Here is a 56382-nt window from a genome sequence, read left to right as displayed (position 1 = left end):
AGCCAGGTGTGCAGCGGGAACTGGGCCGACTTGCCGGCCACCCCGGCCAGGAGCAGCAGGGCGATCAGGGTGGGGTGGTCGATCCGTTCGACGGCCGCGAAGGTCGGGGTGCCCGGATCCAGGGCCGTGTTGCGGACGGCGTCCAGGATCGAGGTGATCCGGAAGGAGCCGGCGTCCGCGGCCAGCGCGAACAGGCCGATCAGGAACGGGACGTCACCGGCCTTGGTGACCAGGAAGGCCTTGAGGGAGGCGGCGCGCGCCTCGGGGGTCTCCCAGTAGTGACCGACCAGGAAGTAGGAGCAGATGCCCATGACCTCCCAGCCGACCAGCAGCACCATCAGGTCGCCGGTGTAGACGACCAGCAGCATGGCGGCGGTGAAGAGGGAGACCAGCGCCGCGTACGAGGGGTAGCGGGCGTCGTGACGGAGATAGCCGGTGGAGTAGATCTGCACGCAGGCCGAGACCAGGGTGACCAGTACGGCGGCGAGGGCCGCGAAGCCGTCGATGTGCAGGGCCAGGTCGATCGGCACGGAGCCGGTCGGGGTCAGCTCGGTCACGGCGTCGATCGGCTTCCCGCCGCCCTGGCGCCAGGCGACCGTCGCGGCGACGCCGAGGGAGGCGAGCACCGGCAGCACGGCCAGCGGCCGGGCGAAGCCGGGGGCGACACGGCCGAGCAGCAGTCCGGCGACGGCGCCGAGGAACGGCAGCAGGGGGACGAGGACGGCGAGGGTGATCGTGCTCATGCGGCGGCCCCGGTCTTGTCGCCCGTCGCGGCCGCGGCCGGGCCGGCGGAGTCAGGGCCCGCACCCGGGCCCCCGTCGCCGCCGTCGGCGTGGCCGCCGTCCACGTCGCCGTCCACGGGGCCGCCTTCGGCGGTGTCGCGGAGGCGGTCGATGTCGGCGGTGCCGCGGTTGCGGTACACGGCCAGGACGATGGCCAGGCCGATGCCGATCTCGGCCGCGGCGATGGCGATGGTGAACAGGGTCAGCGCCTGTCCGGCGTGGAGGGTGTCGTGGGGGAGCGCGGCCTCGGCGGTGCGGCTCAGCCAGGCGTCGAAGGCGACGAGGTTGAGGTTGACGGCGTTGAGCATCAGCTCGACCGACATCAGCACCAGGATCGCGTTGCGGCGCGCCAGGACGCCGTAGACGCCGGTGCAGAAGAGCAGCGCCGACAGGACGGCGGGATACGCGAGGTGCATCAGCGCTCGCCTCCTTCGGCGGCCCGCTTGCGGGAGAGGACGATGGCGCCGACCAGGGCGGCCAGCAGCAGGACCGAGAGCGCCTCGAAGGGCAGCACCCAGTGCTGGAAGAGGGACTCGCCGGTGGCCTTCGTGGTGCCGGCGGAGGCTCCGTCCAGTTCGATCCAGGTGGTGCGGAAGGCGTCCACGACCACCCAGACCAGGGCGGCCGCCGCGGCCACGGCCACGCCGAGGGCGACTCCGCGGTTGCCCGAGTCGGCGTCCGGGGAGCGGCCGATGGGCGCGCGGGTCAGCATCAGGCCGAACAGGAGCAGCACGACCACCGAGCCGATGTAGATCAGCACCTGCACCCAGGCGATGAACTCGGCGGTGAGCAGCAGGTACTCGACGGCGAGGCCGCCGAGCGCCACCACCAGCCAGAGGGCCGCGTGCACCAGTTGGCGGGTGGTCACGCTGACGATCGCGGAGCCCAAGGTGACCACGCCGACCAGGACGAACGCGATCTCCACCCCGGTGGGCGAGAGGAATCCGTGGCTCACGGGGCCTTCCCCTCCTCCGGCGTGTCCGTCCGCGTCACGGGCCGGGCCTCGGTCTGCCGCAGCTTGTCCGCCGTGCGACGGGCCGCGGCGATCTCCTTGGGCTCCTCCGCGCCGGCGTCCAGCGCGGGCGGGGCCGGGACGGTCCACATCCACTCGCGGAGCTTGTCCCGCTCGTGGGTGAGTTCGCGGATGTCCGTCTCGGCGTACTCGAACTCCGGGGACCAGAACAGCGCGTCGAAGGGACACACCTCGATGCAGATGCCGCAGTACATGCAGAGCGCGAAGTCGATGGCGAACCGGTCGAGGACGTTGCGCTGCCTCTCGCGGCCGCCGGGCGCGGCCGGGGGCACCGTCTCCTTGTGGGAGTCGATGTAGATGCACCAGTCCGGGCACTCGCGGGCGCACAGCATGCAGACCGTGCAGTTCTCCTCGAACAGGCCGATCACCCCGCGGGTGCGGGGGGCGAGTTCGGGCTGGACGTCGGGGTACTGCGCGGTGACGGTCTTCCGCATCATCGTGCGCAGGGTGACGGCCAGTCCCTTGGCCAGCCCGCTGCCGGGGATGCCGGGGGACGCCGGGGCGGACGGCATTACGGGATCACCACCTTGACGACGCCGGTGAGGGCGATCTGGGCGAGGGCGAGCGGAACCAGGAAGGTCCATGACAGCTTCTGCAACTGGTCCTCCCGCAGCCGGGGGTAGGTGACGCGGAGCCAGATGACCACGAAGGCGAGGACGGCGGTCTTCAGCAGCGTCCAGAACCAGCCGAGGCCGTCGCCGCCGAACGGGCCGTGCCAGCCGCCGAGGAACAGCACGGTGGTGAGGCCGCAGAGGACGACGATGCCCGCGTACTCGGCGAGCAGGAAGAACGCGAAGCGCAGGCCGGTGTACTCGGTGTACGCGCCGAAGATGATCTCCGAGTCGGCCACCGGCATGTCGAACGGCGGGCGCTGGAGCTCGGCGAGGCCGGCCACGAAGAAGACGACCGCTCCCACGAGCTGCCAGGGCAGCCACCACCACGCGAAGGCGCCGGCGATGCCGGAGAGCGAGACGGTGCCGGCCGCCATGGCCACGGAGGCCGCCGCGAGCAGCATCGGGAGCTCGTAGGAGAGCAGCTGTGCGGCCGTGCGGAGTCCGCCGAGCAGGGAGAACTTGTTCGCCGACGCCCAGCCGGCCATCAGCGAGCCGAGGACTCCGACGCCCATCACGGCGAGCGCGAAGAAGATGCCCGCGTCGACGGCCTGGCCGACGGCGTCGCCCGGGCCGAGCGGGATGACCAGCAGCACCAGCAGGTACGGCAGGAGGGCGACGGCGGGGGCCAGCTGGAAGACGCGACGGTCGGCGCCGGCCGGGACGACGTCCTCCTTCTGCACGAACTTCACGCCGTCGGCGACGAGTTGGGCCCAGCCGTGGAAGCCGCCGGCGTACATCGGGCCGAGGCGGCCCTGCATGTGGGCCATCACCTTGTGCTCGGTCTGTCCCACGACCAGGGGAAGGACCAGGAAGGCGGCGAGGACGGCGAGCAGGCGCAGGGTGACGTCGAGCGCGTCGGTCACTGTCCGCCTCCCTCGGGGTCGTCGGTCTGTCGGTCGTCGGTCTGGGGGGCGTCGGCCTGTCGGTCGTCGGCGTCACCGCTCCCGGTGGAGCCGTCCGGCTCCCCGCGCTTCTCGTCGAAGGCGGGCTTGGCGTGGTGCCACGGGGCGTCCGGGCTGCGGGGTGCGGAGCGCGGCCGGCGGGGCGGCCGGGGTGCTTCCTCAGCGCGGGCCTCCCCCTCCTCCCGCTGCGACGCGGACCCACCCGAGGCGGACCGGGCCCTCCGCGGACCGGCGGGCCGCGCCCCTTCGGCGCCGCCCGTCTCCGCGGGCCGCGTCTTCTCGGCACCGCCCGAGTCCTCACGCCGCGTCCCTTCGGCGGTGCCGCCGGGCTCCGCCGACGGCCCGGCGCCCGCCGCCTCGTCACGCTGCGATGCGGACCCCCCGGACGCGCTCCGCGCCCGGCGCGGACCTGCCGGTGCCGCCGGGGCTTCCGGCCCCTCGGCGGGACCGCCCGCCTCGTCACGCCGCGACGCGGACCCGTCCGCCGCCTCCCGCTGCGAGGCGGAACCCTGGGACACGCTGCGGCTGCGTCGCGGGGTCGCCGGGGTCTCGGCCGCCGGGGCGGAAGGGACGGAAGGAGCGGAAGGAGCGGCCGGGGCGGAAGGAGCGGCCGGGGCGGAAGAAGCCGCGGGCGCCGTCGCGGACGCGGCGCCCTCCGTCGCGGTGCGGGTGCGGCGCGGGCGGTCCGCTCCCGCCGCCCGGCCCGCGCCACGGGCCGGGGCGGCCGGGAGGGTGCCCTTCAGCGGGCCCCATTCGTTCGGGTCCGGCACCCCCGGCGGCAGCATCTGACGCCGCTTGGGTCCGCCGTGATCGGATTCCCCCGGTTCCTTGGCCCCCGGCCACGCCTTGGCCACCCGCGCCGCCAGGACGAAGTCCTTGCGCAGCGGGTGCCCCTCGAAGCCCTCCGGCAGCAGCAGCGGCTCAAGGCCGGGGTGGCCCTCGAACCGCACGCCGAACATCTCGTGGGTCTCCCGCTCGTGCCAGGCCGCGCCCGCGTAGACCTCGACCGCGGTGGCCAGCACCGGGGCGTCGTGCGGCACGGTGGTGCGCAGCAGCAGCCTCCGCACCGGCCCGAGGGCGACCACGTGGGCGCAGACCCGGAAGCCGGCGCCCGGCTCGTCGACCGCGCTCAGCCAGTCGAAGAAGGTGCATCCGAGCCGGTCCCGTGCCACGGTCAGCGCCTCGGTCCAGGACCCTGGCGGGACGTCGACGGTCAGGACCTCGTACGACTCGTGCGCCTCGGCCCCGTCGCCGAAGAGCGCGTCCGCCGGCTCCGGCAGCCACCCGTCGCTCATCGCGTCCCGTCCCCCTCCGTGACCGGCGGCCGGACCAGCCCGCTGTTCAGGGCCGCGGCGGAGGGGCGGGGTGCCGCGCCGCCCCTGCCGTACCGCTCCCCCAGCGACTCGCGGGCGATCTTCTCCTGGAGCTTGATGATCCCCTGCAGCAGCGCCTCGGGCCGCGGCGGGCAGCCCGGCACATAGACGTCGACGGGGACGATCTGGTCGACGCCCTTGGTGACCGAGTACGAGTCCCAGTACGGGCCGCCGCAGTTGGCGCAGGCGCCGAAGGAGATGACGTACTTCGGCTCCGGCATCTGCTCGTAGAGCCGCTTCACCGCGGGCGCCATCTTGTCGGTGACGGTGCCGGAGACGACCATCAGGTCGGCCTGGCGCGGCCCCGGCGCGAACGGGATGACGCCCAGCCTCATGAAGTCGTGCCGCGACATCGACGCGGCGATGAACTCGATGGCGCAGCAGGCGAGTCCGAAGTTGAAGACCCAGAGCGAGTAGCGACGGCCCCAGTTGAGGACCACCTTCATCGGCTCCGGCGCGAGGCGGGACAGCACGCCCAGCTTCCTGGGCTCGGGCAGCACCGTCGGCTCGGGCAGCATCACGGGCTCGGCCACGGAGCCGTCCGCGGCGGCGGGGTTCACGTCCACTCCAGGACGCCCTTCCTGTAGGCGTACAGCAGGCCCACGGCCAGGAAGCCGAGGAAGAGGAACATCTCCACGAGGGTGGCGGCGCCGTATCCCGGCGCGTCGAAGACGGTCGCCCAGGGGAAAAGAAACACCGAGTCCACCGCGAAGATCACATAGAGGAACGCGTAGACGTAGTAGCGGACCTGGGTGTGCGCCCAGCCCTCGCCGACGGGGTCGACGCCGCACTCGTAGGTGAGCAGTTTCTCGGGCGTCGGCACCACCGGCCGCAGCAGGCGTGCCGCACCGAAGGCGACGGCGACGAACAGCACCCCCACCACGGCGAGGAGGCCGACGACCGAGTAGGACGGGAAGTAGTCGGGCACCTCGGTCCTCGCTCCTCACGTCAGGTTGCCTCGGAAACATGCGCAACGGGAGTCTAGGCCCTGGGTCCTCGCCCCGGTCCGGGTGCGGTGGTGGGGTTTCGGTCGCGGAGTTCCGGTCGCGGGGTTCCGGTCGCGGCGCGGGCGGCACGCCCCCCGGGCGGGAGGTCCCCGCGTACCCCCAGGGCTCCCCGACGGCTCCCGACGGCTCCCCGGGGGTGGGGTTATCCCCCCGTGCCGCTCGGCGGGCCGCCTCATGGCGCGGGCACGTCCCCGCGCGGCAGTCTGGCCCCATGACCACCGAACCGACACCGGCCCCGGTCCCGGCCCCGGTCCCGCCGCCCCCGGCCCAGCCGCCGGGCCCGCTCCCGGCCCAGCCGGCCGACGGGCTCCCGGCCCAGCTCCCGGACGGCGACCGCCTCCCCCCGGCCCGCCTGGCCTACGACCCCTACACCTGGCGGGAGATCGCCTACCTGCTGAGCAACCTCCCGGTGACCGTGGTCGGCTTCACCTACGTCGCGGTGGTGCTGCCGACCGGCGCGGGGCTGGCCGTCACCGCGATCGGGCTGCCCCTGCTGGCGCTCTCCCTGATGGGCGCCCGGCTGCTGGGCCGGCTGGAACGCGGCCGGGCCCGCGGCCTGCTGAAGCTGCGGATCGACGAGCCGAGCCCGCTGAGCTCGCACAGCCGCTCCGGCAACTTCTTCACCCGCCTGTGGAACGCGCTCAAGGACCCGGTGGGCTGGCGGTCCATGCTGTACCACGCGATCCGGCTGCCCTGGGGCATCCTCACCTTCACGGTGACGCTGACCGGCCTGTTCGTGCTGTGGCCGGTGCTCCCCTACGTGGTCCGCGGGATGACGGCGGTGGACCGGGCGATGGTCCGCGGGCTGCTCTCACCCTCCCCGGACCTGGAGCGGCGGATCGCCGAACTGGAGTCGGACCGCGGCGTGGTGGTGGACACCGCGGCGGCCGACCTGCGGCGCATCGAGCGCGACCTGCACGACGGCGCGCAGGCCAGGCTGGTCAACCTGGCGATGGGGCTCGGTCTCGCCAAGGAGAAGCTGCTGGAGGACCCGGAGACCGCGGCCGCCATGGTCGACGAGGCGCACGGCGAGGTGAAGCTGGCCCTGCGGGAGCTGCGTGACCTGGCCCGCGGCATCCACCCGGCGGTCCTCACCGACCGCGGCCTGGACGCGGCGCTCTCCTCGGTGGCGTCCCGCTGCACGGTCCCGGTGCGCGTGTCGGTGGACCTCCCCGTCCGGCCGGCCGAGGCGCTGGAGGGCATCGCCTACTTCACCGTCTCCGAGCTGCTGCAGAACATCAGCAAGCACAGCGCGGCCCGCGGCGCCTCGGTGGACGTGTGGCGTGCCGAGGACCGGCTGATGCTCCAGGTGCACGACGACGGCCGGGGCGGGGCCCGCCCGGACGCCGGCTCCGGCCTGGCGGGGCTGGCCGAGCGGCTGGACGCGGTGGACGGCGTGCTCGTCGTCGACTCCCCGGAGGGCGGCCCCACCACGGTGACCGCCGAACTGCCCTGGCGGGACAGGCCCGTCACATTCACGAAGGAAGGCTGACGTCATGACCGCCGTCCACCCGTACAGGCGTGCCGCGCGCCGGCCCGCCGTGCTGGCTCCGCTGATGGAGCCCGCGACCCCGCTGGCCGTGCTCCACTCGCTGCTGAACCTGCCGGTGGCGATCGTGCTGTTCACCTACGTGGTGACGGCCGTGTCGCTGGGCGCCGGGCTCCTGGTCACCGTGGTGGGCCTCCCGGTGCTGGTGCTGGCCCTGGCCGGCTGCCGTCTGCTGGGCTCCGCCGAGCGGGCCCGGGTGCGGCTGCTGCTGGGCGAGCGGGTCGCCTCCCCCGAGCCGCTGACGCCGCGCGGTGACGCGCCGCGGCCGGTCGCCTGGTGCGGCGCGGTGCTGCGCAGCGGGTCGACCTGGCGGCAGGCCCTGTACGCGCTGGTGCACCTGCCATGGGCGGTGGTCTCGTTCACCGTGACGGTGACCCTCTGGTCCCTCGGCCTCGGCATGCTCTCGATGCCGCTCTGGTACTGGACCCTGCCGGTCGACGACCGGGCGATCCACTTCCTGGACGAGGCCGGTCCGGCCTGGCTGGGGTCGACCCCGGTGGAGCTCGCCGTGACCTGCCTGCTGGGCGCGGTGTTCACGCTGGCGGCCGCCTGGGCGGCTCGCGGCATGGCGGTGGTCGACACGACGCTGGCCCGCGGCCTGCTCGGGCCGTCAGGCCGGAAGACGATCTAGCCCGAGAAAGGGCGGGAAGCGGCGGCGGGGGGCGGGAAACGCCCACCGCCGCCGCGCGGTTGCTGAAATGCTGGACCCGTGGAGAACGTGGAGGACAACAGCGTGCGGGTGGTCATCGCCGAGGACTCGGTGCTGCTGCGGGAGGGGCTGACGCGGCTGCTCACCGACCGGGGCCACGAGGTGGTCGCGGGGGTCGGCGACGGGGAGGGTCTGGTGAAGACCGTCTCCGACCTCGCCGCCCGGGGCGAGCTGCCCGACGTGGTGGTGGCCGACGTGCGGATGCCGCCCACCCATACGGATGAAGGCGTGCGGGCCGCCGTCCGCATCCGTGTCGATCACCCCGAGGTGGGGGTCCTGGTGCTGTCGCAGTACGTGGAGGAGCGGTACGCCACCGAGCTGCTGGCGAGCTCCAGCCGGGGTGTGGGGTACCTGCTGAAGGACCGGGTCGCCGACGTGCGGGAGTTCACCGACGCGGTGGTCCGGGTGGCGCGGGGCGGGACGGCGCTGGACCCGGAGGTGGTGGCCCAGCTGCTCGGGCGCAGCCGCCGGCAGGACGTCCTGGAGGGTCTGACCCCGCGCGAGCGCGAGGTCCTGGGGCTGATGGCGGAGGGACGCACCAATTCGGCGATCGCCCGCAGGCTCGTGGTCAGCGACGGCGCGGTGGAGAAGCACGTCAGCAACATCTTCATGAAGCTGGGCCTGTCCCAGAGTGACGGGGATCACCGCCGGGTTCTAGCGGTACTCCGGTACTTGAACACATGACCGATGTCACTCTGAACCGAGGGGTCCTTGTTGACAAATTGTCAACAGGACGGCTCCCCTCCCGCTTCGCGCCATACGGTGCGGAGCGAATGACATAGGAAGGCAGCCCTTACAGACTTAGGGTTGAAGCGGGAGCGGCCGGCCGAAGGCGACTCCCGTACTTGCCGCCCAGGGAGGTCCAGTTCAGTGACCAGCCAGGTCAGTACAGAGCGTGAACCGGCAGCGGTGAAGGACGTCCGCAGGCTGGAACGGGTGGTCATCCGGTTCGCGGGTGACTCGGGTGACGGAATGCAGCTCACCGGCGACCGTTTCACCTCGGAGACGGCGTCCTTCGGCAACGACCTGTCGACCCTGCCCAACTTCCCCGCCGAGATCCGCGCCCCCGCAGGCACCCTCCCGGGCGTCTCCTCCTTCCAGCTCCACTTCGCGGACCACGACATCCTCACCCCCGGCGACGCGCCGAACGTGCTGGTCGCCATGAACCCGGCCGCGCTCAAGGCCAACCTCGCCGACCTGCCGCGGGGCGCGGAGATCATCGTCAACACCGACGAGTTCACCTCCCGCGCCCTGCAGAAGGTCGGTTACGCCGTCGACCCGCTGGACGACGGCACGCTCGACGGCTACCAGGTGCACCCGGTGCCGCTCACCACCCTGACGGTGGAGGCGCTGAAGGAGTACGGCCTCACCCGTAAGGAGGCAGAGCGCAGCAAGAACATGTTCGCGCTCGGGCTGCTGAGCTGGATGTACCACCGGCCGACCGAGGGAACCGAGGCGTTCCTGCGGAAGAAGTTCGCGAAGAAGCCGCAGATCGCCGAGGCGAACATCGCGGCCTTCCGGGCGGGCTGGAACTTCGGCGAGACGACGGAGGACTTCGCCGTCTCCTACGAGGTGGCCCCGGCGTCGAAGGCGTTCCCGCCCGGCGTCTACCGCAACATCTCCGGCAACCTGGCGCTGTCCTACGGCCTGGTCGCCGCCGGGCGGCAGTCCGGGCTGCCGCTCTACCTGGGCTCGTACCCGATCACCCCGGCCTCCGACATCCTGCACGAGCTGAGCCGGCACAAGAACTTCGGCGTGCGCACCTTCCAGGCCGAGGACGAGATCGCCGGCATCGGGGCGGCGCTCGGCGCGGCCTTCGGCGGCTCGCTGGCGGTCACCACGACCTCCGGGCCGGGCGTGGCGCTGAAGTCGGAGACGGTGGGCCTCGCCGTCTCGCTGGAGCTGCCGCTGCTGATCGTGGACATCCAGCGCGGCGGCCCGTCGACCGGCCTGCCCACCAAGACGGAGCAGGCGGACCTGCTCCAGGCGATGTACGGCCGCAACGGCGAGGCGCCGGTCCCGGTGGTCGCCCCGCAGACCCCGGCGGACTGCTTCGACGCGGCGCTGGAGGCGGCCCGGATCGCGCTGACCTACCGCACCCCGGTCTTCCTGCTCTCCGACGGCTACCTCGCCAACGGCAGCGAGCCGTGGCGGGTGCCGGACGTGGAGGACCTGCCGGACCTGCGGGTGGAGTTCGCCGACGGGCCGAACCACACCACCGAGGACGGCGTCGAGGTCTTCTGGCCGTACAAGCGCGATCCCGAGACGCTGGCCCGCCCCTGGGCGGTGCCGGGCACGCCCGGTCTGGAGCACCGGATCGGCGGCATCGAGAAGCAGGACGGCACGGGCAACATCTCCTACGACCCGGCCAACCACGACTTCATGGTCCGCACCCGCCAGGCCAAGATCGACGGCATCGCGGTGCCCGACCTCGAGGTCGACGACCCGGACGGCGACGCCCGGATCCTGGTGCTCGGCTGGGGCTCCACCTACGGCCCGATCACGGCGGCGGTCCGCCGGCTGCGCGGCATCGGCCACCCGGTCGCCCAGGCCCACCTGCGACACCTGAACCCGTTCCCGGCCAACCTCGGCGAGGTGCTGCGGCGCTACGACAAGGTCGTGGTCCCGGAGATGAACCTGGGCCAGCTCGCCTCGCTGATCAGGTCGAAGTACCTGGTCGACGCCCGTTCCCACACCCAGGTCAACGGCATGCCGTTCAAGGCGGAGCAGCTCGCCTCGGCGCTGAAGGAGGAACTCGATGCCTGAGACGTCCGGGACCACCGCGTCCGGCAACGCCCTGCTGTCGCTGGTCCCCAAGGCGGTCGGCCGGCAGTCCATGAAGGACTTCAAGTCGGACCAGGAGGTCCGCTGGTGCCCCGGCTGCGGCGACTACGCGGTCCTCGCCGCCGTACAGGGCTTCATGCCGGAGCTGGGGCTGGCGAAGGAGAACATCGTCTTCGTCTCCGGCATCGGCTGTTCCTCCCGCTTCCCCTATTACATGAACACCTACGGGATGCACTCCATCCACGGGCGCGCCCCGGCCATCGCGACCGGGCTGGCCACCTCGCGGCAGGACCTGAGCGTGTGGGTGGTCACCGGTGACGGCGACGCGCTCTCCATCGGCGGCAACCACCTGATCCACGCCCTGCGCCGGAACGTCAATCTGAAGATCCTCCTCTTCAACAACCGGATCTACGGACTGACCAAGGGGCAGTACTCCCCCACCTCCGAGCTCGGCAAGATCACCAAGTCGACGCCGATGGGCTCGCTGGACGCCCCCTTCAACCCGGTGTCGCTGGCGCTGGGCGCGGAGGCGACCTTCGTGGCGCGGACGGTGGACTCCGACCGCAAGCACCTCACCGAGGTGCTCCGGCAGGCCGCCGCCCACGAGGGCACGGCACTGGTGGAGATCTACCAGAACTGCAACATCTTCAACGACGGCGCCTTCGACGTGATCAAGGACCGTGAGCAGGCGCAGGAGGCGGTGATCCGGCTGGAGCACGGGCAGCCGATCCGCTTCGGGGCCGACGGCGCCAAGGGCGTGGTGCGCGACCGGGCCACCGGCGACCTGGTGGTCGTCGAGGTCACCCCCGAGAACGAGGGCGACGTGCTGGTCCACGACGCGCACGCCACCTCGCCGACCACCGCGTTCGCGCTCTCCCGGCTGGCCGACCCGAACACCCTGCACCACACGCCGATCGGCGTGCTGCGGTCGGTGGGCCGGCCGGTCTACGACGCGCTCATGGCGCGGCAGCTCGAGGACGCCGTCGAGCGGCAGGGCGAGGGTGACCTGGGCGCGCTGCTGGCGGGCGGCGACACCTGGACGGTCGCCGGCTGAGAGCCGACCGGGAGCCGGCCGGGAGCCCGCTGAGCGCCCGCTGAGCGCCCCGCGCTCCGGCGCACCCCGCCTGTCAGGACCGTATGTCGATACGGGAATGACAGGCGGGGTGCTCGGCGTTACCTTCCGGATGGTGCCGACGCTGTGGGAGCGAGGCAGCCAGAAGGAGGAGAGATGGCACAGCCGGCGCCCCGGAGCGAGAACAAGATCGGTCTGCTGAACGGATTCGCCGCCTACGGCATGTGGGGCCTGGTCCCCCTGTTCTGGCCGCTGCTCAAGCCCGCGGGAGCGATCGAGATCCTCGCGCACCGGATGATCTGGTCGCTGGTGCTGGTCGGCCTCGTGCTGCTGGTGATGCGCCGCTGGGCCTGGGCGGGCGAGCTGATACGCCAGCCCCGCAAGCTCGCGCTGATCACCCTGGCCGCGGCGGTGATCACCGTGAACTGGGGCGTCTACATCTGGGCGGTCAACGCCGGCCAGGTGGTGGAGGCGTCCCTCGGCTACTTCATCAACCCGCTGGTCACCATCGCCCTCGGCGTGCTCCTCCTCAAGGAGCGGCTGCGGCCCGTGCAGTGGGCGGCGGTCGGCGTCGGCGCCGCCGCCGTCGTGGTGCTGACGGTCGGCTACGGCCGGCTGCCCTGGGTCTCGCTGACCCTGGCCTTCTCCTTCGCCGCCTACGGCCTGGTCAAGAAGAAGGTGAACATCGGCGGTCTGGAGTCGATGGCCGCCGAGACCGCGATCCAGTTCCTGCCCGCCCTCGGCTACCTGCTGTGGCTGAGCTCCCAGGGCGACTCGACCTTCGCCACCGAGGGCGCCGGGCACGCAGCCCTGCTGGCCGCCACCGGCGTGGTCACCGCGGTCCCGCTGATCTGCTTCGGCGCCGCCGCCATCCGGGTCCCGCTGTCCACGCTGGGCCTGCTGCAGTACCTGGCGCCGGTCTTCCAGTTCGGCCTGGGCGTCCTCTACTTCCACGAGGCCATGCCGCCGGAGCGCTGGGCCGGCTTCTCCCTGGTGTGGCTGGCGCTCTCCCTGCTCACCTGGGACGCGCTGCGCAACGCGCGCCGCTCGGCCCGCGCCCTGCGCGCGGCGGCGGTCGCGGCCGCGGCCGTGGCGGTGTCCCCGGAGGACCCGGCGGCGCTGCCCGAGGGGGCGACGGCCTTCCCGAAGCCCGCGGGGCCCGTGGAGCCCGTGGCGTCCGCCGAGGCGACGCGGGAGCGCACGGTCTGATCGCTCGTTCCGGTTGCGCGCGCCCTTCCACCACCCGTAAGAGTGGTGCCATGACGGAATCCGCGGTGCCTGTCCACTGGAAGCTCGTCGTCGACGCAGCCGATCCGCACGCCCTGGCCGACTTCTGGGCGGCCGCCCTGCGGTACGTCCCGGAGGACAACAGTCCCCTGGTCGAGAAGCTGCTGGGCGCCGGTGTGGTACCCGCCGAGGCCACCCTGGAGTGGCGGGGCCGCGCCGCCTGGCGGAACCTCGCGGCGGTCCGGCACCCGGAGGACCCGCACGACGAGGAGTCCGGGACCGGCCTGGGGCGGCGGCTGCTGTTCCAGCGGGTCCCCGAGCCCAAGACCGTCAAGAACCGTCTCCACCTGGACCTGCACCCCGGCGACGGGGCGCGCGAGGTGGAGGTCGAGCGGCTGACCGCGCTGGGCGCCCGGGTGCTGCGCGAGGTCCGGGAGCAGGGCGGCGCCTGGACGGTCATGTACGACCCCGAGGGCAACGAGTTCTGCGTCCACTGATTCCCCGCGGCGGCGGGCCGCCGACGGGGGCCTGTGGAAAACTCCGGCGCCGTCGGTCCGTCCGCCTATGGTGGAGGAAGGTCTACAGGGACGGGCGGTACAGGTGTGACCACGACAACGGTGACGGAGACGGGTGCGGGCGGCCCCGCGCTCGAGACGCTGCGCAAGGTCTTCGGCTACGAGTCCTTCCGCGGCGAGCAGCAGGCCGTGGTCGACCACGTCGTCGCCGGCGGGGACGCCGTGGTGCTGATGCCCACCGGCGGCGGCAAGTCGCTCTGCTACCAGATCCCCGCCCTGGTCCGCCCCGGCACCGGCGTGGTGGTCTCGCCGCTGATCGCCCTGATGCAGGACCAGGTCGACGCCCTGCGCGCGGCGGGCGTGCGGGCCGGTTTCCTCAACTCCACCCAGCACTTCGACGAGCAGCGCCTGGTCGAGGCCCAGTTCCAGGCCGGCGAACTGGACCTGCTCTACCTCGCCCCGGAGCGGCTGCGCCTGGAGTCCACCCTCAACCTGCTCTCCCGGGGGCGGATCTCCCTCTTCGCCATCGACGAGGCGCACTGCGTCGCCCAGTGGGGCCACGACTTCCGCCCCGACTACCTGGCGCTGTCGGTGCTGGGCGAGCGCTGGCCCGACGTGCCGCGGATGGCCCTGACGGCGACGGCCACCCGGGCGACGCACGAGGAGATCACCCGCCGGCTCGGCCTGGGCTCCGCCCGGCATTTCGTCGCCGGGTTCGACCGGCCGAACATCCAGTACCGGATCGTGCCCAAGGCCGAGCCGAAGAAGCAGCTGCTGGCCTTCCTGCGCGAGGAGCACCCGCGCGACGCCGGGATCGTGTACTGCCTCTCCCGGAACTCCGTGGAGAAGACCGCCGAGTTCCTCACCGCCCACGGCGTCGACGCGGTGCCGTACCACGCCGGCCTGGACGCCGGGACCCGCGCCGCCCACCAGGCGCGCTTCCTGCGCGAGGAGGGCCTGGTGGTGGTCGCCACCATCGCCTTCGGCATGGGCATCGACAAGCCCGACGTGCGGTTCGTGGCCCACCTGGACCTGCCCAAGTCGGTCGAGGGCTACTACCAGGAGACCGGCCGCGCGGGCCGCGACGGGATGCCCTCCACCGCCTGGATGACGTACGGCCTCAACGACGTCGTCCAGCTGCGGAAGATGATCCTGTCGGGCGAGGGCGACGAGGCCTTCCGCCGACGGGCCCAGGCGCACCTGGACGCCATGCTGGCCCTGTGCGAGACGGTCCGCTGCCGCAGGGAGCAGCTCCTCGCCTACTTCGGCCAGGAGGCCGCCGAGGAGAGGTGCGGCAACTGCGACACCTGCCTGGCGCCGCCGGAGACCTGGGACGCCACCGTGGCCGCCCAGAAGGCGCTGTCCACCGTGGTCCGGCTGGAGAGGGAGCGGCGGCAGAAGTTCGGCGCCACCCAGATCACCGACATCCTGCTCGGCAAGCGCACCGCGAAGGTGATCCAGTTCGACCACGACCAGCTGTCCGTCTTCGGCATCGGCGAGGACCTGGCCGAGGGCGAGTGGCGCGGCGTGATCCGGCAGTTGCTGGCCCAGGGCCTGCTGTCGGTGGAGGGCGAGTACGGGACGCTGGTGCTGACCGAGGGCAGCGCGGCCGTGCTGCGCGGCGAGCGGCAGGTGCCGATGCGCAAGGAGCCGAAGAAGGTGCCCTCGGCGAGGGGCGAGCGCAAGGCCAAGGCGGCGGCCGCGGCGGAGCTCCCCGAGGAGCTCCAGCCGGTCTTCGAGGCGCTGCGCGGCTGGCGGGCCGAGCGGGCCCGGGAGCAGGGCGTCCCCGCCTACGTGATCTTCCACGACGCGACCCTGCGGGAGATCGCGGCGGCTCGCCCGTCGTCGGTGGAGGAGCTGCGCGGCATCAGCGGCATCGGCGAGAAGAAGCTGGCCACCCACGGCGAGAGCGTCGTCGAGCTGCTGACCTCGCTCGACGCCTGAGCGGCCACCCGCCTGGGGCGACGCCCACCTGAGCGGACCGCCCGCCTCGGACGACCGACCGCCCGCCTCGGACGACCACCTGCCTCGGACCCGCCCGCCCGGGGCGCGGCTGGCCCTGGACGACCGTTCGCCCGGGGCGCGGCTCGCGCTGACGGCCGCCCGTCCGGGGCGCGGCTCGCCCCGGCGCGCCGCGTGGGGCGCTCACCTGAGTAGGGCAACGCCCTATTGCACATATCCCGTTGACGTGTCAACCCGTCACGGGGGCGCTCCAGGAGGTCCGTATTCTCTGATCATGCCCGCACCCGCCGCCTATGCGCCCCCCTCCCGCACGCTCCCCGCGTACGCCCTGATCGCCACGGACCTGGACGGCACGCTCCTGCGCGACGACGACACCGTCTCCCCCCGCACCCGTGCGGCGCTGGGGTCGGCGGCCCGCTCCGGCGCTCGGCACCTGGTGGTGACGGGCCGGCCCGCGCCCCGGGTACGCGACCTGCTCGCCGGCATCGGCGGCGGTTTCGCGGTGTGCGGCCAGGGCGCGCAGCTCTACGACGCGGACCGGGACCGGCTGGTGTGGTCGATGACCCTGGACCGGGAGCTGGCGGAGACGGCGCTCGGCAAGATCGAGGCCGAGGTGGGCCAGGTGTACGCGGCCGTCGACCAGGACGGCGTCCAGGGGCTCACGCTGATCGAGCCGGGCTACCGGATGGCGCGGCCCACGCTCCCCGCGGAGCGGGTAGGCCGCCGGAGCGACCTGTGGGAGCGGCCGATCACCAAGGTGCTGCTGTCCCACCCGGAGCTCACCGACGACGAGCTGACCGCGGTGGCGGCCTCGGCGGTCGGCTCGCTGGCCACGGCGACGATGTCCGGCCCCGGGACCGTGGAGCTGCAGCCGCACGGGGTCACCAAGGCCACCGGGCTGGCCATGGCCGCGTCGCGCCTCGGCCTGGGCCCGGAGGACGCCGTCGCCTTCGGCGACATGCCGAACGACGTCCCGATGTTCCGCTGGGCGGCCCACGGGGTGGCCATGGCCAACGCGCACCCGGAGCTGAAGGCGGTCGCCGACGAGGTCACCACGACGAACGAGGACGACGGCGTGGCCGTCGTCCTCGAGCGGTTGTTCCCCTGAGGGAGCGGGGGATCAGTAGGCGCTGTTGACGTTGTCGATCGAGCCGTAGCGGTCGGCGGCGTAGTTGCACGCCGCGACGATGTTGGCGACCGGGTCGAACGGCGAGGTGTCGGTCCCCTCGACGTGGTAGGCGTCGAAGGTGGGGTCGATCACCTGGAGCAGGCCCTTGGAGGGGATGCCGTTGATCGCGTTGATGTCCCAGTCGTTGATGGCGAGCGGGTTGCCCGAGGACTCGCGCATCACGTTGCGGTGGATGCCGTCGTAGGTGCCCGGGATGCCGTGCTTCGCCATGACGGCGAGGGCCTCGCGGATCCAGCCGTCGAGGCTGTCCGTGGTGGCGGCCAGGTGGATGACCTTGTTGCCCGGGGCGACGGTGACCGCGGTCTGCGCGGTGGGGGTCTCGGCGGCCCAGGCGCCGGTGGCGCCCACGATCGGCGCGACGACGACGGCCGCGGCGACGGCGAGGGCCGACGCGGTACGGGTGAGACGGGACATGCGTTCTTCCTCTCCGGCGCCTGCGAGGTGAGCTGTCGGATTCGGGCCAGAAAGGCTGCCCGGCCCGCCGCCCGATGGGGCGGCAGGCTTCACCCCTAGCCGTCCCGGAGGCGCGCTCGCGCGCGCTCCGGTCCGGCGGTGTACCTGGGTCCCCCGCTCCTGCCGTGCGTGGAATGGGTCTGTGGAGTGCGGGCGGCGGCAGGATTCGGCGTTCCGCCCGGCTGGCGCGAAACGTATGCGAGAGCGGATATCCGAAACAAGTACGATCTTCGTGGATCATGCTGGTTGATCATGTTTGAGGGCGATTCGTCCATCGGCCCGCATCCGGGCCCGCTCCTCAACCCGCCCCGCCCGTGGGTGACTTCGGGCCATTGGACCCCGTCCGTCCACCCCGCGCCCCTGTGGCCCATGTCACGGATCGACCGATGATCATACAAAACGAGTGAAGAGGTCGCCAATCCGGCAATATCCCCTCAAACGGACAGGGTGTCTCCGGCCATCTGGCGGGTGGGGGCTGTCGGTGATCCAAACCCGACCGGATACGCTGAGTGGGGTGATGGCAATGACCTATCGACAAGCCGTGTGATCGTCAGCACACACCAGCAGACAGGAGACCCCTCGTGAGCGTGGTCGGGCCGTTCGGGCTGAGGGTTCGGGACCAGGCGCTGGAGACCGCCGTCCAGGCAGGTATGGCGGCCGTCGAGGAAGGTCTGCTCGAAGCCACCAAGAGCGAGGTCCCGTTCATCACCGAGGCCGCTCAGCACCTCGTGAAGGCGGGCGGCAAGCGGTTCCGTCCGCTGCTCGTCATGCTCGCCGCGCAGTTCGGCGACCCGGACGCGCCGGGGATCGTTCCCTCGGCCGTCGTCGTCGAGCTCACGCATCTCGCCACGCTGTACCACGACGACGTGATGGACGAGGCCGAGGTGCGCCGCGGCGTGCCCAGCGCCAACAGCCGCTGGGACAACTCGGTGGCGGTCCTCACCGGCGACTTCCTCTTCGCCCGCGCCTCGCACATCCTGGCCGACCTCGGCCCGGAGGCGGTGCGGGTGCAGGCCGAGGCGTTCGAGCGCCTGGTCACCGGCCAGATCCTGGAGACCGCCGGCCCGTCCGCCGGGCGCTCCCCCATCGACCACTACCTCGACGTGCTGGCCGGCAAGACCGGCTCGCTGGTCGCCGTCGCCTGCCGCTTCGGCGCGATGATGTCCGGCGCCGACCACCAGGTCGTGGACGTGCTCACGCAGTACGGCGAGCGGCTGGGCGTGGCCTTCCAGCTGGCCGACGACGTCCTGGACGTCGCCTCCGACTCCTCCGACTCCGGCAAGACCCCCGGCACCGACCTGCGTGAGGGCATCCCCACGCTGCCGGTGCTGCGGCTGCGCGAGCGGGTGGAGCGGCTGGGGCTGCCCGAGGACGTCGCCCTGTGCGAGCTGCTGGACTCCGACCTGTCGGACGAGGCGCGCCTGGCCGAGGCGGTCGCCCGGCTGCGGGAGCACCCCGCGCTGGAGGACGCCCGGGCGGACACCGTCCGCTACGCGCAGGAGGCCCGTGCCGCGCTGGCCCCGCTGCCGGAGTGCGAGTCCAGGACGGCCCTCATGCACCTCTGCGACGCCGTGGTGCACCGCGCGGGCTGACCTCCTCGCCACGCCCCCGTACCGCACGCCGAAGGCCCGGCTCCCCCCGAGGGAACCGGGCCTTCGGCGTCGATGGGACGCCCGGCGCCGGGCGTCCGTCGTCGGGACGCCCGGCGCTCAGCGGACGAAGATCCCCGCCTGGCTCGCCAGGTCCAGGAAGTACTGCGGCGCCACGCCCAGCACGACGGTGACCGCCGCGCCGACCGCGATCGCCGCGGTCGTCAGCGGCGACGCCACCGCGACCGTCGGCCCGTCCGGCTTGGGCTCGCTGAAGAACATCAGCACGATCACCCGGATGTAGAAGAACGCCGCGACCGCCGAGGACAGCACGCCGACCACCACCAGCGGGGCCGCGCCGCCCTCCGCCGCCGCCTTGAAGACGGCGAACTTCCCCGCGAACCCGGAGGTCAGCGGAATGCCCGCGAAGGCCAGCAGGAAGACCGCGAACACCGCCGCCACCAGCGGCGAACGCCGTCCGAGACCGGCCCACTTGGACAGGTGGGTGGCCTCGCCGCCCGCGTCGCGCACCAGCGTCACCACGGCGAAGGCGCCGACGGTGACGAAGGAGTACGCGGCCAGGTAGAAGAGGACCGAGGAGATGCCCTCCGGCTTCGCCGCGATCACACCGGCCAGGATGAACCCGGCGTGCGCGATGGAGGAGTAGGCCAGCAGCCGCTTGATGTCGGTCTGCGTGATGGCGACGATCGCGCCGATCACCATGGTGACCGCGGCCACGCCCCACATCACCGGCCGCCAGTCCCAGCGCAGCCCCGGAAGCACCACGTACAGCAGCCGCAGCAGCGCGCCGAAGGCCGCCACCTTGGTCGCCGCCGCCATGAAGCCGGTCACCGGGGTAGGAGCGCCCTGGTAGACGTCCGGGGTCCACATGTGGAACGGCACCGCGCCCACCTTGAAGAGCAGACCCATCGTCACCAGCGCGGCGCCCAGGAGCAGCAGCACGTCGTTGCCCATGGTGCCGGCCAGCGCCGGGCTGACCTCGCCGACCGTGCCCTCGACGACCTGGGCGATCCGGCCGTAGGCGACCGAGCCGGAGTAGCCGTAGAGCAGCGCGATGCCGAAGAGGGTGAACGCGGAGGCGAAGGCGCCCAGCAGGAAGTACTTGACCGCGGCCTCCTGCGACAGCAGCCGCTTGCGGCGGGCCAGCGCGCAGAGCAGGTACAGCGGGAGGGAGAAGACCTCCAGCGCGATGAACAGGGTCAGCAGGTCGTTGGCGGCCGGGAAGACCAGCATGCCGCCGACCGCGAAGAGGAGCAGCGGGAACACCTCGGTGGTGGTGAAGCCGGCCTTCACGGCCGCCTTCTCGCTCTCGCTGCCGGGCACCGACGCCGCCTGCGCGGCGAAGGAGTCCACGTGGTTGCCGTGCGCCCGGGGGTCGAGCCGGCGCTCGGCGAAGGTGAACATCGCGACCAGGCCGACCAGCATGATCACGCCCTGCAGGAACAGCGCGGGCCCGTCCACCGCGATCGCGCCCTCGGCGGCGATGCCCGCCCGGGTGGTCGCGTACCCGCCGACCGCGAGCGCCACCACGGCGGCGAAGCCCGAGGCGAGCGCGACGGCGGAGAGGAAGAACTGCGCGTAGTAGCGGACCCGGCGCGGCACGAAGGCCTCCACCAGGATGCCCAGTACCGCCGCGCCGATGACGATCAGCACCGGCGACAGCTGCGCGTACTCGATCGTCGGGGCCGGAATCTTGGCGATCGACCCGTCCGCGGGGGCGGCCAGGTCTGTCCACAGGCCGTGGACGGCTGATGCGCTCACTTGGCCGCCTCCACCTCGGGCTCGGGGTCGTGCTGCTGCACGTCGGACATGGTGTGCCGGACCGCCGGGTTGACGAGGTCCGTGAGGGGCTGCGGGTAGACGCCCAGGAAGATCAGCAGGGCGATCAGCGGGGCCGCGACCGCGAGTTCACGCACCCGCAGGTCGGGCAGCTTGGCGACCTCGGGCCTGACCGGCCCGGTCATGGTCCGCTGGTAGAGCACCAGCGTGTACAGCGCGGCCAGCACGATGCCGAAGGTCGCGATGACGCCGACCACCGGGTAGCGGGCGAAGGCGCCCACCAGCACCAGGAACTCGCTGACGAACGGGGCGAGTCCGGGCAGCGACAGGGTGGCCAGGCCGCCGATCAGGAAGGTGCCGGCCAGCACCGGGGCCACCTTCTGCACGCCGCCGTAGTCGGCGATCAGGCGCGAGCCGCGGCGGGAGATCAGGAAGCCGGCCACCAGCATCAGCGCCGCCGTCGAGATCCCGTGGTTGACCATGTACAGCGTCGCGCCGGACTGGCCCTGGCTGGTCATCACGAAGACGCCCAGGATGATGAAGCCGAAGTGCGAGATGGAGGCGTACGCCACCAGCCTCTTGATGTCCCGCTGGCCGACCGCCAGCAGCGCCCCGTAGACGATGCTGATCAGCGCCAGCACCAGCACCACCGGGGTGGCCCACTTGCTGGCCTCGGGGAAGAGCCCGAGGCAGAAGCGGAGCATCGCGAAGGTGCCGACCTTGTCGACCACGGCCGTGATCAGCACCGCGACCGGGGCGGTGGCCTCGCCCATGGCGTTGGGCAGCCAGGTGTGCAGCGGCCACAGCGGGGCCTTGACGGCGAAGGCGAGGAAGAAGCCGAGGAACAGCAGCCGCTCGGTGTTCGTCCCCATCGTCAGCTCGCCGTCGGCACGGGCGGCCAGGATGTCCGGCAGCGAGAAGCTGCCCGCGGCCACGTACAGCCCGATCACCGCGGCCAGCATGATCAGACCGCCGGCCAGGTTGTAGAGCAGGAACTTGACCGCCGCGTACGACCGCTGGGTGGCGGCCGCCTCCTCGCCCCCCTGGTGGGCGCGGTCCCCGAAGCCGCCGATGAGGAAGTACATCGGGATCAGCATGGCTTCGAAGAAGATGTAGAAGAGGAAGACGTCGGTGGCCTCGAAGGAGAGGATCACCATCGCCTCGACCATCAGGATCAGCGCGAAGAAGCCCTGGGTGGGCCGCCAGCGCTTGGTCTGTGTCTCCAGAGGGTCGGCGTCGTGCCAGCCGGCCAGGACGATGAACGGGATCAGCACCGCGGTCAGCAGCGTGAGCGCCACTCCGATGCCGTCCACGCCGAGCTCGTAGCGGACCCCGAAGGCCGGGATCCAGTCGTAGCTCTCGGTCAGCTGGAAGCGCGCGCCGCCCGGGTCGAAGCGCACCGCGACCACCACGGCCAGGGCCAGCGTGCCCAGCGAGACGAGCAGCGCCAGCCACTTGGCGGCCTCGCGCCGCGCGGCGGGGACGGCGGCGGTGGCGACCGCCCCGAGGGCGGGCAGCACCGCGGTCGCCGTCAGCAGGGGAAAGCTCATGTCAGACCGCCCTCATCAGCAGGGTCGCGGCGACCAGGACCGCCGTACCGCCGAACATCGAGACCGCGTAGGAGCGCGCGAAGCCGTTCTGCAGCCTGCGCATCCGGGAGGAGAGCCCGCCCACCCCGGCCGCGGTGCCGTTGATCACCCCGTCGACCAGGGTGTGGTCGACGTAGACCAGGGAGCGGGTGAGGTGCTCGCCGCCGCGGACCAGGACCACGTGGTTGAAGTCGTCCTGGAGCAGGTCGCGGCGGGCCGCCCGGGTGAGCAGCGAGCCGCGCGGGGCGACCACCGGGACCGGACGCCGGCCGTACTGCAGCCAGGCCAGGCCGACGCCGAGCACCATCACGGTGACGGTGGCGACGGTGACGACCCACGCCTCGACCGGCGGGTGCCCGTGCGCGAAGGAGGTGACCGGCTCCAGCCAGTGCACGAACCGCTCGCCGATGCCGAAGAAGGCGCCGGCGAAGACCGAGCCGAAGGCCAGCACGATCATCGGGACGGTCATCACCTTCGGCGACTCGTGCGGGTGCGGCACCCCGCCGTGTCCCGCGGCCGGCTCCTCTCCCTGTGTCGCCTTCGGCTCCACGTCACGAGCGTCCTGGGACTCGGCCGGCTGGTTACGCCACCGCTCCTCGCCGAAGAAGGTCATCAGCATCACGCGCGTCATGTAGAACGCGGTGATCCCGGCGCCCAGCAGGGCCACCCCGCCCAGGATCCATCCCTGGACGCCGCCCTTGGCGAAGGCCGCCTCGATGATCAGGTCCTTGGAGAAGAACCCGGACAGGCCCGGGAAGCCGATGATCGCCAGGTAGCCGAGGCCGAAGGTCACGAAGGTGACCGGCATGTACTTCCGCAGGCCGCCGTACTTGCGCATGTCGACCTCGTCGTTCATGCCGTGCATCACGGAGCCCGCGCCGAGGAAGAGCCCGGCCTTGAAGAAGCCGTGCGTCACCAGGTGCATGATGGCGAACGCGTAGCCGATCGGGCCGAGGCCCGCGGCCAGCACCATGTAGCCGATCTGCGACATCGTCGAGCCGGCCAGCGCCTTCTTGATGTCGTCCTTCGCGCAACCGACGATCGCACCGAACAGCAGCGTGACCGCGCCGACGATGGTGACCACCAGCTGCGCGTCCGGCGCCGCGTTGAAGATCGCGCCGGAGCGGACGATCAGGTAGACGCCCGCGGTCACCATGGTCGCCGCGTGGATGAGGGCCGAGACCGGGGTCGGGCCCTCCATCGCGTCGCCCAGCCAGGACTGCAGCGGCACCTGGGCGGACTTGCCGCAGGCGGCCAGCAGCAGCATCAGCGCGATCGCCGTGAGCGTGCCCTCGCCCCCCGGCGCGGCAGCGCCTGATGTCGCGGTCCCGACGGAGTCGAGCACCGGGGTGAACGCGAAGGTGCCGAAGGTGGTGAACATCAGCATGATCGCGATGGACAGGCCCATGTCGCCGACCCGGTTGACCAGGAAGGCCTTCTTGGCGGCGGTGGCCGCGCTGGGCTTGTGCTGCCAGAAGCCGATCAGCAGGTAGGACGCGAGACCCACGCCCTCCCAGCCGACGTACAGCAGCAGGTAGTTGTCGGCGAGGACCAGGATCAGCATCGCCGCGAGGAACAGGTTGAGGTAGCCGAAGAACCGGCGGCGGCGCTCGTCGTGCTCCATGTACCCGATCGAGTACACGTGGATGAGCGAGCCGACGCCGGTGATCAGCAGGACGAAGGTGATGGACAGCTGGTCCAGCCGGAACGCCACGTCCGCCTGGAAACCCTCGACCGGGATCCAGCTGTACAGGTGCTGGACCAGGGTGCGGTCCTCCGCGCCCCGGCCCAGCAGGCCGGCGAAGAGGACGGCGCCGAGGACGAAGGAGACGGCGGCCAGGACGGTGCCGATCCAGTGGCCGACCTTGTCCAGCCTCCGGCCGCCGCACAGCAGGACGGCCGCTCCGAGCAGAGGCGCCGCGATCAGCAGCGCGATCATGTTCTCCACGTCAGCGACCCCTTACAGCTTCATCAGTGCGGCGTCGTCGACCGAGGCCGAGTGGCGGGTACGGAAGAGCGACACGATGATCGCGAGCCCGACCACGACCTCCGCGGCGGCGACGACCATCGTGAAGAACGCGATGATCTGGCCGTCGAGGTTGCCGTGCATGCGGGAGAAAGCGATCAGGGAGAGGTTGCAGGCGTTGAGCATCAGCTCGATGCACATGAACACCACGATGGCGTTCCGCCGCACCAGCACTCCGGTGGCTCCGATGGTGAAGAGCAGAGCCGCGAGATAGAGGTAGTTGACCGGATTCACTGCTGGGCCTCCTCCGCCCGCGTCAGCTCCGTGGACCCGCCGCGGCGCGGCCGGGACTCCAGGGGGTCGCGCTCGAGGCGCTCGTTGGAGCGCTGCTCCAGCGCCCGCAGGTCCGCGATGGCCTGGCTGGAGACGTCACGGATCTGGCCGCGCTCGCGCAGCGTGGCGCTGACGGTGAGATCGGACGGGGTGCCGTCGGGCAGCAGGCCCGCGACGTCCACCGCGTTGTGCCGGGCGTAGACGCCGGGGGCGGGCAGCGGCGGGATGTACTCGGCCTTGCGGATGCGCTCCTCGGCCATCTCCCTCTGGGTCTTGGCCCGCTCGGTGCGCTCCCGGTGGGTGAGCACCATCGCGCCGACCGCCGCCGTGATCAGCAGCGCGCCGGTGATCTCGAAGGCGAAGACGTACTTGCCGAACAGCAGGGCGGCCAGGCCCTGGATGTTGCCGCCGGAGTTGGCGGCGGCCAGGCCCTCGAACTCGGTGAGCGTCGCGTTGCCGATCCCGCCGATCAGCAGGACGCCGAAGCCGAGACCGCAGAGCAGGGCGAGCCAGCGCTGGCCCCGGATGGTCTCCTTCAGCGAGTCCGCCGCCGTGACGCCGACCAGCATGACCACGAACAGGAAGAGCATCATGATCGCGCCGGTGTAGACGACGATCTGCACGATGCCCAAGAAGTACGCGCCGTTGGCCAGGTAGAACACGGCGAGCACGATCATCGTGCCGGCCAGGCTGAGCGCGCTGTGCACCGCCCTCTTCAGGAAGACCGTGCCCAGGGCGCCGAGCACCGCGACCGTGCCGAGGATCCAGAACTGCACGGCCTCGCCGGTGGAGGTGGTGTACGCGGCGACGGTGTTCACGCCCCCACCTCCTGCTGGGCGGTGGGCTGCGTGCCGGCGTCCTGCGTGGCCTCTTCGGGGCTCTCGCCCTGGGAGACCGCCACCTGCCGGACGGTGCCGGGGGCGGCCTCGGTGACCAGACCCCGGTAGTAGTCCTGCTCGTCGGTGCCCGGGAAGATCGAGTGGGGCGAGTCGACCATGCCCTCCTCCAGCCCGGCCAGCAGCTGCTCCTTGGTGTAGATCAGGTTCTGCCGGGTCAGGTCGGCGAGCTCGAACTCGTTGGTCATCGTCAGCGCCCGGGTGGGGCAGGCCTCGATGCACAGACCGCAGAGGATGCAGCGCGCGTAGTTGATCTGGTAGACGCGGCCGTACCGCTCGCCGGGCGAGTAGCGCTCCTCGTCCGTGTTGTCCGCGCCCTCGACGTAGATCGCGTCGGCGGGACAGGCCCACGCGCACAGCTCGCAGCCGACGCACTTCTCCAGGCCGTCCGGATGGCGGTTGAGCTGATGCCGTCCGTGGAACCGCGGAGCGGTGGTCTTCTTCTGCTCCGGGTACTGCTCGGTCAGCCGCTTCTTGAACATGGCCTTGAAGGTCACGCCGAAACCGGCCACCGGGTTCATGAACCCCGGCTTGGTGTCGGCCGCGCTCTGCTGTGCCGCGGCCTTCTGTGCCAGGCCCTTGTCCGCCGCGGCCTTCCGGGCCGGGGCGTTGTGTTCGTCAGCCATCGGACGCCTCCTTTCCCTGCAGAGATCCGTCACGGGGTCCGTCGCCGTGGGTGTCCGGGCCGCCGCTGACCACGAGCTCACGCTCGGAGCGCGAACGGCGCCGGGGCACCGGCGGCAGCTCCTGGCCCGGCAGCGGGGGCACCGGGAAGCCGCCGGCCATCGGGTCGAACGCGGCCGGCTCGGCGGCGGCCTCCTCCCCCTGGGGCGACCCGCGGCGCTCGCGCAACATGTCCACGACCAGCGAGACCAGCAACAGGGCGATGATCGCCCCGGCCACGTAGAGGGCGATGTCGGTGAAGCCGTAGCCCTCGTTGCGCAGCGCCCGCATGGTGGCGACCACCATCAGCCACACCACGGAGACCGGGATGAGGACCTTCCAGCCGAGCTTCATCAGCTGGTCGTAGCGGACGCGGGGCAGCGAGCCGCGCAGCCAGATGAAGAAGAACAACAGCAGCTGGACCTTGACGACGAACCAGAGCATCGGCCACCAGCCGTGGTTCGCGCCCTCCCAGAAGGTGCTGATCGGGTACGGGGCCCGCCAGCCGCCCAGGAAGAGCGTGGTGGCGACCGCCGAGACCGTCACCATGTTCACGTACTCGGCGAGCATGAACATCGCGAACTTGATCGACGAGTACTCGGTGTTGAAGCCGCCGACCAGGTCGCCCTCGGACTCGGGCATGTCGAACGGCGCCCGGTTGGTCTCGCCGACCATGGTGACGATGTAGAGGACGAAGGAGACCGGCAGCAGCACGATGAACCAGCGGTTCTCCTGCTGGGCGACGATCTCCGAGGTCGACATGGACCCGGAGTAGAGGAACACCGAGGCGAAGGCCGCGCCCATGGCGATCTCGTAGGAGATCATCTGGGCGCAGGAGCGCAGGCCGCCCAGGAGCGGGTAGGTGGAGCCGGAGCTCCAGCCGGCCAGCACGATGCCGTAGATGCCGACCGAGGCGACCGCGAGGATGTAGAGCATCGCGATCGGCAGGTCGGTCAGCTGCATGGTGGTGCGCTGGCCGAAGATGGAGACCTCGTTGCCCGGCGGGCCGAACGGGATCACCGCGATGGCCATGAAGGCGGGGATCGCGGCGACGATCGGCGCCAGGACGTACACCACCTTGTCGGCCCGGCGGACGATCACGTCCTCCTTGAGCATCAGCTTCATGCCGTCGGCCAGGGACTGCAGGAGTCCCCAGGGGCCGTGCCGGTTCGGGCCGATGCGCAGCTGCATCCAGGCGACGACCTTGCGCTCCCAGACGATGGCGAACAGCACCGTCACCATCAGGAACGCGAAGCAGAAGACGGCCTTGACGACGACCAGCCACCAGGGGTCCTGGCCGAACATCGAGAGGTCTTCCGCGGCCAGACGCGTCAGGTTCGGGTTCACGCTTCGGCCTCCTCGGCGGTACCGGGGGCCTCGGCGGCGAGGGTCGCCGGGCCGACGCGGACCAGGGCGCCGGGCAGCGCCCCGGTGTCGGAGGCGACGCCGCCCCCGGTGGAGTTGAGCGGCAGCCACACCACCCGGTCGGGCATCGCGGTCACCGTCAGCGGCAGCGCGACGCTGCCGGCCGGGCCGGTCACGGCGACCTGGTCGCCGTCCTTGACGCCCGCCTCGGCGGCGGTGGCGGCGGAGAGCCGCGCGGTGGCCGCGTGACGGGTGCCGGCCAGGGCGTCGTCGCCCTGCTGGAGGACGCCCAGGTCGAGCAGGAGCCGGTGTCCGGCGAGGACCGCCTCGCCCGCGGCGGGGCGGGGCAGGTCGGCGGGGACGGCGGCCGGGCCCTCGGGGCGCTGCCCCTCCCAGACGCCGAGCCGGTCGATCTCCGCACGCGTGGTGCGCAGGTCGGGCAGGCCCAGGTGACGGTCCATGGCGTCGGCCAGCATGTGCAGCACCCGGCTGTCCGCCGGGTGGTGGCGGGTGGCCGACTGGTCGGGCTTCAGGGCTGCCTCGAACGGGCGAACCCTTCCTTCCCAGTTGACGAAGGCGCCGGCCTTCTCGGCGACCGCGGCCACCGGCAGCACCACGTCGGCGTGCTCGGTGACCTCGCTCGGCCGTAGTTCGAGCGAGACCAGGAAGCCCACCTCGGCGAGCGCCCTGCGGGCCAGGGCCGGGTCGGGCAGGTCGGCGACCTCGACGCCGGCGACGACCAGCGCCGCCAGCTCGCCCTCGGCCGCCGCGTCGAGCATGCGGGCGGTGTCGCGCCCCGGACGCTCGGGCAGTGCGGCGGTCCCCCAGGCGGCGGCCACCTCGCGGCGGGCCTGCGGGTCGTGGGCGGGCCGGCCGCCGGGCAGCAGCCCGGGCAGCGCGCCCGCCTCGATCGCGCCGCGCTCGCCGGCCCGGCGCGGGATCCACGCCAGGCGGGCGCCGGTGGCGGTGGCCACCCGGACCGCGGCGGTCAGCCCGCCCGGTACCGCGGCGAGCCGCTCGCCGACCAGGATCACCGCGCCCTCGGCGCGCAGCGCCTCGGCCACCTTCGGGGCGTCGCCCTCCAGTCCGGTGCCGCCGGCCAGCGCCTCGAGCCAGGCCGTCTCGGTGCCGGGGGCGGCCGGCAGCAGCGTGCCGCCCGCCTTGGTCAGGCCCCGGGTGGCGTGGCTCGCCAGCGAGAACACCTTCTGGCCGTGCTTGCGCCAGGCCTTGCGGAGCCGCAGGAAGACGCCGGGCGCCTCCTCCTCCGCCTCGAACCCGGCCAGCAGCACGGCCGGCGCCTGCTCCAGCGTCGTGTACGTGAGGCCGGTGCCGTCGAGACCGACACCGCGCCCCGCCACCCGGGAGGCGAGGAAGACGGACTCCTCGTCGCTGTGCGCCCGGGCCCGGAAGTCGATGTCGTTGGTGTCCAGCGCGATCCGGGCGAACTTGGCGTACGCGTAGGCGTCCTCGACGGTGAGCCGTCCGCCGGTCAGCACACCGGCCCGGCCGCGCGCGATGCTCAGACCGCGGGCCGCGGCCTCCAGCGCCTCCGGCCAGGACGCCGGCTCCAGCACGCCCTCCGCGTTGCGGACCAGCGGCGTCGCCAGACGGTCACGCTGCTGGGCGTAACGGAAGGCGAAGCGGCCCTTGTCGCAGATCCACTCCTCGTTGACCTGCGGGTCGTCCGCTGCCAGCCGGCGCATCACCTTGCCGCGCCGGTGGTCGGTGCGGGTGGCGCAGCCGCCCGCGCAGTGCTCGCAGACCGAAGGGCTGGAGATCAGGTCGAACGGGCGGGCCCGGAACCGGTAGGCGGCCGAGGTCAGCGCGCCGACCGGGCAGATCTGGATGGTGTTGCCGGAGAAGTACGACTCGAACGGGTCGCCCACACCGGTGCCGACCTGCTGGAGCGCGCCGCGCTCGAGCAGTTCGATCATCGGGTCGCCGGCGATCTGGTTCGAGAAGCGGGTGCAGCGGGCGCAGAGCACGCAGCGCTCTCGGTCCAGCAGCACCTGGCTGGAGATGGGGACCGGCTTCTCGAAGGTGCGCTTGTGACCCTCGAAGCGGGACTCGGCGTTGCCGTGCGACATCGCCTGGTTCTGCAGCGGGCATTCGCCGCCCTTGTCGCAGACCGGGCAGTCCAGGGGGTGGTTGATGAGCAGCAGCTCCATGACCCCCTTCTGCGCCTTCTCGGCGACCGGGGAGGACAGCTGCGTCTTCACCACCATGCCGTCGGTGCAGGTGATGGTGCAGGAGGCCATCGGCTTGCGCTGGCCCTCCACCTCCACGATGCACTGGCGGCAGGCGCCGGCCGGGTCGAGGGCCGGGTGGTCGCAGAACCGGGGGATCTCGATGCCGAGCTGCTCGGCGGCCCGGATGACCAGGGTGCCCTTGGGCACGCTGATCTCGGCGCCGTCGATGGTCAGGGAGACGAGGTCCTCCGGGGGCACCGCTCCCGGTCCGCCGCCGGAGGGAGCACTGGTCGGCGCGGTCATGCGTTCACCTCCGTGTGCTTGTCCGCCCAGACGGTGGACTTCGCCGGGTCGAAGGGGCAGCCGCGACCCCTGATGTGCTCCTCGTACTCGTCGCGGAAGTACGTGAGGGAGGAGAAGATCGGCGAGGCGGCGCCGTCGCCGAGGGCGCAGAACGACTTGCCGTTGATGTTGTCGGCGATGTCGTTCAGCTTGTCGAGGTCGGCCATCTCGCCCTTGCCGGCCTCGATGTCGCGCAGCAGCTGGACGAGCCAGTAGGTGCCCTCGCGGCAGGGGGTGCACTTGCCGCAGGACTCGTGCGCGTAGAACTCGGTCCAGCGGGTGACCGCGCGGACCACGCAGGTGGTCTCGTCGAAGCACTGCAGGGCCTTGGTGCCGAGCATGGAGCCGGCCGCGCCGACGCCCTCGTAGTCCAGCGGGACGTCGAGGTGCTCGTCGGTGAACATCGGGGTGGAGGAGCCGCCGGGCGTCCAGAACTTGAGGCGGTGGCCGGGCCGCATGCCGCCGCTCATGTCGAGCAGCTGGCGCAGCGTGATGCCGAGCGGGGCCTCGAACTGGCCGGGGTTGGCGACGTGGCCGCTGAGCGAGTACAGCGTGAAGCCCGGGGACTTCTCGCTGCCCATGGAGCGGAACCACTCCTTGCCGTGGTGCATGATCGCGGGCACCGAGGCGATGGACTCCACGTTGTTGACCACGGTGGGGCAGGCGTAGAGGCCGGCGACCGCCGGGAAGGGCGGGCGCAGCCTCGGCTGGCCGCGGCGGCCCTCCAGCGAGTCGAGCAGCGCCGTCTCCTCGCCGCAGATGTACGCGCCCGCGCCCGCGTGCACGGTGATGTCCAGGTCGATGCCGCTGCCCAGGACGTTCTCGCCGAGGTAGCCGGCCGCGTAGGCCTCGCGCACGGCGGAGTGCAGCCGCCGCAGCACGGGGACGACCTCGCCGCGCAGGTAGATGAAGGCGTGCGAGGAGCGGATGGCGTAGCAGGCGATGATCATTCCCTCGATGAGGGAATGCGGGTTCGCGTAAAGAAGGGGAATGTCCTTGCAGGTGCCCGGCTCCGACTCGTCGGCGTTGACGACGAGGTAGTGCGGCTTGCCGTCGCCCTGCGGGATGAACTGCCACTTCATCCCGGTGGGGAAGCCGGCGCCGCCTCGGCCGCGCAGGCCGGAGTCCTTGACGTAGGCGATCACCTCGTCGGGGCTCATGGTCAGCGCCTTGCGCAGTCCCTCGTAGCCGTCGTGCCGGCGGTAGACGTCCAGGGTCCAGGAACGGTCCTCGTCCCAGAACGCCGACAGCACGGGAGCGAGCAGCTTGTCCGGGCTCGTCTCGTTGAGCTCTCCGGTCGCCACACTCATCACTCCCCCTCCTCTTCTTCGGCGGACCCGGCCGAGCCGGGCACGGGTCCTGCCGGGTGGGCCGGGTCGGACGCCGAGGTGGTGCTCGGCGCGTCGTGCGAGCTGGGGTGCGACGCGGGCGGGGGCCCGGTGCGCGGCCCGTCGCCCGGTGCGGCCTCGCGCGAGGAGGCGTCCGGGCGGTCGGCGTCGCGCGCGGCGGCGTCGCGCGGGTGGACGACGCGGGCGCCGAGCGGCTGGCCCTTGGCGAGGCGGAGCCCGAGCAGCGAGGCGGGGCCGGCACTGCCGCCCGCCTCGACGGCGCCGGGGCGCTCGTCGGGGAAGCCGGCCAGGATGCGCGCCGTCTCCTTGAAGGTGCACAGCGGCGCGCCGCGGGTCGGGGAGACCGGGCGGCCCTCGATGAGGTCGTCGACCAGCTGCCGGGCGGTGGCCGGCGTCATGTTGTCGAAGAACTCCCAGTTGACCATCACCACCGGGGCGAAGTCGCAGGCCGCGTTGCACTCGATGTGCTCCAGGGTGACCTTGCCGTCGGCGGTGGTGCCGTTGTTGCCGACGCCCAGGTGCTCCTGGAGGTCCTCGAAGATGGCGTCGCCGCCCATCACCGCGCAGAGCGTGTTGGTGCACACGCCCACCTGGTAGTCGCCGCTCGGCCGGCGCCGGTACATCGTGTAGAAGGTGGCGACGGCGGTGACCTCGGCGGTGGTGAGGTCCAGCATCTCGGCGCAGAACCTCATGCCGGTGCGGGTGACGTGCCCTTCCTCCGACTGCATCAGGTGCAGCATCGGCAGCAGCGCGGAGCGGGAGTCCGGGTAGCGGGCGATGATCTCGCGCGCGTCGGTCTCCAGCCGGGTCCGCACGTCCGCCGGGAAGTCCGGCGCGGGCAGTTCGGGCATTCCCAGGCCGACGCTCCGGGAGGGTGTGCCCTGCTCAGGTGTGGTGGTCACCGGTCGACGCCTCCCATCACGGGGTCGATGGACGCGACGGCGACGATGACGTCGGCGACCTGGCCGCCCTCGCACATCGCCGCCATGGCCTGCAGGTTGGTGAAGGACGGGTCGCGGAAGTGGACCCGGTAGGGGCGGGTGCCGCCGTCGGAGACGACGTGCACGCCCAGCTCGCCCTTGGGCGACTCAACCGCCGTGTAGGCCTGGCCGGGCGGGACCCGGAAGCCCTCGGTGACCAGCTTGAAGTGGTGGATCAGGGCCTCCATGGAGGTGCCCATGATCTTCCGGATGTGGTCGAGGGAGTTGCCGAGACCGTCCGGGCCGAGCGCCAGCTGGGCGGGCCAGGCGATCTTCTTGTCGGCGACCATCACCGGTCCCGGCTTCAGCCGGTCCAGGCACTGCTCGACGATGTGCAGCGACTGGCGCATCTCCTCCAGCCGGATCAGGAAGCGGCCGTAGGAGTCGCAGGTGTCGGCGGTCGGGACCTCGAAGTCGTAGGTCTCGTAGCCGCAGTAGGGCTGCGTCTTGCGCAGGTCGTGCGGCAGGCCGGTGGAGCGCAGGATCGGGCCGGTGGCGCCGAGCGCCATGCAGCCGGCCAGGTCCAGGTAGCCGACGTCCTCCATGCGGGCCTTGAAGATGGGGTTCCCGGTGGCGAGCTTGTCGTACTCCGGGAGGTTCTTCCTCAGCTTCTTGATCGCCTCGCGGATCTGGTCCACGGCGCCCGGCGGGAGGTCCTGGGCCAGGCCGCCCGGCCGGATGTACGCGTGGTTCATCCGCAGGCCGGTGATCAGCTCGTACAGGTCCAGGATGATCTCGCGGTCCCGGAAGCCGTAGATCATGATCGTGGTGGAGCCGAGCTCCATGCCGCCGGTGGCGATGCACACCAGGTGCGAGGAAAGCCGGTTGAGCTCCATCAGCAGGACGCGGATGAGCGTCGCCCGGTCGGGTACCTGGTCCTCGATGCCGAGGAGCTTCTCCACCCCGAGGCAGTAGGCCGTCTCGTTGAAGAAGGAGGTCAGGTAGTCCATGCGGGTGACGAAGGTGGTCCCCTGCGTCCACGTCCGGTACTCGAGGTTCTTCTCGATGCCGGTGTGCAGGTAGCCGATGCCGCAGCGGGCCTCGGTGACCGTCTCGCCCTCGATCTCCAGGATCAGGCGCAGCACGCCGTGCGTGGACGGGTGCTGGGGACCCATGTTGACGACGATGCGCTCGTCGTCGGCCTTGGCGGCCGCCTCGACGACCTCGTCCCAGTCGCCTCCGGTGACCGTGTAGACCTTGCCCTCGGTGGTCTCGCGGGCTGTTGCCGACTGCGTGCTCATGAGTACGACCTCCGCTGGTCCGGAGCCGGGATCTGGGCGCCCTTGTACTCGACGGGGATGCCGCCGAGGGAGTAGTCCTTGCGCTGCGGATGGCCCTGCCAGTCGTCCGGCATCATGATCCGCGTGAGGGCCGGGTGGCCGTCGAAGACGATGCCGAAGAAGTCGTACGTCTCGCGCTCGTGCCAGTCGTTGGTCGGGTACACCGACACCAGCGAGGGGACCCTCGGGTCGGCGTCGGGCGCGCTGACCTCCAGCCGGATCAGCCGGTTGTGGGTGATCGACCGCAGGTGGTACACGGCGTGCAGCTCGCGGCCCTTGTCGTTCGGGTAGTGCACGCCGCTGACGCCGGTGCACAGCTCGAACCGCAGCGCCGGGTCGTCGCGCAGCGTGCGGGCGACGCGGAGCAGGTGCTCGCGCTCGACGTGGAAGGTGAGCTCGCCGCGGTCGACGACGGTGCGCCCGATCGCGTTCTCGGGAAGGAGCCCCTGCTCCTCCAAGGCGCCCTCCAGCTCGTCGGCCACCTCGTCGAACCAGCCGCCGTAAGGCCGGGAGGACGGGCCGGGGAGCCGCACCGGGCGGACCAGGCCGCCGTAGCCGGAGGTGTCGCCGCCGTTGTTCGCGCCGAACATGCCGCGCTGGACGCGGATCTCCTCGCCGTGGTCCCCCCGCTGTCCGGGGAGGTTCGAGGCGGAGAGCTCCTTCTCCGGGTTGGGCTCGTGGCGCCTTTCGGGTTCTTTGGCGTCGCTCATCGAAGGAGGCCCTTCATCTCGATGGTCGGCAGGGCCTTCAGCGCCGCCTCCTCCGCCTCCCGGGCCGCCTCCTCGGCGTTCACGCCGAGCTTGGAGGTGCGGACCTTCTCGTGGAGCTTGAGAATCGCGTCCATCAGCATCTCCGGCCGCGGCGGGCAGCCGGGGAGGTAGATGTCGACCGGCACGATGTGGTCGACGCCCTGCACGATCGCGTAGTTGTTGAACATGCCGCCCGACGAGGCGCAGACCCCCATGGAGATCACCCACTTGGGGTTGGGCATCTGGTCGTAGACCTGGCGCAGGACGGGGGCCATCTTCTGGCTCACCCGCCCGGCCACGATCATCAGGTCGGCCTGCCGCGGCGATCCGCGGAAGACCTCCATGCCGAACCTCGCCAGGTCGTACCGGCCGGCGCCCGTCGTCATCATCTCGATGGCGCAGCACGCCAGGCCGAACGTGGCGGGGAACATGGATGACTTGCGCACCCAGCCCGCCGCCTGCTCGACGGTGGTCAGCAGGAATCCGCTCGGCAGCTTTTCCTCGAGTCCCATGTCTCTCAGCCCCTCAGGCCCCTAGGGGGCTCTCAGTCCCATTCCAGGCCGCCGCGCCGCCACACGTAGGCGTACGCGACGAAGACGGTGAGCACGAAGAGCAGCATCTCGACGAGCCCGAAGATCCCCAGGGCGTCGAAGGTGACCGCCCACGGGTAGAGGAAGACGATCTCGATGTCGAAGATGATGAAGAGCATCGCCGTCAGGTAGTACTTGATGGGGAATCGCCCACCGCCGGCCGGTTGAGGGGTCGGCTCGATACCGCACTCGTACGCCTCGAGCTTTGCTCGGTTGTAGCGCTTTGGACCGATAAGCGTGGCCATGACCACGGAGAAGATCGCAAAGCCTGCCCCGAGGGCTCCCAGTACGAGGATGGGCGCATACGCGTTCACCGCTCCTCGCTCCTCTCAGTCGGCACTGGACTGCTGGCGATTGCACACCGGGCCCGTCGACCGCCTCACCGCGTCCACGAAGATCGAGAACATGTGAAGCAGGTCACAAGCCCGGCTGCTCCGCATCCTATGCCTGGTGGTCTGTGATCTGCGACACGCGATACGAGACGGGCTTTGTGATCTCTGCCACCTGGACGGCCGCCAACGGCCGCGGTGAGCTTGGATCTTGACGCTGCACGCACACAACTGATCACACGAAGTGACAAGTTGACTCATCCACGCAGGCCAGAGCGCGCGTCTCCATATCAAGAGACTTACCGTGCATGCAAATTCGCGGTGGATGTTGATCATTGATATAAGCGCCCGCTTCCCTCGAAGGGGCGGAGCCGGGGCGCGGAGAGGGCTCCGGGCCGGCCGGGAGCGTGTGCGCGCGTTCACGAGCGACACGAGAAGATCACGGCAGTGACCTGTCCGTGACCTCCGCCACATCCGGGAACCGTTCGCGGGGTCCCGAGTTGGCGAAGTCGTGCACGGATGGTAAGCGAGGGCAAATCGGGCGTAACGACGGAAGCCGGTGCTCACAGCCTCGTAACGCCGCGCCCGATTCGCACCTTTGGGGCCCAATATCCTTTCCGTGCGCGCATCTTAGGGGACGGGGGACGCCAAATGTGGCGGACGGCACGATTGTTGAAGGGAGCGTGAACCCCTGGTAGGTCTGGTGCACATGTCCCAGACCGCTCACATACGCAGCCACCGGAAGCCCCGCCGCAGCGCCTCGAAGATCGCAGTGCGCGCAGGGGTCGCCGGTGGCGTTCTCAGCACCCTGGCCGTGGCCGGCGCCTCGGGTACGGCGACTGCGGCCGAGTCCGTGACGCAGACGCTGGAACTGCCCACGCTCACGGCCGACCTGTCGACCGAGGTCGCCCTCTCCGCGGAGGCCACCGCCTCCGCCGCCGCCTCCTACGAGCTCCAGGCCGAGCGCGACGCCGCCGCCGAGCGCGCCGCCGAACTGGCCGACCGCAACCTCGAGAAGGCCAAGGCCGAGGCCGCGGCCAAGAAGAAGGCCGAGGAGGCCGCCGCCCGCGAGGCCGCCGAGCGCGCCTCCCGCGACTCCTCCCGCGACACCCTCACCACCACGGCCGCGAGCACCTCCGGCTCCAACTCCAGCACCGCCGCCACGGGCTCCGCCGCCTCGGTGGTCGCCTTCGTCAAGGCGCAGATCGGCGACGCCTACGTCTCCGGCGCCACCGGCCCCAACGCCTGGGACTGCTCCGGCCTCGTCCAGGCCGCCTACAAGCAGGTCGGCGTCAGCCTGCCGCGCGTCTCCCAGGACCAGTCCGTGGCCGGTACCCAGGTCTCGCTGAGCAACCTGCAGCCGGGCGACATCCTCTACTGGGGTGGCGCGGGCAGCGCGTACCACGTGGGCATCTACGTGGGCGGCGGCCAGTTCGTCGGCGCGCAGAACTCCGGCACCGGTGTCATCCAGGCGTCCCTCGACTACGACCCGCCGTCCGGCGCGGTCCGCGTCCTCTGACGTACCCGACATGACGAAGGGCCGCAGCCTCGGGGGCTGCGGCCCTTCGCCGTGTCCGGGGCGGCCGCCCGCTCAGGGGCGGCCCACGGCGTTCAGCACCACCGCGGCGATGTCGTCGGCGGGGTGCGCGTCGTGCGACAGGTCGCCCGTGAGGGTGACGGCTCCGGTCGCGTCGTGGACCATCCTGTCGATCCGCAGCCGGAACGGGAACGTCCGACGGCTGTTCTCGGCGAGCGCGCCGGGCACGCACCGGAAGACGCCGTCCCCGACGGGCGCGCAGGAGTCGGGGACGCCGGTCACGGTGGAGCCCTCGGGCGCGTGGAACACCAGCGCCAGCTCCTCGCCGCCGCCCGCGCCCGAGTACCAGGCGGGCCCCGCGTTCCTCAGCCCCGCCTCCACGGTCACCGTGCGGCCGATGCCGCCGCGCGCCGAGTCGCCGGTCGCCGCCAGTGCGAGGACGCCGCTGTCCGGCAGGACCAGCGCGACGTCGTCCGCGTACCCCGCGGCCGGCGCGGTGGCCGCACGGCGCACGGTCAGCGGGGCGCCCGTGCCCTGCCGGTACTCCCCGCCCGCCGTCATCTCCTCGGCCCGCGCCGCGCCTCCCTCGACCACCGTGTAGGCGAGGGTGTCGTGCAGGGCGAAGGCGCGGGCGATGACCGCGAAGGGCTCGGTGAGCTCGTAGGGGGCGCCCGCCTCGAAGACGCCCGGCAGCACGCAGACGGCCTCGACGCCCTGCCCGGCCGGCGGCCCGTCGGTGTCCTCCGCGTACCAGCAGTTGTCGTGGGCCCGGGCGAAGGAGAGACCGCGGGTGCCGGTGACCCGCAGGATCGCGCCCCGGCCGTCCGCGCCCTCGTTGCGGAACCCCAGCGGCGCGGGGAACACGTCGCCGGCCCGGAACCCGGGCGGCGCGGACAGGACCCGCTCCTGGTAGGCGGGCTCCTGGGGCTCCGGCGCGAGAACCCTGACGGTCAGCGGCCGGGAGGTGAAGGCCAGCCCCTCGCCCTGGCCGGTCACCGTGAGCACGCCGGTGACGCCGGCGGCGGCGTCCGGGTCGATCAGCAGCGACAGGACGGCGACCGGGAAGTCCGGCCAGTACATGCGGTCGTACGAGCACGTGGTGACCGGGCCGTCCCCGCACGGCAGGTCCACCGAGGCGACGCCGTCCAGGCCCGTCGCGTCGAAGGTGAGGGTGTACGGACCGTCGTGCACCGGGGGCACCGCGCCCGTCTCCGGGTCCGGCTCCGGCTCGGGACCCGGCACCTCCAGGTACGGGAACAGTTCGTGGAACTCGCCCGCCCGCACGTCCATCCGCTCCGGCGAGAAGCCGACGGAGACCGGCAGCGGCTCCTCCGCGCCGGCGGTGGCCGCCCCGGCGTTCGCCGTCGTGCCGCCGAGCAGCAGCGCCGCGACCGCCAAGGCTCCCCAGGCCTTCTCGCGCAGGCGCGCCGCGGACGCCCCCAGCGGGCGTCGCGTCCGTCTCGTCCGTGACCTCATGTGCTGCCCCCTGTCGCCGTGGGACGCCGGGCGGCGCCCCACGGCGTAGGACGTCCCGCGCCCGCACCGCGTTGCCGGGAGCACGGTCACGAAGCGGTCAATTCCCCTTGTTCTCCGCCGGCTTGCGGCTGCCGCGCGTCCGGCCCGCGTCAGCCCCGCGTCGACCCGCGCCCGGCCCGCTTCCGCCGCGCGCGGTCAGGAGCGGGGCGTGATCCGCGCGAGGGCGTTGAGGACCCGGTCGACGGCGTCGCCGCCGGTGGGGTCGGTGAGGTTGTTGACCAGCCGGAAGGCGATCCGCATCAGCTGCGGGTGGGAGAGGCCCCGTTCGGCGGCCAGCTTCATCACCGCGGGCCGGCCGATCAGCTTCACGAAGGCGCGGCCCAGCGTGTAGTAGCCGCCGTGGGCGGCCTTCAGGACCTGCGGGTAGTGCCGCAGCGCCGCCTCCCGGCCCTCGGCCCCGCGCCGGGCGCGGGCCTGGACGACCACCTCGGCGGCGATCCGCCCGGATTCCATCGCATAGGCGATGCCCTCGCCGTTGAACGGGTTGACGGCGCCCGCCGCGTCGCCGGTCAGCAGCAGCCCGGCGGTGTAGTGCGGCTGCCGGTTGAACCCCATCGGCAGCGCCGCGCCGCGCACCGGGCCGGTCATGTTCTCCGGGGTGAAGCCCCACTCCTCGGGCAGCGAGGCGCACCAGCGGTTCAGCACGCCGCGCCAGTCCGGGTCCCGGTACGGCAGCGAGGCGTCCAGAACGCCCAGGCCGACGTTGCAGGTGCCGTCGCCCATGCCGAAGACCCAGGCGTAACCGGGGAGCAGGCGGCCGTCCGGCTCCGGACGGTCCCGCACCTCCAGCCAGGACTCCAGGTAGTCGTCGTCGTGGCGCGGGCTGGTGAAGTAGGTGCGCACCGCGACGCCCATCGGGCGGTCGTCCCGCCGGTGCAGACCCATCGCGAGGGAGAGACGGCTGGAGTTGCCGTCGGCGGCCACCACCAGCGGGGCGCGGAAGGTCACCGGAGCCTTGTCCTCGCCCAGCCTGGTGTGCACGCCGGTGATCCGGCCGGTGCGGTCGTCCAGGACGGGCCCGGTGACGTTGCAGCGCTCGACCAGGCGGGCGCCGGCCTTCCGCGCCTGGTGGGCCAGCCGTTCGTCGAAGTCGTCCCGCCGCCGGACCAGGCCGTGGTCGGGGAAGGTCGCCAGCTGGGGCCAGTCCAGCTCCATCCGCATCCCGCCGGAGATCACCCGCAGCCCCTTGTTGCGCAGCCAGCCGGCCTCCGGGGAGATGTCGATCCCCATCGCGACCAGTTCCTTCACGGCGCGCGGGGTGAGGCCGTCGCCGCACACCTTCTCGCGCGGGAACGCGGTCTTCTCCAGCAGCAGGACGTCGAGTCCGGCACGGGCCAGGTGGTACGCGGCGGTGGAGCCCGCCGGGCCGGCGCCGACCACGATCACGTCGGCGGTCTCCGGGAAGGCCTCGGTGCCGGGCAGCGGGACGGCCTCGTCCTCGGGGGCCTGGGCCTGGGTGGCGTCAGGGAGCGGCTCGGGCACTGCGGAATCTCCCCGGGATCGAAGGTGCCGACGGGGTGCGACATGGGCAGTGTATGCAGCGACCACCCGTCTCCGGCCGAAGGACGTCCCGTGAACCGAACGCTGCCTGTGGTGAGACTCCGCGTGCCGACCGAGGAGGACGCCTGGACGTGGCACACCCTGTTCGGCGACGCGGAGGTGATGCGGTTCCTCGGCGGCCCCCGTGAGCTGTCCGCGTACCACGAGAGCACCGCCCGCCAGCGCCGGAACGACGCCGAACTCGGTTTCTGCTTCTGGTCGGTGCTCACCGAGGACGACGAGGTGGTGGGGTTCGCCGGCGCCCAGCCGTGGCCGCACGCCTGGGGTCCGGCGGTCGGCGAGATCGAGATCGGCTGGCGGATGGGCCGCGCCCACTGGGGCCACGGCTACGTCACCGCCGCCGCGCTGCAGACGCTGGACCGGCTGCGGGAGTCCGGCGTCGAGTCGGTGGTCGCGATGGTCCTCGCGGAGAACGAGCGGTCCGTCGCGGTCACCCGGCGGCTCGGCATGGAACTGGAGCAGCGGTTCGTCGTCCCGGACGGCTCGCGGGAGGGTCACATGTACCGGCTGGCCCTGACCTGAGAGCCGATCGGAGGGCTGAGGGCCGCCCGGCGTCCTGACCACGGGGAACGACGGGGAACGGCGCGGAAACAGGGGTGCCGTGACGGGGGTCGCGTTGGCAGGATGCACCGACCGATCAATTCCGGCCCCTGAGGACCTTCCGTGACTCGATCTCTTCCCGTCGTGAAACTCCGCGTCCCCACCGAGGAGGACGCCGTGGCCTGGCACGGTCTCTTCGACGACCCGGAGGTGATGGAGTTCTTCGGCGGGAAGTCCGCCTCGCCGGCCGCCTACGAGAGGATCACCGCCCGGCAGCGGGGCTACGCCGAGCAGTACGGCTTCTGCCTGTGGTCCGTGCTCGACGAGGACGACCAGGTCGTCGGCTTCGTGGGCGCGCAGCCGTGGGGGCAGGAGTGGGGGCCGGACCGGGAGACGATCGAGGTCGCCTGGCGGATGGGCCGCGCCCACTGGGGCCGCGGCTACGTCACCGCCGCGGCGCTGCGGACGCTGGAGGTCCTTCGGGAGAGCGGGCTCACCTCCGTGATCGCGATGGTCGACGCGGAGAACGAGCGCTCCATAGCGGTCACCCGGCGGCTCGGCATGGAGCTGGAGGAGCGGCTGATCGCTCCGGACACGCAGCGGGACTGGAACATGTACCGGCTCTCCCTGAGCTGACGCCCTGTCGGGCGCCGTCGCTGGGGCGGGCGGGCCTGCGCCCTGTCCCGCCCCCGCGGCGGCCCCGCGTCAGGTGCGGGGCCGCGCGAAGCGGGAGGCCACGGCGGCGGGGCCGAGCACCCACAGGATGCCGAGGAGCGCGGCGAACCCGAGGTCCAGGCCGACGTGGATCAGCGTGCGCCTCCGGACGATGTCGTGCAGGAACTCGTCGCCGAAGCCGGCCCCCTCCACGAGCTCGGCGGTCACCGTGCCGCACGCGGCCGGCACGAGGAACAGGACGAGGACCAGGCCGCCGGCCAGGAGCGCCTCGGCGGGCCCGGTGGAGCGCCGGGCGACGATCCACCCGATCAGCGCCGCGCAGAGCAGACCGAGCACCAGCGCGCCCACGGCGAGGCCGGGGCCCATGTCGGCGAGCTCCGACAGTCCGAAGGTGTGGCGCACTCCCAGCTGGTCCTCGCCGACCAGCATCCAGCCGTTCCACTGGACCGGCACGGCCCAGGCCAGGCCGAGCAGGTAGACCGCCAGGTTGGGCAGCAGGGCCAGGACGACCACCGCGTCGTCACCGCCCGGTCCGGGGCCGCTCCCGGGCAGCACGTCCACGTCCAGCAGGGCCAGCAGGAGCAGCACCGCGACGACCGTGCCGCACAGCGCCAGGACGGCGGCCATGGCCCGCACGGCGGTGCCGCCGGCCCGCAGCAGCAGATCCGGCCCCGGCCGGGTCGCCCGCCACCCGGCCAGTTCCTCGCGCCCCGCCACCGCGGCGACCACGACCACCGCGGCGAGCAGCGCGACGAGCGCCGCGCGCAGGGGGGAGACGGTGACGGACAGCTCCCCGGACCCGCCGGACCCGGCGAACAGGGCCAGCAGCAGGACGCCGACGGCGGTCAGCAGCCCGGTGCGGAGAGCGGCCTCGACCGCCCCGCCGCGGCGGGCGGCCCGTCGCGGCGGGGCGCCCGGCGCGGGGACGGACCCGCCGGTGGCGGAGCTCGGCGGTGACGGAACGGTGGCCGCCCCGGCGGCGAGGCGGGCGCGGGTGACACGGCCGGCCAGCCAGAGGCCGAGCAGCCACAGGAGGGCGGCGGCGAACGGGACCCCGGAGATCTCGACGGCGTAGCCGCCCGCCACGATCATCGCCATCCCGCCGCCTTCATGCCGCAGCTCGATCCCGCCCGCGCCGAGGCCCTGCAGCAGCAGGGCGAGGAGGCCCCGGATCCCGCCCGCCGACTCCTCGGAGGACATACCGACCACCTGCAGCACGACCCCGACCGCCACCGCGGCTCCCAGCAACAGCCCCAGTGGAATCAGCGCGGCCGTCGCCGCCCCGGCCCAGTCCCCGCCGATGAACCGCTCCAGAAACGATTCCCCGGCCCGCGCCGCCGGGGGTGCGGTGGGGGCCGGCGGGGCGGAGGGCGCGGGTGGCACCGGAGGCGCGGAAGGTGCCGTGGCGGGCGCGGGTGGTGCTGGGGGCGCGGAGGGTGCCGGGGGTATGGAGGGCTTCGCGAGCCTGGCGGACTCCCCCGGCTCCCCCGCCTCGGCCGCGCCCGCGGTCGAGGCCGGTTCGCCGGTCGAGGGAGGTCCCGCCGACGCGGCCGGCACCGAGGGCGCCGAGGATTCCACCGGTGTGCCCGGCCCCGAGGGACCGGCGGTCGCCGGAGAGGCCGTCGCGGAGGCCGAACCGGCGGAGTCGTCCGCGCCGGCGGCTGGGCCCGCACCTTCGACAGGGCCGGACCCGGAAGAGGAGGCCGCCCCGGCGGACAGGTCCGAGTCGTCACCGGCGGCAGCAGCCGAAGTCGTCGAGGACGCGGCGAGGGAGCCCGGAGCCGTCGAGGGCTCCGCGGGGGCGGGCGGCGGAACGGATGGCTTCGGCGGTGGTTCGATCGGAGCCGCGGGCGGGGACACGTCCGGCGGGGCTGACGGACGCGGCGGCTCCGCCGGGGGCTCCGGTGGCGTGGGGACCGCACCGGCCGGCGGGGCCGGCGGGGGCCCCGCGATCACCGGGGCCGCGCAGTTCGCGCAGAAACGCGCCCCGTCGGGCCCCGCGACGCGGCATCGCGGGCAGAACGTGGCCATGGGTACCGCCCATCCTGAAGGAGTCGACTGCCCCTTCGGACACCGGGGCGCGCCCTACAGTTCCCCCAAAGCCCGTTCCCCGTAACCGGGTTGACGAACAGGGCCGCGAGTCCCGCAGCGGAAACCGCTCAGTCCCGCTTGAAGCCGCGGTGCAGGGCCACCACGCCGCCCGTGAGGTTGCGCCACGCCACGTCGCTCCAGCCGGCCTTCACCAGACGCGAGGCGAGCGCCGGCTGGTCGGGCCACTCCTGGATCGACTCGGCCAGGTACACGTAAGCGTCCGGGTTGGAGGACACCGTCCGGGCCACCGGCGGGAGTGCCTTCATCAGGTACTCCATGTAGACGGTGCGGAACGGCGCCCACACCGGCCGGCTGAACTCGCAGATCACCACGCGCCCGCCCGGCTTGGTCACCCGGTACAACTCGGCGAGCGCGGTGTCCGTGGCCTGCACGTTGCGCAGGCCGAAGGAGATGGTGACGGCGTCGAACGTGTCGTCCTTGAACGGCAGCTTCGTCGCGTCCCCGGCCGTGAACGGCATCCACGGGTGGCGTTCCTTGCCGACCCGCAGCATGCCGAGGGAGAAGTCGCACGGCACCACGTAGGCGCCGGCCTCCGCGAACGGCTGCGAGGAGGTGGCCGTGCCGGCCGCCAGGTCGAGCACCTTCTGCCCCGGGCGCGCGTCGACCGCCTTGGCGACCTCCTTGCGCCAGAGCCGTGCCTGGCCCAGGGACAGCACGTCGTTGGTGAGGTCGTACCGCTTCGCCACGCCGTCGAACATCGAGGCGACTTCGTGCGGCTGCTTGTCCAGGGATGCGCGGGTCACGCCGCCCATTGTTGCAGCCTCCCTCCGGCCCGGCGCGGACGCCCCGGCCGGTGACCGGGGCTCCCCGCGCAGCCGCTCACCGGCAGTCGACTCGCCCGCGGGAAACCGCAGGCCGGTGGCGCGGAGCCGAAGGCACTACTGGCGAGGGCCGTCCGCCCCCTGACCGCCCGCCCCCTGACCGTCAGCGGCGGCGGAAGACCAGGCGGCCGGCGAGGACCGTGGCGAGGCAGGAGCCGTCGGCGGCGCGGACCACGAAGTCGGCGTTGCGCACCGGGGCGACCTCGAGGAGGCGGGGCAGCAGTTCCGCGGCGCGGTCGCCGAGGCGGGTCACGCCCATGCCGGAGCGCTGGACGATCGTGGCGATCGCCGGGTCGGTGAAGGGGCCCTCCATCATCACGGTGCCGCGGGCCAGCAGGCGCTGGACGCCGCGCCGGGCGCTCTGGCGGAGTCGGGTGGCGGTCATCGGGAGCGCGGCGAACGCCTCGCCGGTGAGCGGTTCGGCGCCGAGTTCGTCCGCCTCGCGGGGGTCGGGCCAGTAGGCGCGCTCCAGCAGGGCGGGGCCGTCCGGCTCGTGCCGGCCCGGCTCCAGGACGCCCTCCCACGCGCGGACCCGGATCTCCGGGGTCCGCCCGGCCACGCCCGCGGGGTCGTCGCCCTCGGCCCGGGAGAGCCGGGCGTGGTCGGCGCTCAGCAGCTCCTCGTACGGGCCCGCCGCCACGACGTGGGGCGTCGCGACGAGCACCGCGCAGCCGGGCTCCACCGGCCCGCCCACCGTGCGACGGACGCCCAGCGAGGGCCGGTGGATCGTCAGCAACGCCCCGGCCTCAGCGCGCGTCGACGATCTGGAGCTCCGGGTGGGCGATGCCGCGGTCGATCGCCGTGGAGGAGATGTGCGAGGTCACGCGGTCGCCGTCGCCCGGGTCGTTCGCCGGGTCGTCGTGCACGACGAGGTGCTCGTAGGTGGTCGCCCGCTGCGCCGGGACGCGGTCCGCGGCGCGGATCAGGTCGATGATCTCCTGGCGGTTGGAGCGGTGGCGGGCGCCCGCGGAGGAGACCACGTTCTCCTCCAGCATGATCGACCCCAGGTCGTCCGCGCCGTAGTGCAGGGAGAGCTGGCCGACCTCCTTGCCCGTGGTCAGCCAGGAGCCCTGGATGTGGACCACGTTGTCCAGGAAGAGCCGGGCGACCGCGATCATCCGCAGGTACTCGAAGAGCGTCGCCTGCGTGCGGCCCTTCAGGTGGTTGTTCTCCGGCTGGTACGTGTACGGGATGAAGGCGCGGAAGCCGCCGGTGCGGTCCTGCACCTCGCGGATCATCCGCAGGTGCTCGATGCGCTCGGCGTAGGTCTCGCCGGTGCCCATCAGCATGGTCGTGGTGGACTCCACGCCGAGGCCGTGCGCGGTCTCCATGATCTCCAGCCAGCGCTCGCCGCTCTCCTTCAGCGGGGCGATCGCCTTGCGCGGCCGCGCGGGCAGCAGCTCGGCGCCGGCTCCGGCGAAGGAGTCCAGACCGGCCCGGTGGATCCGGGTGACGGCCTCCTCGACGGAGACGCCGGAGATCCGGGCCATGTGATCGACCTCGGAGGCGCCCAGCGAGTGGATGACCAGCTGCGGGAAGGCGTCCTTGATGGCCTTGAAGTGCGACTCGTAGTACTCGACGCCGTAGTCGGGGTGGTGCCCGCCCTGGAACATGATCTGCGTGCCGCCGAGTTCGACCGTCTCCGCGCAGCGGCGCAGGATGTCGTCGAGGTCGCGCGTCCAGCCCTTCTTGGTGTCCTTCGGGGCCGCGTAGAACGCGCAGAACTTGCACGCCGTCACGCACACGTTGGTGTAGTTGATGTTGCGCTCGATGATGTACGTCGCGATGTGCTCGGTACCGGCGAACGTGCGGCGGCGGGCGGCGTCGGCGGCCTGGCCGAGGGCGTGCAGCGGGGCGTCGCGCAGGAGGGCGACCGCCTCCTCGGGAGTGATCCGCCCACCGTCGGCGGCGCGGTCCAGCACAGACTGAAGTTCGGCCTTCTCGGTCACCGATGCGTCCCTTTCGTCAAGGGTTTGGACGGACCGCATCAGCCTACGCCAGGGGTGCGAGGGACCGGACTTCGCCTGTGGACAACCGGTCCGGCCCGAGGTCAGACGCCCTGGGCCATGGCGGCGTACGCCCCGGTCAGCAGGCCGAGGAAGGCGCCCGCCAGCAGGAACGGGCCGAACGGCATCTCCGTGCGGCGGCCGCCCCGGCGCAGGACCACCAGGCCCAGGCCGTACAGCCCGCCGAGCAGGAACCCGGCGAAGGCCCCGAGCAGCAGCACCCCCCAGCCGTACCAGCCGAGCACCGCCCCGGTGGTGAGGGTGAGTTTGACGTCCCCGAACCCCATCCCCTCCGGGCTGACCAGGTGCAGCACCAGGTGTCCCGCGGCCAGGGCCGCCGCGCCGAGCAGCGCGCCCGTCCAGCTGCCGCCGTGCTCGGGCAGCAGCGCCGCGACGCCGAGGAGGAGCAGGGCGGCCGCGGCGCAGGGCAGGGTCAGCACGTCCGGCAGCCGGTGCACCCGGGCGTCCACGGCGGCCAGCAGCACGCCCACGGGCACCAGCAGCAGCCACACCAGCAGCTCCGGCCGCGGCCCGGTGGCCGCCGCGACGGCGGCACAGAGGAGGGCGGTGACGACGGGCAGGGCCACGCGGCCGCCGCCGTACGGGCCGGGGCAGCTCCGGCAGCGGGCGGCGCCGAGCCAGCCGGGCAGCGGATGCCCGGCGGGGCACGCCGCCCGCCACGGCGCCTCCGGCACCACCGCCAGCCGGTACGCGGGCCTCCCGGCCAGCACCCCGGCCGCCGCTCCCCACCCTGCCGCGATCACCGTCGGCCACAGCTCGGTCGTCACCCGGCCAGCCTAGGCCGGGCAGGCACGGAGGGGGACGCGGCGGTCAGAAGCAGGCGAGTTGTTCGCCCACCGGCTCCGGCAGCAGGACCTCCCACACTCCGTGCATCCGGGACCGCCATGTCCTGCCGCGAGCGCCCTCCCAATCCTCCACCAAGTCGGACGGCTCGGTGAGAACGCGCTCCACCGCCTCGGCAGCGAGCACGCGCAGGTGGGCCAGGCAGGGCAGCGGTTCCTCCGGGCCACAGTCGCCGGTCACCGACGCACCCCGCGGGCACTGGGCGGCGACCAGGGCGGCCGCCGCCAGGGCCTTCTCACCGGTGTCGCCGTCGCAGTACACCGTCGCTTCCGTCCGAGCGGCCCGCAGGAGCACGGCTCGCACCATGCCGGCCCGCTCCCCCGACGGCGCGTCGTCGAGGTCGCCGCAGAAGTCCGCCGCGGTGTCGTTGTCGAACGGACCGGTGTCCCAGGTGCCCATGCGCTGCCCCTCCGGGGTCGGAAGGTGCGGGTCCCTCCCGCACGCCGCGCATGCTGGCACCCGGCACCGACAGCACCGCCGCGCTACGGCTGCAGCAGGTCCACCTTCACGTCCGCCGGGAAGCCCGTGGTGGGGCCGACGCGGCGGGCGAACTCGGTGACCGCGCCGAGCTGTTCCGGGCCGAAGCGGAAGTCCAGGGTGGTGAAGTACCGCTCCAGGAGCTCGGCGTCGAAGGCCTCCCAGCGGGCGGCCTGCTCTGCGACCTTGGTGACCTCCTCCAGGGAGAGGTCGCGGGAGGCCAGGAACGCCTCGTGGACGCGGCGGGTGAGGTCCGGTTCGCGTTCCAGGTAGTCGCGGCGGGCGGCCCAGACGGCGAAGACGAACGGGAGGCCCGTCCACTCCTTCCACAGCGTGCCGAGGTCGTGCACCGCGAGTCCGAGCCGGGGCGCGTCGTGCAGGCTGGCCCGCAGCGCGGCGTCGCCGATCAGCACGGCGGCGTCGGCCTCGAGCATCATCGCGCCCAGGTCCGGCGGGCAGGTGAAGTACTCGGGGGTGACGCCGAAACGCTCCTGCAGCAGCAGCTGCGCCAGCCGCACGGAGGTCCGCGAGGTGGAACCGAGGGCGACCCGGGCGCCGTCGAGCTGGTCCAGCGGCAGTTGCGAGACGATCACGCAGGACATCACGGGTCCGTCGCAGCCGACCGCGATGTCGGGGAAGGCGACCAGTTCGTCGGCGTGCTTCAGGAATTCGACGAGGGTGATCGGGCCGATGTCGAGGTCGCCGGCCACCAGCTTCTCGCTGAGCTTCTCCGGGGTGTCCTTGGTCAGCTCCAGGTTGAGGAGCGTGCCTGTTCTCGCGAGCCCCCAGTAGAGGGGCAGGCAGTTCAGGAACTGGATGTGGCCGACGCGCGGCCGGATGCGAGAATTGTCCACATCGCGAGACTAGACCCCGTCCGGCGCAACCCGGCGTTCAGGGTGCGCCCGCGCGCGCCCCTGCTTCCGATGCCGGCCGAGCGACCCGTCCACCACCGGATCGCCCACATGGCGGAACCCCTCCGTCAACCCCGATCTGCGCTTTTTATGCACACGAGTGACGTGATCTTGGCCTCTCTTGATTCCCGGCCCGTGCGTGCTAGGCTCGCAGCAAGTTGCAGTTTGGTTTCCCTTGCAGTACAGAGCCTGCGGAGCATGTGACCGCGGGCTCTCGTCGTTTTCAGACTTCGCAGTTGTTTCGGACACTTGCAGGTTCTGGAGCAGGGCAACCCTTTGGGCCCAAGGAGGGCTTATGGCTACCGGAACCGTGAAGTGGTTCAACGCCGAAAAGGGCTTTGGCTTCATTGCCCAGGAAGGCGGCGGCCCCGACGTCTTCGTCCACTACTCCGCGATCAACGCGAGCGGCTTCCGCTCGCTCGAGGAGAACCAGGCGGTGACCTTCGACGTGACCCAGGGTCCGAAGGGCCCGCAGGCGGAGAACGTCACCCCGCAGTAAGCCTCCGGCTCGAAGTGAGCCCGATGCTCTGCTCCGGTTGAGTTGATTCCGGAACGAGTGCAGTACCCAAGGAGCCCCCTGCCGGTCATGACCGGCGTCCGGGGGCTCCTGCCTTTCCGCCCGGGCGGGCGGTCCGACGCGGACCGCCCGCCCGACGCGCGTCTCAGGCCTTCTCCAGGATCGCCGTGACGCCCTGGCCGCCGGCCGCGCAGACGGAGATCAGGCCCCGCGCCGGGCCCTCCCGCTCGGCGAGCAGCTTGGCCAACGTGGCGACGACCCGGGCGCCGGTGGCGGCGAAGGGGTGCCCGGTGGCCAGCGAGGAGCCGGCGACGTTCAGCCGGTCCCGGTCCACCGGCGCCAGCCCCTGCTTCTCCCAGGCGGCCAGCGTGGCCAGCACCTGCGAGGCGAACGCCTCGTGGATCTCGACCAGGTCGAAGTCCTCGATGCCCAGCCCGGCGCGCTCCAGCATGCGCGGCACCGCGTACGCGGGAGCCATCAGCAGGCCGTCGCCACCGGCGTCGCCACCGCCGGCCCCCTCCCCGCCACCACCGGTGACGTCTCCGTGCACGAAGTCCACGGCCGCCGTCTCGTAGGCGGTCAGGTAGGCGAGCGGCTTCAGCCCGCGGGCCCGCGCCCACTCCTCGCTCGCCAGCAGCACGGTGGCCGCGCCGTCGGTGAGCGGCGTGGAGTTGCCCGCCGTCATCGTCGGGTTCGGACCGTCCAGGCCGAAGACCGGCTTGAGCGTGGCCAGCTTCTCCACCGTGGAGCCCGGCCGCAGGTTCTGGTCGCGCTCCAGGCCCCTGAAGGGCACCACCAGGTCCTGGAAGAAACCGCGTTCGTAGGCGGCGGCCAACTTGCGGTGGCTGGCCGCGGCCAGTTCGTCCTGCGCCTCGCGGCCGATGCCCCAGGCCCGGGCGGTGACCGCCGCGTGCTCACCCATCGACAGGCGGGTGCGCGGCTCCGCGTTGCGCGGGACGTCGGGCACCAGGTGGGACGGGCGCACCTTGGTCAGCGCCTTGAGGCGCGCGCCCGGGGACTTCGCCCGGCGGGCCTCCAGGAGGATCCTGCGCAGCCGGTCGTTCAGGGCGAGCGGCGCGTCGCTGGCGGTGTCGGCGCCGCCCGCCACCCCGGACTCCAGCTGTCCGAGCATGATCTTGTTGGCGACCGCGATCACCGCCTGGAGCCCGGTGCCGCAGGCCTGCTGGATGTCGTAGGCGGGTGTCCGCGCGTCCAGGCCCGAGCCCAGCACCGTCTCGCGCGCCAGGTTGAAGTCGCGGCTGTGCTTGAGGACCGCGCCGGCCACGAACTCGCCGACGGCGCCGGGCTCCCGCAGTCCGTACCGCTCGGCCAGCCCGTCGAGCGCGGCGGTCAGCATCTCCTGGTTGGAGGCGGTGGCGTAGGGGCCGTCGGAGCGGGCGAAGGGAATGCGCGTGCCGCCGACGACGGCGACGCGGCGGGTCACCGGGGGCTGCAGGGAATCGCTCATCTCGGCCTGCTCCTTACCTTGTTCGTCGGGCCGCCCTAGCATCGACGGCCTACCACTGGTCCTGCCCGGCCCGTCGGCCCGGCACGCAGGGCCTTACCATCGGTAACCTTACTGCAGAGTAAGCCCACCCCGTCCGTACAGCACATGCCTGGGAGCCCCCACATGGCCGACCGCTATCAGAGCTTCACCCGGACCGCGCCCGGCCGCTTCCTCACCAAGCGGCTGGGCCTGCCGCAGCCCGCCGCGTTGCGCCGGTGGTCGGCCGAGCAGCCGTCGCTGGACGGCCCCGTGCTCCACCTGACGGCCGGGAAGCCGACCGTCGACCTGGCCCCGGTCCTCGCCCACACCGGGCTGGACGTGCGCACCGGCGGCGTCGATCGGCCCGCCGCGGTGGTGGTCGACGCCACCGGCGTGCGCACCGTGGAAGGGCTGGCGGAGGTGCACGCCGCGCTGCACCCCGTGGTCCGCGCGATCGCCGACTCCGGCCGGGTGGTCGTGCTCGGCGCCCCCCTCGACGCGGCCGACCACCACCAGGCGGCGGTCCAGCAGGGCCTGGAAGGCTTCGTCCGCTCCCTCGGCAAGGAGATCGGCCGGGGCAGGACCGTCAACCTGGTCCGCCTCACCGACGCCGCCTCCGCCGAGTCCACGCTGCGGTTCCTGCTCTCGCCGAAGTCGGCGTTCGTGGACGGCCAGGTGATCGAGGTCGACGTGGCCGAGCCGGCCGTCCCCGGGGACTGGGACCGTCCCCTGGCCGGCCGGACCGCGCTGGTCACCGGAGCGGCGCAGGGCATCGGCGCGTCCGTCGCGCGGACCCTGGCGCGGGACGGCGCCCACGTGGTCGTGCTGGACGTTCCGCAGGCCGAGGAGGAGGCCCGCGCCCTCGCCGAGCGCCTGGGCGGGACGGCCCTCGGGCTGGACATCACCGCCGCGGACGCCGCCGACCGGATCGCCGCGGTGCTGCCGGAGGGCCGCCTGGACGTGCTGGTCCACAACGCGGGCATCACCCGCGACCGCCGCCTGGTCAACATGCCGGCCGACCGCTGGGCCTCGGTCCTCGACGTCAACCTGGCGAGCGTGCTGCACACCACGGACACGCTGCTGGCGCAGGGGCTGATCCCGCGCGGCGGCCGGATCACCGCGACCGCCTCCATCGCGGGCATCGCCGGCAACTCCGGGCAGACCAACTACGCGGCCAGCAAGGCCGGCATCGTCGGCCTGGTCCGCGCGCTGGCGCCGCGGGCGCTGGCCGAGCACGGGGTCACGGTCAACGCGGTGGCGCCCGGTTTCATCGAGACCAGGATGACGGCGGCGGTCCCGCTGATGATCCGGGAGGCCGGGCGGCGGATGAACTCGCTGGCCCAGGGCGGCCTGCCGGTGGACGTCGCGGAGACCCACGCCTGGTTCGCGAACCCCGCCTCCGGGGGCGTCAACGGCCAGGTGGTCCGGGTCTGCGGCCAGAGCATGCTGGGAGCGTGAGGGAGATGACCGAGGCGATATCCGGGCCCGGCCCCGGGGCCGGGCCCGAGGAGTCGCACAACGTGGTGCTGACCCGGGCGCCGGCGCTGGCGCCGCTGCTGGCCCGTGGTGCGCTGCTCTCCCCCACCAAGCGGCCGCGGCCCGACGCGCCGTTCCCCCGCACCCGGCTGGTGCTGCCCGCCGTGCGCGCGGACGCGGGGCGGCTGGCCGCGTACGAGCGGATCTGCGGGTTCGACGCGGACGGCACGCTGCCGGTGACCTACCCGCACGTGCTGGGCTTCGCGCCCACGATGCGGCTGATGAGCGAGCGGGCCTTCCCGTTGCCGGTGCTGGGGCTGGTGCACACCTCGATCGAGGTCACCCGGCGGGCCGCGATGCCGGCGGACCGGGCGTACGAGATCGCCGTGCACGTGGCGGGGCTGGCGCCGCACCGCCGGGGCACGGAGGCGACGGTCGTCACCGAGGCGCGGGCGGACGGCGAGCCGGTGTGGGAGTCGCGGAGCACCTACCTGGCGCGGCACCGGGCCGACCCGCCGGCGGGGGCCCGCGAGGAGGGCGACGACCGGCCGGAGCCGGAGGCCCTCGCGGAGCGGGAGGAGCGCCCCAAGCCGGCGGAGCGCGAGGCAATGCCGGTGGCCGCCGAGTGGCGGCTGGCGGGTGACCTGGGGCGGCGGTACGGGGCCGCGTCCGGGGACCGGAACCCGATCCACCTCACGGCGGCGACGGCCCGGCTCTTCGGGTTCCCCCGGGCCATCGCGCACGGCATGTGGACGGCGGCGCGGTGCGTGGCGGCGCACGGGATGCCGGAGGCGGGGCGGGTGACGGTGCGGTTCAGGGCACCGGTGCTTCTCCCCGGCACCGTCGCGTACGGCGAGTCCGGCGACCGGTTCGAACTCCGCGGGCGCGACCGCCTCCACCTCGAGGGCGAGACCTCGCCCCTTCAGTAGGAGCCGCAGGGACCCCGCACCGCGCCCTCAGGCCGGTGGCGGGGTCCACGGGCGGCCCGCGGTGAGGTCGCCGAGGCCGGCCCAGGCGAAGTTCATCAGCGTCGCGGCGGCCTGCCGCGCGGAGACCCCGTCCGTGGTGTTGGCCCAGGCGGCGAGCGACTCCGCCGCCCCCACCAGTGCCTCCGCCAGCCCGGCGACCTCCCGCTCGGGCAGGTCCGGGTCCCGGTGCGCCGCCCGCGCCTCCACCGCGATCAACTGCGTGACGAAGACGACCAGTTCCGCGCGCATCGCGGCGACCTCCGCCGCGAACGGCTCGCCGTGCGTGCGGGCCTGCACGTGCAGCACGGCCCAGCCGTCCGGGTTCTCGGCGGTGTAGCGGAAGAACGCGTGCAGCCCTTCCCAGAGTTGCCGGTCGGCGGAGAGCGCGGGGTCGGCGACGCCCTCCCGGACCGCCTCGGTGAGGGCCTTCGCCTCACGGCGGATGCACGCCGTGAACAGGTCCTCCTTGGAGTTCAGGTACAGGTACACCAACGGCTTGGAGACACCGGCGAGTTCGGCCACCTCGTCCATCGAGGCGCCGCGGTAGCCCTGGCGGCCGAACACCCGGACGGCGGCGTCCATCATCTGTCGTTCGCGTTCCGCCCGTGGCAGCCGTCGGGTCCGCACCGCTCCCTCAACCATGCGGCAACCATAACGAGGCCCCGGTGGATCCACCGGGGCCTCGTCGGTAAAAGGAACGCCTGGCTCGGGCGTCAGCCCACCGTGACCTTGTCACGGTCGGCGGGAGCCGGCTCGGCGAGGGCGTGCCGCAGTTTCTCCCCCTCGATGTCGAGGTCCGGCAGCGCGCGGTCCAGCCACTTCGGCAGCCACCAGGCGCCGCGGCCCAGCAGCGACATGATCGCCGGCACCAGCGTCATCCGCACCACGAAGGCGTCGATCAGGACGCCCACCGCGAGCGCGAAGCCGATGGACTTGATGATCGGGTCGTGGGCGAAGACGAAGCCCGCGAACACGGCGGTCATGATCAGCGCCGCCGCGGTCACCACCCGGGCGTTGTGGCCGAGGCCGCTGACCGTGGCCTGGCGCGCGGAGGCGCCGTGCACGAAGTCCTCACGCATCCGGGAGACCAGGAAGACCTCGTAGTCCATGGCCAGGCCGAAGAGGATGCCGATGAGGATGATCGGCAGGAAGCTGACCAGCGGCCCCGGGGTGTCCACGCCCACCAGGTCGGCGAGGTGACCCTGCTGGAAGACCGCCGTGGTCAGTCCGAAGGTCGCGCCGACGGTGAGCAGGAAGCCGAGCGCGGCCTTGACCGGCACCAGCACCGAGCGGAAGACCAGCATCAGCAGCAGCACCGACAGGCCGACCACCAGCAGCAGGTAGACCGGCAGCGCGTCGGCGAGCTTCTCGGAGATGTCGATGCCGATCGCGGTGACGCCGGTCAGTGCCACGTCGGCGCCCTGGACGTCGGCGACCTTGCCGCGGATGGCGTGGACGGTGTCCTCGGTGGCCGTGTCGGTGGGCCCGGTGGTCGGGACGACGGCGACCAGGGCCGTCGTGCCGTCCTGGTTGAACTGCGGCGGGGCGACGGCCGCGACGCCCTTGACGTCCTTGACCAGGGTCGTGACGTCCTGCACCGCGGCCTTGGTGGCGGCCGGGGTGTCGGCGGCGACGACGGCCATCAGGCGGCCGTTGAAGCCGGGGCCGAAGCCCTCGGCGGTCAGGTCGAACGCCTGCCGCTCGGTGGTCTCGACGGCGGCGGTGCCGGCGTCCGGCAGCGCCAGGTGCATGTCGCGGGCGGGCAGCGTCAGCGCGGCCAGACCGGCGACACCGATCACCAGGATCGGGATGCGCAGCTTGAGCGCCAGGCGGCCCCAGGTGTGGCCGAAGCCCTGCTTCACCTCGACGGTGCCGCCCTCCTCGCGCTTCTCGGCGACGGAGTCGCGCAGCTTGCGCGGCAGGATCCTGTCCCCGGCGAAGGCGAGCACCGCCGGGAGCAGGGTGAGCGCGACCAGCACGGCCACCGCGACGGTCGCCGCCGCGGCCAGGCCCATGGCCGACAGGAACGGGATGCCGACGATCGACAGACCGGCCAGCGCGATGACGACGGTGGCGCCGGCGAAGACGACCGCGGAGCCGGCGGTGCCGATGGCCCGTCCGGCCGCCTCGCGCCGCTCCATGCCCTCGACGAGGAAGCCGCGGTAGCGGGAGGTGATGAAGAGGGAGTAGTCGATGCCGACGGCCAGGCCCAGCATCAGCGCCAGCACCGGGCTGGTGCTGTTGAGCTCGACGAACCCGGTCAGCGCGTACAGGCCGGCCATGCCGACGCCCACGCCCACCAGGGCGTTGAGCAGCGTCATGCCCGCGGCGACCAGCGAGCCGAAGGTGACCACCAGGACCACGGCCGCGATCACCACGCCGATCGCCTCGGTGGAGCCGATCTCCGGCGGGGTCTGGGCGAGTTCGCCGCCCACCTCGACGCGGACCGTGCCGTCCTCGCCGTCGTACTTCTCGGGCAGGTCGGCGTAGGCCTCGCGCTGCTCGTCGGTGATGTCCGCGATCTCGTCCTCGAACTGGACCTGGACGAGCGCGTAGCGGCCGTCCTGCGAGATCGAGCGCGTCTGGAACGGGTCCATCGCGGCGACCACGTCGGGTATCGCGGCGGCGTCCTTCACGACCGGCGCGACGTCGGCGGGGGTCAGCTTCTCGTCGGAGGTGACCACCACGGTGCCGGTGGCGCCCGCGGCCTGCGGGAACTGCTTCTGCAGTGCGTCCATCGCGCGCTGGGACTCGGTCCCCGGCATCCGGAACGCGTTGGTGGTGGTGCCCATGAAGGCCGCCGCCGCACCGCCCATCAGGGCGAGCAGCAGCAGCCACACGGCCACCACCAGGCCGCGGCGCCCGAAGCACGCGCGGCCCAACCGGTAGAGCAAGGTCGCCATGGGAGAGGGGCCCTTCTTCTAGTTCTTCCCGAGCTCTGTATCGAGGCCGGCCCGGTCGGGGCCGAGGTCGAGCGTGCGGAGCGCGCCGGTGAGCAGCGCCTCGCGCAGGGTCCGGTCGTCGTACGGCAGGTCGGCCGCGCCGGTGGCGAAGATCCCGCCGAGGGCGATCGAGGCGGCGATGCGGTCCCGTGGATCGGTGGAGCGTCCGGCGACGGCGTCGATCAGCCGGTCGCGGACGCCGTCGATGGTCTCCACGCCCAGGTCGGGCAGGCAGGAGACGTCGGCGAGGTTGTCGAAGAGCAGCTTGATCTCGCGCCGGAAGCGCAGCGTGATGCCGACGAAGGAGTGGATCGCGGTCACCGCGGCCTCCTCGCCGTCCAGCTCCGCCAGCCGGGCGTCGAGGTCGAAGACCTCGTTGCCCACCGGCATCAGCAGCTCGGTGAGGATCGCCTCCTTGTTGCTGAAGTGGTAGAGCAACGACGCCTTGGAGCAGCCCACGTCGGCGGCGATGTCCGCGAGGGACGTGCCGCGGAAACCGCGGGAGACGAACAGGCGCAGGGCGGAGGCGAGCAGTCGCTCGTGCAGCCCGCTGGACGTGCGTGCCATGACCTCACGGTAACTGTCCGAACGGTCAGCTCTGACCGTTCGGACAGGCGGGCCGGTGTGTGTTCCCTCACGGTTTCGCCCGGACGGCGCCTTTGCCCCCCGTGACGGCCGAAGGGCCCCCAAGCCCCCCACGGGGGGAGGGGGGCGTAGGGGGGGCGCGGGGGCGGGGGCGCGGGCGGGGGCGGCCATCAGCACCCGCGCCGGGAC

General features: G+C 72.5%; 52 protein-coding genes and 1 riboswitch (1 of these 53 only partly in view). Of the genes, 16 read left to right on the top strand and 36 right to left on the bottom strand.

The window, feature by feature from the left end; all coding sequences use genetic code 11:
- The 8 genes in view from ACFRAV_RS11635 to ACFRAV_RS11600 are tightly spaced (at most 38 nt apart) and all read right to left on the bottom strand, a layout consistent with a single transcriptional unit that may run on beyond the window.
- Positions 1–743: the start of an NADH-quinone oxidoreductase subunit L gene (locus ACFRAV_RS11635; RefSeq protein WP_382553972.1), read on the bottom strand. The gene continues 1279 nt to the left of window position 1, outside the view; 743 of the gene's 2022 nt are visible here — the first part of the coding sequence; it begins with the start codon at positions 741–743; its stop codon lies beyond the left edge, outside the window.
- Positions 740–1198: an NADH-quinone oxidoreductase subunit NuoK gene (gene nuoK, locus ACFRAV_RS11630; protein WP_382553969.1), complete on the bottom strand. Its 459-nt coding sequence runs from the start codon at positions 1196–1198 to the stop codon at positions 740–742. Before nuoK (ACFRAV_RS11630) ends, ACFRAV_RS11635 begins: the two co-directional genes overlap by 4 nt.
- Positions 1198–1737 (bottom strand): NADH-quinone oxidoreductase subunit J, encoded by a 540-nt coding sequence (locus ACFRAV_RS11625; protein WP_351110782.1) that lies wholly within the window; start codon positions 1735–1737, stop codon positions 1198–1200. The genes nuoK (ACFRAV_RS11630) and ACFRAV_RS11625 overlap by 1 nt, the downstream gene beginning before the upstream one ends.
- The gene (locus tag ACFRAV_RS11620) at positions 1734–2327 is read right to left on the bottom strand and encodes a NuoI/complex I 23 kDa subunit family protein (RefSeq protein WP_382553966.1); all 594 of its coding nucleotides are present in this window, start codon (positions 2325–2327) and stop codon (positions 1734–1736) included. The genes ACFRAV_RS11625 and ACFRAV_RS11620 overlap by 4 nt, the downstream gene beginning before the upstream one ends.
- Positions 2327–3292 carry an NADH-quinone oxidoreductase subunit H gene (locus tag ACFRAV_RS11615; protein ID WP_382553963.1) on the bottom strand — a complete coding sequence of 322 codons (966 nt, stop codon included), beginning with the start codon at positions 3290–3292 and terminating at the stop codon, positions 2327–2329. The genes ACFRAV_RS11620 and ACFRAV_RS11615 overlap by 1 nt, the downstream gene beginning before the upstream one ends.
- Complete coding sequence (locus tag ACFRAV_RS11610; RefSeq protein ID WP_382553960.1) at positions 3289–4626, bottom strand: NADH-quinone oxidoreductase subunit C; 1338 nt, start codon at positions 4624–4626, stop codon at positions 3289–3291. Before ACFRAV_RS11610 ends, ACFRAV_RS11615 begins: the two co-directional genes overlap by 4 nt.
- Positions 4623–5222, bottom strand: a complete 600-nt coding sequence (locus tag ACFRAV_RS11605; protein WP_382554050.1) for an NADH-quinone oxidoreductase subunit B — start codon at positions 5220–5222, stop codon at positions 4623–4625. The genes ACFRAV_RS11610 and ACFRAV_RS11605 overlap by 4 nt, the downstream gene beginning before the upstream one ends.
- A gap of 38 nt (positions 5223–5260) precedes the next feature.
- Positions 5261–5632: an NADH-quinone oxidoreductase subunit A gene (locus ACFRAV_RS11600; RefSeq protein WP_108954861.1), complete on the bottom strand. Its 372-nt coding sequence runs from the start codon at positions 5630–5632 to the stop codon at positions 5261–5263.
- Positions 5633–5922: 290 nt separating this feature from the next.
- On the opposite strand from ACFRAV_RS11600, the gene ACFRAV_RS11595 reads away from it, so the two are divergent.
- The 9 genes from ACFRAV_RS11595 to ACFRAV_RS11555 all read left to right on the top strand — a co-directional run bounded on the left by ACFRAV_RS11595 (position 5923) and on the right by ACFRAV_RS11555 (position 16637).
- Positions 5923–7203: a sensor histidine kinase gene (locus ACFRAV_RS11595; protein ID WP_382553957.1), complete on the top strand. Its 1281-nt coding sequence runs from the start codon at positions 5923–5925 to the stop codon at positions 7201–7203.
- A gap of 4 nt (positions 7204–7207) precedes the next feature.
- Entirely contained in the window at positions 7208–7891 is a 684-nt protein-coding gene (locus tag ACFRAV_RS11590) for a sensor domain-containing protein (protein WP_382553954.1), read from the top strand.
- Between the two features lie 102 nt (positions 7892–7993).
- Positions 7994–8653 carry a response regulator transcription factor gene (locus ACFRAV_RS11585; RefSeq protein WP_351111012.1) on the top strand — a complete coding sequence of 220 codons (660 nt, stop codon included), beginning with the start codon at positions 7994–7996 and terminating at the stop codon, positions 8651–8653.
- Between the two features lie 186 nt (positions 8654–8839).
- On the top strand, positions 8840–10735 hold the full coding sequence (locus ACFRAV_RS11580; RefSeq protein WP_382553951.1) for a 2-oxoacid:acceptor oxidoreductase subunit alpha: 1896 nt from the start codon (positions 8840–8842) through the stop codon (positions 10733–10735).
- Positions 10728–11807, top strand: a complete 1080-nt coding sequence (locus tag ACFRAV_RS11575) for a 2-oxoacid:ferredoxin oxidoreductase subunit beta (RefSeq protein ID WP_382553948.1) — start codon at positions 10728–10730, stop codon at positions 11805–11807. Before ACFRAV_RS11580 ends, ACFRAV_RS11575 begins: the two co-directional genes overlap by 8 nt.
- 174 nt (positions 11808–11981) lie before the next feature.
- Complete coding sequence (gene rarD, locus ACFRAV_RS11570) at positions 11982–13034, top strand: EamA family transporter RarD (protein WP_382553945.1); 1053 nt, start codon at positions 11982–11984, stop codon at positions 13032–13034.
- Positions 13035–13084: 50 nt separating this feature from the next.
- On the top strand, positions 13085–13549 hold the full coding sequence (locus ACFRAV_RS11565; RefSeq protein ID WP_382553943.1) for a VOC family protein: 465 nt from the start codon (positions 13085–13087) through the stop codon (positions 13547–13549).
- Between the two features lie 105 nt (positions 13550–13654).
- Positions 13655–15511, top strand: a complete 1857-nt coding sequence (recQ, locus tag ACFRAV_RS11560; protein WP_382553941.1) for a DNA helicase RecQ — start codon at positions 13655–13657, stop codon at positions 15509–15511.
- A 292-nt stretch (positions 15512–15803) separates the two neighbouring features.
- Positions 15804–16637, top strand: a complete 834-nt coding sequence (locus tag ACFRAV_RS11555) for an HAD family hydrolase (RefSeq protein WP_351110801.1) — start codon at positions 15804–15806, stop codon at positions 16635–16637.
- Between the two features lie 12 nt (positions 16638–16649).
- Here the strand turns inward: ACFRAV_RS11555 and ACFRAV_RS11550 are convergent, their stop codons facing one another.
- A complete protein-coding gene (locus ACFRAV_RS11550; protein ID WP_382553938.1) occupies positions 16650–17132 on the bottom strand; it encodes a transglycosylase SLT domain-containing protein in 483 nt (160 codons plus the stop codon).
- Positions 17133–17136: 4 nt separating this feature from the next.
- Positions 17137–17322: riboswitch (cyclic di-AMP (ydaO/yuaA leader) on the bottom strand.
- A 430-nt stretch (positions 17323–17752) separates the two neighbouring features.
- Here ACFRAV_RS11550 and ACFRAV_RS11545 point away from each other — a divergent pair.
- Positions 17753–18763 carry a polyprenyl synthetase family protein gene (locus ACFRAV_RS11545; protein ID WP_382553935.1) on the top strand — a complete coding sequence of 337 codons (1011 nt, stop codon included), beginning with the start codon at positions 17753–17755 and terminating at the stop codon, positions 18761–18763.
- A gap of 117 nt (positions 18764–18880) precedes the next feature.
- Here ACFRAV_RS11545 and nuoN read toward each other — a convergent pair whose 3' ends face one another.
- The 14 genes from nuoN to ACFRAV_RS11475 are packed head-to-tail and all read right to left on the bottom strand — an operon-like array spanning position 18881 to position 35165.
- Positions 18881–20542: an NADH-quinone oxidoreductase subunit NuoN gene (gene nuoN / locus ACFRAV_RS11540; protein WP_382553933.1), complete on the bottom strand. Its 1662-nt coding sequence runs from the start codon at positions 20540–20542 to the stop codon at positions 18881–18883.
- Positions 20539–22110, bottom strand: coding sequence for an NADH-quinone oxidoreductase subunit M (locus ACFRAV_RS11535; protein WP_382553930.1), 1572 nt, complete (start codon positions 22108–22110; stop codon positions 20539–20541). Before ACFRAV_RS11535 ends, nuoN begins: the two co-directional genes overlap by 4 nt.
- 1 nt (position 22111) lies before the next feature.
- Positions 22112–24097 (bottom strand): NADH-quinone oxidoreductase subunit L, encoded by a 1986-nt coding sequence (gene nuoL / locus ACFRAV_RS11530; protein ID WP_382553927.1) that lies wholly within the window; start codon positions 24095–24097, stop codon positions 22112–22114.
- A 12-nt stretch (positions 24098–24109) separates the two neighbouring features.
- A complete protein-coding gene (gene nuoK, locus ACFRAV_RS11525) occupies positions 24110–24409 on the bottom strand; it encodes an NADH-quinone oxidoreductase subunit NuoK (protein ID WP_351110813.1) in 300 nt (99 codons plus the stop codon).
- Complete coding sequence (locus tag ACFRAV_RS11520; RefSeq protein WP_382553926.1) at positions 24406–25266, bottom strand: NADH-quinone oxidoreductase subunit J; 861 nt, start codon at positions 25264–25266, stop codon at positions 24406–24408. Before ACFRAV_RS11520 ends, nuoK (ACFRAV_RS11525) begins: the two co-directional genes overlap by 4 nt.
- Positions 25263–25970 carry an NADH-quinone oxidoreductase subunit NuoI gene (gene nuoI / locus ACFRAV_RS11515; protein ID WP_382553924.1) on the bottom strand — a complete coding sequence of 236 codons (708 nt, stop codon included), beginning with the start codon at positions 25968–25970 and terminating at the stop codon, positions 25263–25265. The genes ACFRAV_RS11520 and nuoI overlap by 4 nt, the downstream gene beginning before the upstream one ends.
- Entirely contained in the window at positions 25963–27312 is a 1350-nt protein-coding gene (nuoH, locus tag ACFRAV_RS11510) for an NADH-quinone oxidoreductase subunit NuoH (RefSeq protein WP_382554047.1), read from the bottom strand. The genes nuoI and nuoH overlap by 8 nt, the downstream gene beginning before the upstream one ends.
- A 38-nt stretch (positions 27313–27350) precedes the next feature.
- Positions 27351–29864 carry an NADH-quinone oxidoreductase subunit G gene (locus tag ACFRAV_RS11505; RefSeq protein ID WP_382553922.1) on the bottom strand — a complete coding sequence of 838 codons (2514 nt, stop codon included), beginning with the start codon at positions 29862–29864 and terminating at the stop codon, positions 27351–27353.
- Entirely contained in the window at positions 29861–31213 is a 1353-nt protein-coding gene (gene nuoF / locus ACFRAV_RS11500; protein ID WP_382553919.1) for an NADH-quinone oxidoreductase subunit NuoF, read from the bottom strand. The genes ACFRAV_RS11505 and nuoF overlap by 4 nt, the downstream gene beginning before the upstream one ends.
- A complete protein-coding gene (gene nuoE, locus ACFRAV_RS11495; RefSeq protein ID WP_382554045.1) occupies positions 31213–32103 on the bottom strand; it encodes an NADH-quinone oxidoreductase subunit NuoE in 891 nt (296 codons plus the stop codon). Before nuoE ends, nuoF begins: the two co-directional genes overlap by 1 nt.
- 47 nt (positions 32104–32150) lie before the next feature.
- Positions 32151–33473, bottom strand: coding sequence for an NADH-quinone oxidoreductase subunit D (locus ACFRAV_RS11490; RefSeq protein WP_382553916.1), 1323 nt, complete (start codon positions 33471–33473; stop codon positions 32151–32153).
- Entirely contained in the window at positions 33470–34222 is a 753-nt protein-coding gene (locus tag ACFRAV_RS11485) for an NADH-quinone oxidoreductase subunit C (protein WP_382553915.1), read from the bottom strand. The genes ACFRAV_RS11490 and ACFRAV_RS11485 overlap by 4 nt, the downstream gene beginning before the upstream one ends.
- Positions 34219–34773: an NADH-quinone oxidoreductase subunit B family protein gene (locus ACFRAV_RS11480; protein WP_108954881.1), complete on the bottom strand. Its 555-nt coding sequence runs from the start codon at positions 34771–34773 to the stop codon at positions 34219–34221. Before ACFRAV_RS11480 ends, ACFRAV_RS11485 begins: the two co-directional genes overlap by 4 nt.
- Positions 34774–34805: 32 nt before the next feature.
- Positions 34806–35165 (bottom strand): NADH-quinone oxidoreductase subunit A, encoded by a 360-nt coding sequence (locus ACFRAV_RS11475; RefSeq protein ID WP_108954882.1) that lies wholly within the window; start codon positions 35163–35165, stop codon positions 34806–34808.
- A 724-nt stretch (positions 35166–35889) separates the two neighbouring features.
- Here ACFRAV_RS11475 and ACFRAV_RS11470 point away from each other — a divergent pair.
- Positions 35890–36699 (top strand): C40 family peptidase, encoded by an 810-nt coding sequence (locus ACFRAV_RS11470; protein WP_382553912.1) that lies wholly within the window; start codon positions 35890–35892, stop codon positions 36697–36699.
- Between the two features lie 72 nt (positions 36700–36771).
- Here ACFRAV_RS11470 and ACFRAV_RS11465 read toward each other — a convergent pair whose 3' ends face one another.
- Both ACFRAV_RS11465 and ACFRAV_RS11460 read right to left on the bottom strand, forming a co-directional pair.
- The gene (locus ACFRAV_RS11465) at positions 36772–38193 is read right to left on the bottom strand and encodes a hypothetical protein (protein WP_382553911.1); all 1422 of its coding nucleotides are present in this window, start codon (positions 38191–38193) and stop codon (positions 36772–36774) included.
- 195 nt (positions 38194–38388) lie between these two features.
- Positions 38389–39675: a geranylgeranyl reductase family protein gene (locus tag ACFRAV_RS11460; RefSeq protein ID WP_382554042.1), complete on the bottom strand. Its 1287-nt coding sequence runs from the start codon at positions 39673–39675 to the stop codon at positions 38389–38391.
- A gap of 150 nt (positions 39676–39825) precedes the next feature.
- On the opposite strand from ACFRAV_RS11460, the gene ACFRAV_RS11455 reads away from it, so the two are divergent.
- Both ACFRAV_RS11455 and ACFRAV_RS11450 read left to right on the top strand, forming a co-directional pair.
- A complete protein-coding gene (locus ACFRAV_RS11455) occupies positions 39826–40335 on the top strand; it encodes a GNAT family N-acetyltransferase (RefSeq protein WP_382553908.1) in 510 nt (169 codons plus the stop codon).
- 141 nt (positions 40336–40476) lie between these two features.
- Positions 40477–40989: a GNAT family N-acetyltransferase gene (locus ACFRAV_RS11450; protein WP_382553906.1), complete on the top strand. Its 513-nt coding sequence runs from the start codon at positions 40477–40479 to the stop codon at positions 40987–40989.
- A gap of 69 nt (positions 40990–41058) precedes the next feature.
- Here ACFRAV_RS11450 and ACFRAV_RS11445 read toward each other — a convergent pair whose 3' ends face one another.
- The 7 genes from ACFRAV_RS11445 to ACFRAV_RS11415 all read right to left on the bottom strand — a co-directional run bounded on the left by ACFRAV_RS11445 (position 41059) and on the right by ACFRAV_RS11415 (position 48162).
- Positions 41059–42276, bottom strand: a complete 1218-nt coding sequence (locus ACFRAV_RS11445; protein ID WP_382553903.1) for a hypothetical protein — start codon at positions 42274–42276, stop codon at positions 41059–41061.
- A 911-nt stretch (positions 42277–43187) separates the two neighbouring features.
- Positions 43188–43883 carry a demethylmenaquinone methyltransferase gene (locus ACFRAV_RS11440; RefSeq protein WP_108955069.1) on the bottom strand — a complete coding sequence of 232 codons (696 nt, stop codon included), beginning with the start codon at positions 43881–43883 and terminating at the stop codon, positions 43188–43190.
- Between the two features lie 181 nt (positions 43884–44064).
- On the bottom strand, positions 44065–44697 hold the full coding sequence (locus ACFRAV_RS11435; protein ID WP_382553901.1) for a hypothetical protein: 633 nt from the start codon (positions 44695–44697) through the stop codon (positions 44065–44067).
- A gap of 10 nt (positions 44698–44707) precedes the next feature.
- Entirely contained in the window at positions 44708–45910 is a 1203-nt protein-coding gene (mqnC, locus tag ACFRAV_RS11430) for a cyclic dehypoxanthinyl futalosine synthase (protein ID WP_382553899.1), read from the bottom strand.
- 101 nt (positions 45911–46011) lie between these two features.
- Positions 46012–46755, bottom strand: coding sequence for a prepilin peptidase (locus tag ACFRAV_RS11425; protein ID WP_382553896.1), 744 nt, complete (start codon positions 46753–46755; stop codon positions 46012–46014).
- A 43-nt stretch (positions 46756–46798) separates the two neighbouring features.
- Positions 46799–47230 (bottom strand): DUF4259 domain-containing protein, encoded by a 432-nt coding sequence (locus ACFRAV_RS11420; protein ID WP_382553893.1) that lies wholly within the window; start codon positions 47228–47230, stop codon positions 46799–46801.
- Between the two features lie 83 nt (positions 47231–47313).
- Complete coding sequence (locus ACFRAV_RS11415; protein WP_382553891.1) at positions 47314–48162, bottom strand: menaquinone biosynthetic enzyme MqnA/MqnD family protein; 849 nt, start codon at positions 48160–48162, stop codon at positions 47314–47316.
- Between the two features lie 352 nt (positions 48163–48514).
- Here ACFRAV_RS11415 and ACFRAV_RS11410 point away from each other — a divergent pair, with 352 nt between their 5' ends.
- Entirely contained in the window at positions 48515–48718 is a 204-nt protein-coding gene (locus ACFRAV_RS11410) for a cold-shock protein (protein WP_108954893.1), read from the top strand.
- Positions 48719–48881: 163 nt separating this feature from the next.
- Here ACFRAV_RS11410 and ACFRAV_RS11405 read toward each other — a convergent pair whose 3' ends face one another.
- On the bottom strand, positions 48882–50204 hold the full coding sequence (locus ACFRAV_RS11405) for an acetyl-CoA C-acetyltransferase (RefSeq protein ID WP_382553889.1): 1323 nt from the start codon (positions 50202–50204) through the stop codon (positions 48882–48884).
- 162 nt (positions 50205–50366) lie between these two features.
- On the opposite strand from ACFRAV_RS11405, the gene ACFRAV_RS11400 reads away from it, so the two are divergent.
- On the top strand, positions 50367–51680 hold the full coding sequence (locus ACFRAV_RS11400; protein WP_382553887.1) for a 3-oxoacyl-ACP reductase: 1314 nt from the start codon (positions 50367–50369) through the stop codon (positions 51678–51680).
- A 5-nt stretch (positions 51681–51685) separates the two neighbouring features.
- Positions 51686–52627 (top strand): MaoC family dehydratase, encoded by a 942-nt coding sequence (locus ACFRAV_RS11395; RefSeq protein ID WP_382554039.1) that lies wholly within the window; start codon positions 51686–51688, stop codon positions 52625–52627.
- Positions 52628–52654: 27 nt separating this feature from the next.
- On the opposite strand, the gene ACFRAV_RS11390 is transcribed toward ACFRAV_RS11395, so the two are convergent.
- From ACFRAV_RS11390 to ACFRAV_RS11380, 3 genes are all read right to left on the bottom strand, one after another.
- Entirely contained in the window at positions 52655–53308 is a 654-nt protein-coding gene (locus ACFRAV_RS11390) for a TetR/AcrR family transcriptional regulator (protein WP_382553884.1), read from the bottom strand.
- Between the two features lie 71 nt (positions 53309–53379).
- Complete coding sequence (locus tag ACFRAV_RS11385; protein WP_382553881.1) at positions 53380–55569, bottom strand: MMPL family transporter; 2190 nt, start codon at positions 55567–55569, stop codon at positions 53380–53382.
- Between the two features lie 18 nt (positions 55570–55587).
- Positions 55588–56175: a TetR/AcrR family transcriptional regulator gene (locus tag ACFRAV_RS11380; protein WP_382553879.1), complete on the bottom strand. Its 588-nt coding sequence runs from the start codon at positions 56173–56175 to the stop codon at positions 55588–55590.
- Between the last annotated feature and the right edge of the window lie 207 nt (positions 56176–56382).

It is taken from the genome of Streptomyces sp. NPDC056600 (assembly GCF_042792855.1).
GTDB lineage: Bacteria > Actinomycetota > Actinomycetes > Streptomycetales > Streptomycetaceae > Streptomyces.
This window is presented reverse-complemented; position numbering and strand designations above follow the sequence as displayed.

Excerpts from the sequence above, each read along its gene's own strand:
- ACFRAV_RS11595 (WP_382553957.1), top strand. The coding sequence starts at position 5,923 with ATGACCACCGAACCGACACCGGCCCCGGTCCCGGCCCCGGTCCCGCCG.
- ACFRAV_RS11550 (WP_382553938.1), bottom strand. The coding sequence starts at position 17,132 with ATGTCCCGTCTCACCCGTACCGCGTCGGCCCTCGCCGTCGCCGCGGCC.
- ACFRAV_RS11395 (WP_382554039.1), top strand. The coding sequence starts at position 51,686 with ATGACCGAGGCGATATCCGGGCCCGGCCCCGGGGCCGGGCCCGAGGAG.
- ACFRAV_RS11480 (WP_108954881.1), bottom strand. The coding sequence starts at position 34,773 with ATGGGACTCGAGGAAAAGCTGCCGAGCGGATTCCTGCTGACCACCGTC.
- rarD (WP_382553945.1), top strand. The coding sequence starts at position 11,982 with ATGGCACAGCCGGCGCCCCGGAGCGAGAACAAGATCGGTCTGCTGAAC.
- ACFRAV_RS11565 (WP_382553943.1), top strand. The coding sequence starts at position 13,085 with ATGACGGAATCCGCGGTGCCTGTCCACTGGAAGCTCGTCGTCGACGCA.
- ACFRAV_RS11490 (WP_382553916.1), bottom strand. The coding sequence starts at position 33,473 with ATGAGCACGCAGTCGGCAACAGCCCGCGAGACCACCGAGGGCAAGGTC.
- ACFRAV_RS11535 (WP_382553930.1), bottom strand. The coding sequence starts at position 22,110 with ATGAGCTTTCCCCTGCTGACGGCGACCGCGGTGCTGCCCGCCCTCGGG.
- ACFRAV_RS11610 (WP_382553960.1), bottom strand. The coding sequence starts at position 4,626 with ATGAGCGACGGGTGGCTGCCGGAGCCGGCGGACGCGCTCTTCGGCGAC.
- ACFRAV_RS11505 (WP_382553922.1), bottom strand. The coding sequence starts at position 29,864 with ATGACCGCGCCGACCAGTGCTCCCTCCGGCGGCGGACCGGGAGCGGTG.
- ACFRAV_RS11575 (WP_382553948.1), top strand. The coding sequence starts at position 10,728 with ATGCCTGAGACGTCCGGGACCACCGCGTCCGGCAACGCCCTGCTGTCG.
- ACFRAV_RS11470 (WP_382553912.1), top strand. The coding sequence starts at position 35,890 with ATGTCCCAGACCGCTCACATACGCAGCCACCGGAAGCCCCGCCGCAGC.
- nuoH (WP_382554047.1), bottom strand. The coding sequence starts at position 27,312 with ATGTTCGGCCAGGACCCCTGGTGGCTGGTCGTCGTCAAGGCCGTCTTC.
- ACFRAV_RS11385 (WP_382553881.1), bottom strand. The coding sequence starts at position 55,569 with ATGGCGACCTTGCTCTACCGGTTGGGCCGCGCGTGCTTCGGGCGCCGC.
- nuoF (WP_382553919.1), bottom strand. The coding sequence starts at position 31,213 with ATGAGTGTGGCGACCGGAGAGCTCAACGAGACGAGCCCGGACAAGCTG.
- ACFRAV_RS11590 (WP_382553954.1), top strand. The coding sequence starts at position 7,208 with ATGACCGCCGTCCACCCGTACAGGCGTGCCGCGCGCCGGCCCGCCGTG.
- ACFRAV_RS11400 (WP_382553887.1), top strand. The coding sequence starts at position 50,367 with ATGGCCGACCGCTATCAGAGCTTCACCCGGACCGCGCCCGGCCGCTTC.
- nuoE (WP_382554045.1), bottom strand. The coding sequence starts at position 32,103 with ATGCCCGAACTGCCCGCGCCGGACTTCCCGGCGGACGTGCGGACCCGG.
- ACFRAV_RS11390 (WP_382553884.1), bottom strand. The coding sequence starts at position 53,308 with ATGGTTGAGGGAGCGGTGCGGACCCGACGGCTGCCACGGGCGGAACGC.
- ACFRAV_RS11380 (WP_382553879.1), bottom strand. The coding sequence starts at position 56,175 with ATGGCACGCACGTCCAGCGGGCTGCACGAGCGACTGCTCGCCTCCGCC.
- ACFRAV_RS11620 (WP_382553966.1), bottom strand. The coding sequence starts at position 2,327 with ATGCCGTCCGCCCCGGCGTCCCCCGGCATCCCCGGCAGCGGGCTGGCC.
- ACFRAV_RS11465 (WP_382553911.1), bottom strand. The coding sequence starts at position 38,193 with ATGAGGTCACGGACGAGACGGACGCGACGCCCGCTGGGGGCGTCCGCG.
- ACFRAV_RS11405 (WP_382553889.1), bottom strand. The coding sequence starts at position 50,204 with ATGAGCGATTCCCTGCAGCCCCCGGTGACCCGCCGCGTCGCCGTCGTC.
- nuoK (WP_382553969.1), bottom strand. The coding sequence starts at position 1,198 with ATGCACCTCGCGTATCCCGCCGTCCTGTCGGCGCTGCTCTTCTGCACC.
- ACFRAV_RS11420 (WP_382553893.1), bottom strand. The coding sequence starts at position 47,230 with ATGGGCACCTGGGACACCGGTCCGTTCGACAACGACACCGCGGCGGAC.
- ACFRAV_RS11555 (WP_351110801.1), top strand. The coding sequence starts at position 15,804 with ATGCCCGCACCCGCCGCCTATGCGCCCCCCTCCCGCACGCTCCCCGCG.
- ACFRAV_RS11410 (WP_108954893.1), top strand. The coding sequence starts at position 48,515 with ATGGCTACCGGAACCGTGAAGTGGTTCAACGCCGAAAAGGGCTTTGGC.
- nuoI (WP_382553924.1), bottom strand. The coding sequence starts at position 25,970 with ATGGCTGACGAACACAACGCCCCGGCCCGGAAGGCCGCGGCGGACAAG.
- ACFRAV_RS11485 (WP_382553915.1), bottom strand. The coding sequence starts at position 34,222 with ATGAGCGACGCCAAAGAACCCGAAAGGCGCCACGAGCCCAACCCGGAG.
- ACFRAV_RS11605 (WP_382554050.1), bottom strand. The coding sequence starts at position 5,222 with ATGCTGCCCGAGCCGACGGTGCTGCCCGAGCCCAGGAAGCTGGGCGTG.